The sequence below is a fragment of the uncultured Microbulbifer sp. genome, from assembly GCF_947504145.1.
Lineage (GTDB): Bacteria > Pseudomonadota > Gammaproteobacteria > Pseudomonadales > Cellvibrionaceae > Microbulbifer.
The window spans coordinates 1,439,541-1,491,184 of sequence record NZ_CANNGQ010000001.1 but is presented as its reverse complement, the minus strand read 5'-3'; the positions used below and the strand labels follow the sequence as shown (position 1 = coordinate 1,491,184).

The following is a 51,644-nucleotide window of genomic DNA, read 5'->3' as shown; positions in this document are numbered from 1 at the left end:
GCCGACGCCGACGCCGACGCCGACGCCGACGCCGACGCCGACGCCGACGCCGACGCCGACGCCGACGCCGACGCCGATGCCGATGCCGATGCCGATGCTGATGCCGATGCTGATGCCGATGCTGATGCCGATGCTGATGCCGATGCCGATGCCGATGCCGATGCCGACGCTGATGCCGATGCCGATGCCGATGCTGATGCTGATGCCGACGCCGATGCTGATGCCGATGCTGATGCCGACGCCGACGCCGACGCCGACGCCGACGCTGACGCTGATGCTGATGCCGACGCTGACGCCGACGCCGACGCCGACGCCGACGCTGACGCCGACGCCGACGCTGATGCTGATGCCGACGCCGACGCCGACGCCGACGCTGATGCCGATGCCGATGCCGACGCTGATGCCGATGCCGACGCTGATGCCGATGCCGATGCCGATGCCGATGCCGATGCCGACGCTGATGCCGATGCCGACGCTGATGCCGACGCCGATGCCGATTGCGATGTAAATATCGACATTGACATCGATATTGATTGCGAATGTGACGCGGATGCTGATTCAGACGCGGACGCAGATGCCGACTCGGATGCGGATTACAACTTCAACTATGTGTTTGATCTCCACGGGTATGAAGTGGACATCGATATCGATGTTGATATTGATAAATCCGGAAGTCATAAAGATGGTGACTGCGAGATTGACATTGATATCGACGTAGATATCGATATCGAGTGTGATGCCGACGCGGACTCGGATGCCGACGCAGACGCCGACGCAGACGCCGATGCAGACGCCGATGCCGATGCAGATGCCGATGCAGATGCAGATGCAGATGCAGACGCCGATGCAGACGCCGATGCCGATGCCGATGCCGATGCAGACGCCGATGCCGACGCCGACGCCGACGCCGATGCCGATGCAGACGCCGACGCCGATGCCGATGCCGATGCAGACGCCGACGCCGATGCTGACGCCGATGCAGACGCCGACGCCGACGCCGATGCAGATGCCGATGCCGATGCCGATGCCGATGCCGATGCCGATGCAGACGCCGATGCCGACGCCGACGCTGACGCCGATGCCGACGCCGATGCCGATGCAGATGCAGATGCCGACGCCGATGCCGATGCCGATGCAGACTCTGATTCGGACTCGGACCGTGATCTGGACCACGCCATATCCTATGTGGCCTTCCGGCTGGAAGACGGCAGGGTCGTGAAAGTGGAAAACTTCGAGGGTGAATTTGCCGAGATCAAGGATCCCGCTTATCCCGAGACGCTGTACGACTGCATCGAAGCTGAGTACGGGTCACCAGTGGACACCGATGGTCCGGGAGACCCCTACATCATCAAAGCGAGCAACAGCCACTTCGATCCGGATGGCAATGAAGTGACTACTGCAGGTTGGCCGGTCAATATGTCGGGTAACGTCGGAGGTCCAGGTGTCGAAACGATCGACATTGCGGAACTCTGTGAAGACAGTGAGATGTCGATGGTCGAGTCAAATATGACATCTACCATGGCAGAAGAGCTGGATATCGACAGTGAACTGCACCCCGATGACTCCGTGTTCGAAGCGTATCTTGAGGCTGCAATCGAGCAGGCTGTAAAAGATGCCTTGGAGGAGGTGATCGAGTTGTCGGAGCTCAATGTAGATATCGACATTGATGATGACTGCGGTTGCTCGCACTCACCCCATAGCGGAGACAGTGCACAGCCTCCGACGCTGGAGGATCTGCTCAGCGACTACCTGGAAAGCGACAGCTTGCCCGGGCTGGGAATGAGCGACAATCTTGGGGAAGCTCTGGGTGAGTTCCTCCGTCAGGGTGACAGCGGTCCAGAGGTATTGCCGCCAGATATGGATGACCCGATGCGAGATCTCTGGTCTCAAAACGGAAATCACGATCTGTAGCGCTTTTCACTGAACTTGCCCTGTTTCTTTGGGCGCCACAAGCACCGGGCTAAAAACCCGGTGCTTTTTTATTGGACTAAACTTTGTGCGGCAATAGACATAAATACCCGCAAAGGATCGACTGGATTTGATCCAGATGCGGCGCAAAAAAGTGAATAACAGTGAGCCTGCGATACGAGAACCTCAAGCTAAGGAAGGCTTGGCGTCATAATGCCCGCCTATCCCAATTTTCCTTCCGTTCGATGGCCGTATGCCTGGCAACGGTGTCTGCGTTATCGTCTGCTGATAGTGCCAGTGATATCCAATCGGAAGTCATCAGCCCCAGCCAGTTGCAAAGCGAAGTGTCCGCTAGCCCATTTAATTCCGCACAACCCTTGAATCCCGGTATTTCTGCCAACGGTGCCAGTGTGCAGATTGGTGTGACCGATGCGGTACAGCAAGCGGTAGGGTGGCACCCGGCTGTCGGGCAATCTGTTGGTGAGTTGTATAGCCAGCAGCAAAACATTCGCTCCGCTCGTGCCGGATATTTTCCCCAGGTCAGTCTCGGTGTAGTGGGGGGCTACGACACGGAAGATGATGGCGATGGTGATGGTCATGCGGTGCAGCTGTACGTGTCGCAGGTAATTTACGATTTCGGAAAAATATCCGGAAGCGTGGATGCTGCAACCGCCAGCGCGCGGGCCTCGCAGGCGCGGGTATTGCAGCAGATTGACACAGTGGCACGAGAAACGGCGCAGGCTGCGATCGAAGTGTTGCGCTATCAGGCGCTGGTGGATTCGGCGGACGCACAGGTAGAAGGTGTGTCTGCCATTTCGCGACTGGTTACCATGCGCAATCAGCGGGGCGCTAGTTCTCGGTCTGATGTGCTGCAAGCCCAGGCCCGAATTGAGTCCGCCCGCGCCAATCGACAGCAGACTATGGCGCAGCTGAATCGTTGGCGCAGTGTTTTACAAAACCTGATGGGTGTGGAACAGCAGGTTTTGCTGACCAGTGGTGTACCGCAGTCTGTGATGAATGGCTGCATGGTGGATCCGATGCAGGCCAACACCGCGCCCGCGGTTCTTGTGGCGGAGGCGCAGCGGGCGGAAGCCGTGGCACAACTGAAAGAAGCGCGCGCCCAGTCCTGGCCGACATTATCACTGGATGGCAGTGTCAACAGTTATCTCGACCAGGAATATGTCGATACCAATGCGTTGAACGACCACGAAAGCGCCATCTTCCTAAACCTCTCTATGCCGATTTATCAGGGTGGACGGATATACGCGAACCGTGATGCCGCCAGCTTCGCGATGCGCTCCGCGGAAGCGGCGAAAGACACAGCGCGGCTGGCGGTGGCCCGGGATCTACGTATCGCACAGAGCCAGAGTGTTGGGCTGGAGCGCAGTCTGAATATTCTCGATGCGCGGTTACAGGCAATCGAGGAAACCCGCGACCTGTATCGCAAACAGTACTCTGCTTTGGGTACTCGCACTCTGGTGGAGCTTCTGAATTCGGAAGAAGAGGTACAGCAGGCACGTATCGAAAAAAGTAACACCCAGTACGACCTCTACAGTCTTCAGGTGGATTGCTTGTATACCGTCGGGGAAATCCGCAATGCGTTTGATTTACAAGGCCGTGCGATACAAGGTGTGGAAGTGTTGCCATGATAAATGAGTCACAACATCCGTCACAGGCAGATGGTAATTCACAGGGTTCGGAAACGGATTATGTGCCTTGGGTCAGAGCCATCGTAGCGGTCGCAAAATTCTATCGGCTGGAATTTTCTGAAGAAAACGTACGCATCGCTTCTCACTGGGGAACCAGCGAACCGGTCGAAAACGTAGTGCGCAGTATGGCTCGGCAAGCAGGACTGGTAGCGAAGTTTTGTAAATTTGACGCAAGTATGTTGAGCCCCTGGCGTTTGCCGTTGACAGTTCAACTGCGCGATGGGCAAATTGGTGTTGTTGAAACGTCCAACGGAAAAGGTCTGCTCTCGGTATCATTTAGCGGCGACGGGGGTGTCGCGTCACAAGTTAAAGCCCCTGCACTGATTCAACAGATTGCATCCGTCGTGGTGTTGCGTCCTGCACAGAATGTTGCCGATGCACGGGTTGACGATTACGTCAAACCGCAGCAAAAACATTGGTTCCGGTCCATCATACTGCGGGATCTGAAACCTTATGGGCACGTAATGATTGCCACTACCGTGGCAAACATTCTCGCACTTGCTGGCATCCTGTTTGCAAAACAGGTTTACGATCGGGTGATCCCCGCGGAGTCCACACCGACACTGTATGTACTGTTTAGCGGTGTCATGATTGCGGTACTGTTTGACTTTGTGATGCGCGTAAATCGCGTACGGGTAACGGATTTACTCGGCAAGCGAGCAGATATTCGGGTGTCGGATCTGGTGTACGGTCACGCGGTACGTCTTCGTAATAGCGCGCGACCAAAGTCCACCGGCGCATTTATTTCCCAGATCCGGGAACTGGACCGGGTCAGGGAAATGGTGACCTCGACCACAATCCTCGCGATGGCAGACCTGCCTTTCTTTTTCCTTTTCCTGTCCTTCATGTGGTACATCGCCGGGCCTTTGGCCCTGGTGCCTCTCGGTGCGCTTGCTGCACTGATCATTCCCGGGTTGCTGGCCCAGCGCAAGCTTGCGCGATTGGCTGGCGAATCCATCCGAGAATCCTCCCTGCGCAATGCCATGCTGGTAGAAACAGTGCAGGGGATGGAAGACATCAAAGCATTGCAGGCAGAGCAGCGATTTCAACAGCAGTGGAATCACTATAACGCCGTCACCGCGGAGTCGAATTTGCGGCTGCGGGGGTTGATCGGACGACTGGTGACCTGGACCCACAATGTGCAGTCATCCGTCTTCGCGTTGATTGTTCTGTTCGGGGCGCCCATGGTGATGGCCGGGGATATGACGACGGGTTCACTGGTGGCGGCTTCCATTCTCGGGTCGCGAATGATGGCGCCCATGTCCCAGATTACTCAGGTGTTGAGCCGTTGGCAGCAGGCCAAATACGCTCTTAAAGGTTTGGATCAGATTATGCAACTTCCGGTAGATCACCCGGAGGGCAGCCGCCGGGTGCATCTGTCGTCTATCAGTGGCAACTACCAGCTACGGCAGGCAGAGTTCAAGTACGGCAGTGACGAGGGTGTGCCGGCGTTACAGGTCGAATCACTGCGTATTGAGGCCGGAGAAAAAATTGCCGTGCTTGGCCGCAATGGCGCCGGCAAATCCACCTTGCTACAGGCACTGTCGGGGTTGATGGAGGCAAGCGCTGGTGAAATTACCCTCGACGGGGTAAGCCTCGAACATATCGATCCGGCAGATACCCGCCGGGATATCGGTCTGCTTACTCAGAATTCCAGCCTGTTTCACGGAACCCTGCGGGAAAATGTCACCCTTGGCGCACCCGGTGCCACGGACCGGGAAATTATTGCTGCTCTGGATATGTCCGGTGCTCTGGAGTTTGTGCGCAAGTTGCCCAAAGGTCTGGATCATCTGGTGCTTGAGGGCGGCTTGGGGTTGTCCGGTGGTCAACGGCAATCATTATTGTTGGCGAGGCTGCTTATCCGAAATCCGCAGATCATCTTGCTGGACGAGCCGACCGCTTCCCTGGATGACCTGACTGAAAAACGTTTTATCGCCAAGCTAGAGCGGTGGGTCGCCGGGCGTACCCTGATTATTGCCACCCACCGCAGCAGTACCCTGCAACTGGCAGATCGAATTCTTGTGGTCGAAAACGGCCGCCTGATCCTGGATGAACCCAAGGCTATCGCGTTACAAAAGCTGGCGAAGGTCAGTACCGGCGCGCAAGGCCAGGCAGCACCCAAGCAGCACAGGGCTAGCGAAGATGAGCGGGTAAGCTGATGGATAAACCAAATGAATCATCGGAAAACCTGTTGGCGATTCGCGAATCGGCTATCAGTCGAAAAGAGCAAACCCCGGCGGTAGCCGCCAATGTGGCGATTCTTGAAGCTGACTTCCACAACGCCGGTGCCCACTACAGCGAAGACTCGGATGACACACAGCTGTCAAAGTCTAATCGGGTGATCTGGGTTTTTTTCTTGCTATTGGTGTGTTTTGTTACCTGGTCCTATTTTGCCAGGGTGGATGAGGTGTCCAAGGGCGCTGGCAAAGTAATCCCCACTTCTCGCGCTCAGTTCATCCAGTCTTTGGAGGGCGGGATACTTGCACGGTTGAACGTCGCCGAAGGGGATATTGTCGAGCGCGGTCAGGTACTGGCTCAGCTGGACCCGACCAAAATTCGATCTAATGTGCAGGAGAGTGAGGCGCGCTACCGAGCGGCGCTGGCCAGCGCCGCCCGCCTGACTGCGGAGGTTAACGGGACTGACCTCGATTTCCCGGAAGAACTGAAAAAATTTGACGATCTTGTAGCCAAAGAGCGCAAGCTCTATCAGACACGCCAGAAAGGCCTGGGGGATTCACTCAGTAGTCTGGAAGAGTCGAGAGAATTGGTGCAGCGGGAACTTTCCATTACCCGCTCTCTGGTCAGCTCCGGTGCCGCCAGTAACGTAGAAGTACTGCGTCTTAGCCGCCAGAAATCCGAGCTCGACTTGAAGATCAAAGACGTGCGCTCCGAATACATGGTTCGGGCGCGGGAAGAAATGGCGGCGGTAAACGCGGAAGTCGAAGCGTTGCGGTCAGTCATCGAAGGGCGTGCGGACTCCCTCACCCGGCTTACTCTGAAATCACCCGTACGCGGTATTGTCAAAGATATTGAGGTCACCACCATCGGTGGTGTGCTTCCTCCAAACGGCCGATTGATGGAGATAGTGCCACTGGACGATCGCCTCTTGATTGAAGCAAAAATATCACCGCGTGATATTGCCTTTATCCACCCAGGTCAGGAAGCGAAAGTAAAGATTACTGCGTACGATTATTCGGTGTACGGTGGCCTGGATGGAAAAGTCACAATCATATCACCAGATACGATCCAGGATGAAACCAGGCCCGGTGAGTATTTTTATCACGTTTTGATCCTGACGGATGAAGATGCGCTGATCAATCGCGCCGGGCAGGAATTCCCGATTGTTCCGGGTATGGTTGCTACCGTGGACGTTCGCACTGGATCAAAAACGGTATTTGATTATCTGGTAAAACCTTTCAATCAGGCCGGTGAAGCACTCCGGGAGCGTTGAGCGCGAATAACGGGTATTGGTATGCTCTGGAAATTCATTACACTGCTTCTATTACTACCTTTGACGCTGTTCGCGTCCACTCACCTGTCCGCGCAATCTTCCGGATCAGGAAGCGCGTTGACTCTGGTTGCCGAAATTACTATCGAGAACGGTACGGATCTCCCGATCGAAGGGTATATCCACCGGGTGGCGGTACCTGTTGAGGGGCATATGCAACAGAGTCTTGAACGCATTCGCCATGACCAGGTGACACATTTCGAGAGGAAATCATTTAAGCACGATGCTGGTGATTATGTGGAATTGGCGTGGGATATTCCCGCAAAAAGCAAGTCCACAAAGAAGGTGTATTTCGATGTTAGGGTGAGCAGTTACCGCATTGATCATTCAGATCAGGGTCCGGGGAAACACACAAAGCCACAACCGCCAGAAAAAATCTACCTCCAGCCTGCCAAATATATTGAATCCGATTCGCCTGAGATTGTGCGTTTGGCGCGCCATATCGAACGCAGCTACTCCACCTCGGAATCAAAATTACGAGCAGCGTTTCTGACCCCACAGCAGATGATTCAGTACCGGCGTCAGTCCACCCGGGGTGCACTCTATGCGGTGTCAGCCCGTCAGGGCGATTGCACCGAATATGCGGCGTTGTTTGTGGCTATTGCCAGGGCGATGGGATATCCCGCCCGTATGACGTCAGAGTTTTTGTTTACCGAAAACCGGGAGTTCAGCCAGCCAAACCACCATGCCGCAGAGGTTTACTTGAATGGCCAATGGATCCCAGTGGATGCCAATCTCGCCCTCGACCCCAGTTTTGGATACGGGTTTGGTGTGGGCGAGCGAAGTAAGATCGTCCTGAACCGGAACTCCGTGTGGGTTTGGTCGAACCTTTTTCCTCGGGGCGTGAGTAAACGTTCTGGCGAGGTCGAGGTGGACATGCACTGGCGTATTCTGGATGCGCAGGGAGAAATCTGATGCAGAATTCCACGCCTGATACCACGTTTCAAAGAATCCCTGAAACGACCGGAAATGCAGCGGGCGAAAATAGTCGTATGCAGTTTTTATTGCCGGTCGAACAAATTATTCAACGGTGTGGAGAAAATGATTATTCATCCTCTCCTCTTCTGAACAGCCGAGATGACGTCGGTATTCAATTGTTGTGTAACGCGGCTGCGCTCCATGGTCTGGAAGTTCGTTATCATCGACGGCTGATATTTGAAGTGTCTGATAAACAGCGCCGGGTTGTGTTTCGCCAAAACTCCCCCGCCAATTCTGCGGTATATACCTACTGTGCCCGCCAGAAGCATGTCGCCAAGCGCATGATGGCAGAAAGGGGGGTTCCGGTTCCGTCCGGGCACGTATTTGAAGACTACCAGCGTGCGTTACATTTTTTCAGGCAGGCCGCTGTCGCAGTCACGGTAAAGCCTGCAGATGGCTCGTCGGGGTACGGTGTTTCCAGCGGAATCGACACAGAACAAGATTTTGCGAGTGCCTGGAAATTTGCCCGTGAGGAGAGTAAAAATGTCATCGTAGAGCAGAATATTTTTGGGGAGGACATTCGTGTAATTGTCATCGCAGGTAAAGCGCAGGCGGCATACGTGCGTGTTCCTGCACATGTCGTGGGTGACGGTGAGCTGAGTATTCGGGAGCTGGTGGAGCGAAAAAATGTCATACGGCGGTGTAATCCAAGCTTGAGGTTGGATCCGATAAAGCGATTTGATTTGCTTGAGCGCTCTGGCCTTTCCCTAGACCATGTCCCTGCAAAAGGTGAAAATATACAACTGACCAGCGTGGCGAATGCTTCTGCGGGAGGGGAAACGGTACAGGTTTTTGATGAACTTGGTGCTGAAATACTTGAAATAGCGGAGCGAGCAGCGCTCTGTTTTCCAGGTTTGGTGCAGGTTGGCGTGGATCTTATTTATGTGTCACCTGAACTCTGGAAAGATGGTATGCCCAGAGGTTATGTCATCGAGGTCAATTCCAACCCAGGGATTTGCGATTCGGTATTTCCGAGTTTTGGTCGAAGCATTGATGTCCCCAAAGCACTGATTTCCCATGTCTTTTCCCCGGAGGGTACGGGTTATTCGAGTGTACATTCCGGGGTTTCAGTTTCCCTTGCTGGCCCGTATCGATATCACGAGTTTGAGCGGTTCTTCGGCGAGCGTGAACAGCGCCAGATGATGCTGATCAAGCAGGCGGCATATGGGCTCAATGTTGATGTAGAGCATATTTCCGATAGTGTTTTTCGGCTCACGGGCGCTGGTGAAGAATGTCTCTTCCACAGTGGTATGCCGGAAGGTGTCCGTATGGTCAGCCGAAAGGTTACCCGGAATCGCGAATGGATGGCCGCTATACTGCCTGTCAATTCGTTGTATCCCATTGGGGAGGATCAGCGGCTTAATAGGTTTCGTCTTTTAATTGTCGGTGGGAAACTCACCTCCGCTTTATTGATTCGACCTGTCACACGAGGGCAGGAGACCAAACGAATAGAAGTGGGTGATCTTGTACATCCCAGTGTGATGCCGATTCTGGATCAAACACTTACCGCGATATTCGATCCGCCGGTGGTGGGTATTGATTTATTAGCTGTGGATATCAGCAGTGATCTGAATTATCAGCCATGGAAAGTGAAAGATGCGGTGTGTAACCCCAACCTTTCGTGGCACCACTTCCCGGATCAGGGGATAGGTCGCGATGTTTCTGCTGCGCTTGTGCAGGCTTCACTGCCCGGTATTTCGGGAAATTCTGTGCCGAAAATCTGTGAACGGTTTGTGATTCACGGGGATGTACAAGGCGCAGACTTTCGCGGTTGGATCAAGCTTTCATCGGTGCTGCACGGTGTAAATGGCTGGGTGAGAAACCTCCCGGAAAACGGCGAAGAAGTGGTCGAGGCGGTTTTGGAAGGAACGCCAGTGTCCATTGAAGCGCTTTATGCGTTGTGCTTGCGAGGAGGGGAATCCGCAAAAGTCGAATCGATTGTGCGACAGGAGCAACCCTGTACCGGAAAACTGCAGTTTTCCGTTATTGGGTGATTTGGATTGAATTGTCCATACAGGGAAGGTCAGGTGAAGATATGGATACCATAAAAACCGCATTCAGCACACCCATTCTGGTTCGGGATATGGAAGCGGCCAACGGGGTGAATGATCGTCTGGCGGAGATCATTCTCGATATGGAATCCCGTACCCCAGGGATGAAACGCTCGAATATCGGAAGCTGGGATTCTCAGAAAGATTTTTTTGAATGGCCGCATGAAGAAATTTCTACCCTAAAAAAATGGGTGGTGAAAGGGGTAAAAGAAATTACCCTAAAAGCGACCAAGCAAAAGTATGAGCCGAGAGTGGGCGATATGCTGGCCCATGCCTGGGCGAATGTCTCCCGTGCGGACAGCTATCGAAAAATTCACAACCACGAGTCCTGCACCTGGTCCGGCGTTTACTATGTGAAATCAGACTTGGTGAAAGAAAAGAGTATTAGCAGTGGCAATATCGAGTTTCTTGATCCGCGTATGTTGTGCCTGCAGGCGGAGTTACCCAGCAGCAGTTTTGGTAGCCGCGTACGAGTAGTACCACGCCCTGGCCGCCTGGTGATCTTCCCCCACTGGTTATTGCACTACGTGAATCCGGTGGAGGATGATTCCCTGCGTATCTGCATTGCTTTCAATGTAAAACTGGAAACCCAGACAGTGCGCCGCCGCTCGGGTACCATGCGGCCACTACAGGAAGCCGTCTCTGTACCCGTTGGGGAAGCCAGCCTGTCTTCCTCTTGAATTAGACGCGTACTGATTGTAGTAGCGCCGGGCTCAGGAGAACGGCTTGTCAGGCCGTTTCTCCCCGCGATGCCATGGCGGTTAGCAGTTTCGGCAGGTGACCAAAATCCGAATCCCGCCGTGATCCCTTGATGAGCACCAGATCATTTCCGCGTAACTGCTCCACAAAATAGCGGGCCATCTCCTGTGCCGTGGAAAAATGCGGGCCCAGAAGTTTTTCGGGCAGCGCTTCCCGCAGGTATTGCATTTCGTCACCATGGGTTACCACCCACTCCACACCACTGTCTAATAGTGGCTCGGCGAGGCTGCGATGCAGCGCTGGGGCCTGGTCGCCCAGCTGTACGATCCGCCCCAGTGCGGCTATTTTACGGCCGCCGCTGGCGACTGGTGTCTGGGCGAGTACGGAAAAGGCATTCACCATGGAGCTGACCGTGGCATTCCAACTGTCGTCAATCAATTGGGCGTTGCCATTTGGCAGAGGCAGTGGAACCTGGTTCAGGTGTCCTTCGTCCAGCGAAAAACATTGCAGTGCCTGTATGGCATCGTCGAGGGGGCGGCCTGTCGCATAGACCGCGCACAGTGCGGCAACCGCATTGTGTACCATGCCAAGGCTCGGGACAGGGAGTGAAAACACGCGCGAGATGTTGCCAAATTGCACCGTCACGTGACTACCCCGGCTATCACCATCAATATCCAGTATTCGTACGTCAGCCTGTTCGCTGGTACCAAATACAATCACGCGCTTGGCATGTTTCCTGGCTTTCTCCAGTAGGTAGTCAAAGTGCAGCAGGTGCTCGCCGACAATGGCTACGGCGCGGCCGATGAGCCCGTCAAATATGCGGGACTTCCACAGTGCTGTATCCATGGTGGTCTTTACGCGGCTGGTAGTCTGGGACACGCCGATACTGGTGATGATGGCGATAGTGGGTTGAATGCGCTGGGTAATCGGACCCTGGCGCATCCACAAAGCACTCTGGGCAACTTCGATGACTGCAGCCTGGTGATCACTACTCAGACTGGCCAGCATACTTGGCGCGCCAACGCGGGAGTTATAGTTACCCAGACTGGTAAGGGCTTTCTCCTTGCCGCCGAGCATTGCACCGAGCATTTTCAGCGTGGAGGATTTACCCGCGGTACCGGTGATAGCGATCACCTCTCCGCGATACCGGTGGCGTGCGGCCAGCCCCAGTTCAACAATAGCCTGAATAGGATCCTTTACCTGCAATACGGGTAGGGTTTCCGGTAGTCCCGGCACCGGCCGGGCAACAATCACGCCGCCCAGTAAGCGGCCGGCCGCCTGGGCGATATCTGGTAGTTTGTCGTGCAGGTCCCACTTGGTGTATTTACTCTGGGAGCTGCGTTCATGATATGCACGGTCGCTACTTTTGTGGGCGACAAACATGGCTGGATCCAGTGACTGCGCAATAAAACTCTGCCCGGATACCACACTGCGGACAAACCAGCCGGGAGGCGGTTCCACCAACCATCGTCCGCCGGTAATTTCTGCCAGTTGCCGGGCATCCCAGGTTTGGCCGGGAGTTTCCGCATAGGTGCATGCCGGAAATTCGCTGCGGTATATCGGTGGGTTGCGCCCGTCGATGGTATTTGGGTTTTCCATCAGGCCGGGGATGCGCACCGGAATGATACTGTCGATCACCGGGCGCGGAGGAATCTGTGTTTTCGGGCCGATGAGCCCAATCTCCAGGCGCAGATCCACGTTGCGCAGTTGTTTGCTCTCTGGTGGTCGCAGCCCGTAATAGTCGCGGTAGATAAGGCCAGGCTGCCAGCGGCTGGTGGGCAGCTGCCAATCACAAGGGTCGTGGTCCATAGACTTTCCCCAGTGGGGCATGTCGGTTTCACGGACGGGGACCGCGCGGATATCCAGGCGCAGGTTTTCAGCCGGCGGTTTTGATTCTGAGTCTGTCTCTTCGGCAGCGAGTGTCCAGAAGGTTTCAACAAACAGTAATTGCCGCTGTTCGATTCCATGGGGACTGTAGCGAATGCCGAGTAGCTTTAATGGGCCAAACACGATTGGGGTGATTCGGGCATCTTCCGGTGTTTCGTTTACCGTCCAGTTCGGGTGCAGGGGTCGTTGCAGTTGATCCAGTATCTCTGGTTTCAGGATTGTGCCGGCTGCGGGTGGAAGAGTGCGGTGTTGGCGCTCTGGCGGATGCAGTGGGATGAGGCCGCTACTGTCTTGCAAATGTTGAAGGTCCGTATCCAGTTCGGCGCATAGTCCGGCAAAGCGTCGAGTCGCCTCGTGGGCACTGGTGCCGGTGAGCTGACGGCTGAAGCCGAAGCCGGAACCCACCGGGAAAAAGCGCAGGCTTTCTACGCCACGCTGGCTGAGAGACAGTTGGAATATACCGCTGTCTTTCAGCGTTCGACGCACCGAGTCAAATAGCAGATCTCCAGCATCGTGGATGATCGGGCGTCCCTGATAGATCTCGACACCCTGGAGGACATGGGCACTGGTGCCGAGGATGGCATCCGCACCCGCATCAATAAGACGGTGGCCTACGGCGATTTCTGCCGCGCCCGGTTTCGCTTCCAGGTTCGCGCCCCAGTGCACTGCGACCATTACCAGATGCGCTCGGCGGCGGGCGGCGGCGATGCGGGGTTGCAGTAGCTGGTACCACGCTTCAGGATCCCTTAACGGGAGGTGGGCGCAGCCGGGCTGCCGGGCTCCGGCGGCGAAGCTTTTCTGGGTGGCATCCAGGGAAAAAATGGCCACATTGAGGTCACCCACCGGGCGAATAATCGGTTTGAGTGCCGCATCCAGATTCGCACCGGTTCCAGTATGGCCGATTCCTACACCGTCCAACCAGAATCCCTGTTCCAGCAGTGCCTGATCGCCGTAGTCACCACTATGGTTGTTGGCGGTGGTGACGGCATCGATGCCTGCACTGCATAGCAAATTCAGCATTTCCGGGCGCGCGCGATAGTAGTAGGGGGATCGCTCGCCCTTGTCGACACCTTGCTCGCCGGTGGTGGCGACCACGCATTCCAGGTTGATCAGGCTCAGGTCTGCGTTACTGAGCGCGGGTATTCTTCCCAGTACTTCTCTGTTGCCCAGTTTTTCGCTGCGGTAGTGCTGACGCCGGGACAGATTGACATCGCCCCCCCAGGCGAGGGTTGGTAGGGGGCTGTGCGCAGGTGCTGGAAGTGTTGGCAGCGGTTGCTGGTTGGAGAACTCCCGCGGGCAGCCTCCTTGGAGGAGATATTTTCGAAATGCTACAAAGCCCGACAGGTAGTGCTCCACATCGTCAATGCGCACACGGAAAGCGTGGTGACGGATAAAAAAGCTACCGGTAATTTTACCGGGGTTCTGGAAATACATAGCGTATTCGGGCCAGAAGTAGCCATTTAACAGGTACATGGCCCGGGTATGGAGTGCACGATAGAATTTGTGTAAATCGATTTGCTTGAGTAGGTGAGAAAATTCTTTGTCCTGGCGCAGTCGGGTGACCATACGCTCGGCGGCCATCATCAGTTCCAGCAGAGTGGGGAAGGTGGTGATGCGCTCGATGATGAAATCCAGGTGGCCAACTACATTTTGAATGCCAAACTGGTAATAGCGAGCTTCCGGCCGGTACAGGGTGAGCTCATTGACGCAGTAGCTCAGCCAGTGGTCATTGGCCTGCCAGTGATTATTGGCAAGGAAGTACTCAAACGCCTTCTCGACGATATTCAACCAGCGCTCGTCTTTGGTAAGCCCATACAGGCGCATCAGGCCGAAGGCGGCTTCGCCGTCATAATAGATAATGCGGAATTCTTCTTTCAGGGTGAGGTCCGGATAATTCAGTACATGTACGAACTTTCCGCTCGTTTGGTCCTGCATAAACTGGATGCCCAGGGCCAGTTGCTCGAGTAACGCCGAGTACTTTTTGTGTGTTTCTTCACTGTCGGATAGCTCGATGTATTTCACCAGGGCGAGCAGGCATACCGCATTGCCCCCCAGCTTGATTTCACCGTTGGCCTCCACCAGAAAGGCGGCTTGTTCGCCGCTGGGCAGGCGGGCTTTCTTGATTAGTTTTTCCGTAAGGTGGGTGAGAGCACGCTCGATGGCGCGCCCGGTCTGTGCGTCCCCTGTCACTTCCCAGCCTTCGGTCATGGCGTAGGTGGAGCTGGCGTGGCGCAGTGTGTTGTAGGTGCCAATGGCGCGATCGAAGCAGCAGTGCCAGCCGTACTCAAAGCGGCCGTTTTTCAATACCTGGGAGGCGAGGTAGCGGCTGCTGGTATCGATCAGGTGGTGGCTGGTTGCTTCATCTAGCTCGTCGATTTTGCGCCGCCCGGCGCTGCGACCAGGGCCGTACAGTGATTGCGGTTCCGTTTTGCTGTCGAGAAAAATTCCCTCGGTGTGCAGTCGTGTGACCGGGGTTTCGTCGTCAAAATCGAGCGGTGTTTTTTTGCCAAAGCGGTGATCGGTATAAGCACGGAACTTACTGTGATTGACCGTGACATGGCCGATCTTGTTGCCGCCGTAGAGCATGGCGTTGCCATTCAGCTCCTGCTCCAGAAAGGCCACCTTCCATTCGCTGTCCAGCGCCAGGCCGTAGCGGAAATAGCCCCGCTTGGTATTTTTGAGTTTCTGCTGCAGGGTGCGCCAGTCCATGTGCTCGGCCTCGGTCACCCAGTCGATGCGCAGCCAGCGCCCTTCCATTTTTGCCGAGGTGAGGAGTTTCCGAGCCTGGCCGGCGAGCTTCAACCAGAGTGCATTGAGGTCCTTGCCACGGCCATGGCATACCCGCGCGCGCTGCTTGCCGTCGCTGACGGAAAAAAACAAAGTGTAGGGTTGGGTGTAAAAGGGGCTGAGATTCTGTAGTTCCCGTTCTACCGCCGGGCGTGCGCGCAACAGTAAATTGGAAAAAGTATTTGAGGTGGCCATGACGCTTGGGCTTTCCTGTCTGTCGTTATTGTGACGAGCAGGGACAGCGACGATTTCGGCACATCGATGGCGACTTGTGGCGCCAGGTAGAGTGGATTCTTGCGCATCCCTGGCAGATCAATCCGTATCCCGAAGTATAGTTCTGCGACGGGAATTTGCCGGGATGGAGAGGAATTCGGCGGGAGATTTTCCGGAGCGGGTGCTTGGGAGTTTCTGGGGAGCGAATGGGGAGCTACTGGGGAGCTACTGGGGAGCTACTGGGGAGCTACTGGGAGTTTCGGACGCCCTGATTCAGGCGCCCGAAACTCCAGTTTGGACAGTGATACTGGTATTGAGACTAACGCGCCTCTAGAGCTCCGCCGCCAGGCGAGAGCCCTGATCAATGGCGCGTTTGGCATCCAGCTCGGCCGCCTCAAAGGCGCCGCCAATCAGGTGGCTGGATTGTCCCCGGGCTTGCAGCTGGTCGTGCAGGGCGCGCAGAGGCTCCTGGCCGGCACAGACAATCACGTTGTCTACCTCAAGAACCTTCTGCTCATCCCCAAGGCGAATATGCAGGCCTTGATCGTCGATTTTTTCGTAGGTCACGCCCGCCAGGTTCTGCACCTGACGATGCTTGAGGCTGGTACGGTGAATCCAGCCGGTGGTCTTGCCGAGGCCGGCACCAACTTTGGAGGTTTTGCGCTGCAGCAGGAAGATCTGGCGTGGGCTGGTCACCGGTTGGGCGGGCTTGAGGCCAGCGCGGTGTTCCAGCTGGATATCCACTCCCCATTCGTCGAAGAATTCTTGTTTGTTACTCGCGATCAATTCATTCGCGTGGTCTTCACTGTGGGTCAGGTATTCCGCGACATCGAAACCGATACCGCCGGCGCCGATAATCGCCACGGATTTACCCACCGGTTTTTTCGCTTTCAACACGTCCAGATAGCTGAGGACTTTGGGGTGATCGATGCCATCAATCGGCGGCTTGCGTGGCGCGATGCCGGTGGCAATCAGTACCTCGTCAAAGCCGGCAAGGTTTTCTTCCGTTGCCCGCGTGTTCAGGCGTACCTCGACACCGGTGATTTCCAGTTTGCGTGTGAAGTAACGCAGGGTCTCTTCAAACTCCGCTTTGCCCGGAATCTGCTTGGCGATATTAAACTGGCCGCCCACCTTGCCGTCTGCCTCAAACAGGGTCACCTGATGACCGCGCTCCGCGGCAACGGTCGCTGCAGCCAGCCCCGCAGGGCCGGCGCCAACCACGGCGATTTTTTTGGCAATATCTACCGGCAGGTAATTCAATTCCGTCTCGTGACAGGCACGGGGGTTCACCAGGCAGGAAGTAAGTTTGAGCTCAAAGGTGTGGTCCAGACAGGCCTGATTACAGCCAATGCACGTATTGATCTCATCCGCCCGGTTTTCCGACGCCTTGTTGACGAACTCCGCATCCGCCAGGAACGGCCGCGCCATGGACACCATATCTGCCTTGCCTGCTGCGAGTACGTCCTCGCCTACTTGCGGCATATTGATGCGGTTACTGGTGATCACCGGCACGCTCAGGTGCTGCTTCACTTTTGCGGTAATATCCGCAAAGGCCGCGCGCGGCACACTGGTGGCAATGGTCGGTACTCGCGCCTCGTGCCAGCCGATACCGGTATTGATAATTGAAGCACCGGCCTTTTCAATGGCCTGACCGAGGGCCACCACCTCGTCAAAATCACTGCCACCTTCCACCAGGTCCAGCATCGACAGGCGGTAGATGATAATGAAGTCTTCCCCAACCGCCTCGCGAATGCGCCGTACGATCTCAATGGGTAGACGGGTGCGGTTTTCAAAACTACCGCCCCAGCGGTCGTCGCGGTGGTTGGTGCGGGTAACAATAAACTGATTGATAAAGTACCCCTCGGAACCCATCACCTCCACGCCGTCGTAACCCGCCTCTTTCGACAAGATTGCGCAGCGTACGTAATCGTCGATCTGTTGCTCGACTTCCGCATCGCTCAATGCTTTCGGGGGGAACGGATTGATCGGCGCCTGAATTGCTGACGGCGCCACCAGATTCGGGTTATAGGCATAGCGGCCCGCATGCAGAATCTGCATACAGATCTTGCCGCCTTCCCTGTGCACCGCCTCGGTAATCGTCCGGTGCTCCACCGCCTCGTCCGCCGTGGTCATCTTCGACGACCCCTGAAATACCCCGCCTTCCTCGTTCGGCGCAATACCGCCGGTCACGATCAGGCCAACCCCACCCCGGGCACGCTCCGCGTAAAAGGCCGCAAGACGGTCGAAGCCGCCCGGATGCTCTTCCAGATTGGTGTGCATGGAACCCATTAGTACGCGGTTCTTGAGGGTCGTAAAACCCAGATCCAGAGGGGCGAGGAGGGTGGGGTAGGCGTTTGTCATGGTGGTCATTCTCTTTCTGTCCGACTCTTGTATGCCGACGGGCCTGATAATGTTTGCTCTATTGAGAGGTATATGCAAAAAGTTGCATATCTTGGGCTCAAGGATAGCAACTGCCCAGCAGAGCCGGCAGTGACCATTTCGACCGAAATTTCTGGCTTCCGTGAGAGGAAGGTGGGTGAGAAGGTACTGCTACCTGTTACTGGCGCCGCCATAGTGCCCCTTCGAAACTGGCAGACACGGGTCTATCCAAAAAGCTCGATCACCTGCTCCCGCAACCACCGGTGCGCCGCTTCCTCATCCTGACTGCGGTGCCATAGCAGGTGCCAATCCATCTGAGGGATCTGGAAGGGTAGTTCGAAACGCCTCGCCGGGTACTGCTGGGCCAGACTCACCGGTACCGTCAGCGCCAGGTCGGTTTTCAGCACCACCAGCGGCGCCACGCGGTAATGTTGCACCCGTAACTTGACCTTGCGCCGTCGCCCCAACTTGTTCAACGCAATATCCGCAATCCCCGGCCCACTGCGGCGGCTCGACACATGAATATGCTCCAGTGCCAGGTACTGCTCCAGCGTCAGGCTCGACGCCCCCGCCAGCGGATGATCCGGGCGCACCATGCACTGGTAGCGGTCCGCGACCAACCGCTGCTGATTCAGCTGGGTCGCCGACACCATTGGAATATCCAGCGCAAAATCCAGGCTGTTCGCTGCCAGCTCCTTTACCAACTGCTCCCGGGGCACATAAAACGACTCCACGCTGATCCCCGGTGCCACCTGCTGCAAGTGTTCCAGCAAGCGCGGTAGCACCAGCGTCTCCGCCATATCGTTCATCGACACCCGCAGCGTCCGCTGCGCACTGGCCGGCTCAAATCGATGGTGCTCCGCCACACTGCTGCCCAGCAGCGCCAGCGCCTGCTGTACCTTCGGCATGATGCTCTCGGTCAGCGGGGTAGGGCTCATCCCGTTTGGCGTGCGGATAAATAGCTGATCATCGAGAGCCCGGCGCATCCGTGCCAGCGCGTTGCTCACCGCCGGTTGCGTGATGTGCAAGCGCTCTGCCGCACGGGTCAGGTTGCGCGTATTGTAGATGGCATCCAGCACCGGAAAGAGGTTCATATCGATCTGTTGCAACTGCACGGTCACTGTTCTCCCCTGGTGGGCTCAGATAACAGGCTCCAATCTTCCGGTATCACGCCTGTGAATGGTTGAATATTTACATAATAAACTTTGATGATCCACGCGGAATCGTTAGCTTTATCCCCCGTTAGCCCCGGGGATTGAATAACCCGGGACGTAATTCGAAAGCCGTAAACCATCGTTTACTGTGCCAACCACCGGGAGACAGGCAGTGCCGGAAATCTTTGTTGTGCGCCACGGCCAGGCGTCCTTCGGGAGTGATAATTACGACCAGCTCTCGCAGCTTGGCTGGCAGCAGGCTCGCTGGCTTGGTGAACACTGGGGAGAGGATGGCCAAGTGTTTGACCATATCGTCAGTGGCGATTTGCAGCGCCATCGGGAAACTGCGTTGGGAATTTGCCAGGGGCTCGGGCTGGACAAGCACCGGGTAGAAGAGCTGCCGCATCTGAACGAGTTCGACTTCAAGAAAGTGATGCAGGCCTACGGGGAAAAAGAACCCACGGCCAGGCCTGCATCCGGTGCCGAGCGCGCTGACTATTACCGTTTCCTGAAACTGGCTATGCACGCCTGGTCCAGTGGTGAAATCGAAGGGTCGGAGAGCTGGCAAGAGTTCGAGCGGCGCATTGAAGAGGTGCTTGGCGTATTGGCAGCCGGTGCGAAAGGCGGAAGAACCCTGGTGGTCAGCTCCGGTGGCGCCATCGCCATGATGGTTCGGCAAATTCTGGGAGCACCGTCCCACAGCGTGACCCAGTTGAACATGCAGATTAAAAACACCGCGGTCAGTCAATTTTATGCCGGACGCAGTGGCGTGACCCTGCACAGCTTTAACCATGTACCGCACCTGGATAATCGCGCACGCCGCGAATGCATTACCTACAGCTGATCAGTGAAACCAACAAAGAACAAGAGAAGGCAGCGATGAATTTTGAATACTCCCCAAAAGTGCAGGAACTGCTTACCCGCCTGAAACAGTTTATGGCAGAGGACGTACTGCCTGCCGAGCAAACTTATTACGAACAGCTGGAACAGGACCGCTGGGGCGAGCCGCCGGTCATGGAAGCGCTGAAGCGCAAGGCGAAAGATGCGGGCCTTTGGAATCTGTTTCTACCGGACACTACCTGGGGTGCGGGCCTCACGAATCTCGAGTATGCACCGCTGGCAGAAGAGATGGGGCGTGTGGGTTTTTCCTCCGAGGTATTCAACTGTAGCGCGCCGGACACCGGCAATATGGAAGTACTTACCCGGTACGGTTCTTCCGAGCAAAAAGAACGCTGGTTGAAACCGCTGCTGCAAGGGGAGATCCGCTCCGCGTTTGCGATGACGGAGCCGAAAGTCGCTTCCAGTGATGCCACCAATATCGAAACGGCAATCGTGCGCGATGGCGACGACTATGTCATCAACGGGCACAAATTCTATATCAGCGGCGCCATGAACAAGCGCTGCGAAATTATGATTGTCATGGGCAAGACCGCGCCGGATAGCGAAGACCGCTATCGTCAACAGTCCCAGATCCTTGTTCCCATGAATACCCCGGGAGTGAAAGTAATCCGCCCCATGACCGTATTCGGTTACGACGATGCACCGGAGGGCCATGCGGAAATCATTTTTGATAATGTGCGGGTACCGAAAGAAAACCTGATTCTTGGCGAGGGCCGTGGTTTTGAGATTGCTCAGGGTCGCCTCGGCCCGGGCCGTATCCACCACTGTATGCGTCTCATCGGCCAGGCCCAGCGCGCGCTGGAAATGATGTCGGTACGGGCAGAAAACCGTGTAGTGTTTGGCCGCCCTATGATCAAACAGGGTTCCGTGCGTGAAGACATTGCCAAATCCGCGTGTGAAATCGAACAGGCGCGCCTGTTGACCCTCAAGGCTGCGGACCAGATGGACCGCTACGGTAACAAATCCGCTCGGGACCTGATCGCCATGATCAAAATCGTCGCGCCGCAGATGGCGTGCAAAGTGATCGACAGAGCCATTCAGATTCACGGCGCCGCTGGTCTCAGCGATGACCTCCATCTGGCTCGTGCCTACGGCTACGCGCGTACCATCCGTCTGGCGGATGGCCCGGATCAGGTACATATGATGCAGCTGGGCCGTAATCTGGCGGCGGCCTACGCAGCGATCGCTGAAGGGGAGGATTGAATGTCTGCAGTGAAAAGCCCCTCTGGTGTGGAGCAACTGGATACACAAGCGCTGGCGGCCTATTTGCGCGACAAGGTGCCGGGGTTTGACGGCCCTGTCCGGGCGAGCAAATTTTCTGGTGGCCAGTCAAATCCTACCTTCAAGGTTGAGACTGAAGCGGGCACCTATGTACTGCGCCGGCAGCCTCCGGGAAAACTACTGAAATCTGCTCATGCGGTAGATCGGGAATTCCGCGTTCTGCGCGCTCTGGCCGATAGCGACGTGCCGGTGCCAAGAGTGCTGCACCTGTGTGAAGACCGGAACCTGCTCGGCTCCATGTTTTATGTCATGGAGTATTGCGAGGGGCGCATTTTCTGGGATGCCGCGTTACCAGAGCTGGACAATACTCAGCGCGGTGCGTTTTACGAAGAAATGAACCGGGTACTGGCGGCACTGCACCGTGTGGATGTTGAAGCGGCCGGGCTCGCCGACTATGGCCGCCCAGGCAATTATTTTGAGCGTCAGTTCGGTCGCTGGCAGGGGCAGTACCAGGCATCGGAGCTGCAAAACATTCCCGCTATGGATCAACTGATTCAGTGGCTGGGGGAACACCTTCCGCAAGACGATGGCAGAGTGTCCCTGGTGCACGGGGATTACCGCCTCGACAACATCATGTTCCATCCCACCGAATCCCGCGCTGTTGCCGTGCTGGACTGGGAGCTTTCCACCCTCGGGCACCCGTTTGCCGATCTCGCCTACCAGTGTATGCAGCTGCGTATGCCGGACGACAGTGGCAATATCTCTGGCCTCATGAATAAAGATCGCAAGCAACTGGGTATTCCCTCTGAACAGGAATATGTGGCCCGCTATTGCGAGCGCATGGGGATAGGGCGCATCGATAACTGGGCCTTCTATCTTGCGTTCAGTTTTTTTCGCCTCGCGGCCATTATTCAGGGTGTTGCCAAGCGCGCACACGATGGCAACGCGTCCAGCAAGAACGCGGCAAAACTCGGTGGATTGGTCGAGCCGCTGGCAATGATGGCGTTGGATGTGATCAAAACCGAAAGCTGAGAATTTGCAGTTCATTAAGCTGAAAAGAAGCAAAACAAACAAAAACCGTTGGGAGAATTTCTATGGCGACCAATCTTTTTGACCTGACTGGAAAGATCGCGCTGGTAACCGGCGCTAGCCGCGGCATTGGCGAGGCCATTGCCAAACTACTGGCAGAGCAGGGGGCGCATGTACTCGTCTCCAGCCGCAAGGTGGAAGGCTGTCAGGCAGTGGCCGATGCCATCAATGCAGCCGGCGGCAAGGCCGAGGCGTTGCCTTGTCATATTGGCAATATGGAAGATATCGAACAGGTGTTCAGCCACATCCGAAATCAGTTCGGAAAGTTGGATATCCTGGTGAACAACGCCGCGACCAATCCCTACTTCGGGCACATTCTTGACACGGATCTGGGCGCCTTCGAAAAAACGGTTGCGGTTAATATTCGCGGCTATTTCTTCATGTCAGTAGAAGCGGGAAAACTGATGCGGGAAAACGGTGGTGGTTGCATCGTCAACACCGCGTCTATCAACGCACTGCAGCCCGGCGTGGGGCAGGGCATTTACTCCATCACAAAAGCCGCGGTGGTGAATATGACCAAGGCCTTCGCCAAGGAGTGCGCTCAGTTCAATATCCGCGTGAATGCCCTGCTCCCGGGGCTGACGAAAACCAAATTCGCCGGTGCCCTGTTCAGCCACGAGGAAATCTACAATACCGCGGTCAGCCATATTCCCATGCACCGCCATGCAGAGCCGGAAGAAATGGCGGGTACTGTGTTGTACCTGGTGTCTGATGCCGGCAGCTACACCAATGGCGAATGTGTGGTGGTCGACGGTGGCCTGACTTCTTGTGGGGGCCTGTGATCATGGACCAGTCGCTACGAGATCCAATGCTGGACTTTACCGGCAAGGTTGCCCTCATTACCGGTGCCGCCAGTGGCTTTGGGGCCATGATTGCCGAAGAGTTGGGCCGCCGCGGCGCGCGCCTGGTGTTGGGCGACATCAATGAAGAAGGGCTGAGCCCGGTGGTGGACAAGCTCACCGCCCTCGACGTAGAAGTCCAGGCGGTTGCTTGTGACGTTGCTTCCGAGACCGACTGCGCTGCCATGGTGGCACTGGCGCGGGAGAATTTTGGCGGCCTGGATATCGCCATCAACAACGCCGGTATCGCCCCGCCTCTGCAGTATCTTGAGGAAGTGGATGAAGAGACTTTTGATCTCCAGTACCGGGTTAATGTGAAGGGCGTGTTCTTTGGTATGAAACATCAGCTGAAGGTTATGCGCGCCCAGGGTAGCGGCGTCATCCTGAACGTCAGCTCCATGGCAGGTATCGGCGGTGCTCCCAAGGCTGCGCCGTATTCCAGCGCCAAACACTCGGTTGTCGGCCTCACCCGCACTGCCGCGGTCGAGTACGCCCGCCACAATGTACGCGTCAATGCCATCTGCCCGTTTTACACCCTGACCCCCATGATTACCGATATGCAGACTCCCGATGGTGCCACAGTAGAGCAAGTGCATGCGATTTTCGCTTCCGGCTGCCCGATGAAACGCCTGGGTAAACCGGAAGAGGTGGTCAGTGCCATGTTGATGTTGTGCTCGCCAGCCCTGACCTACGTTACCGGACAGACGCTGGCGGTGGATGGCGGTGTTTCCGCTTACTGAATATCGACCCAATGGTTTATTCGTAATTTCAGCCACCTGATTTTTTCCTTATAGAGAAGGAGCTCCCGTGCCAACCATTATTTCCCCCAAGGATTATGCCCGTGCCATCGGCACAGAGACCCAGGCCACCGACTGGTTTCAGATTGACCAGGATCGTATCAATGCGTTTGCCGATTGCACCCTGGACCATCAGTTTATTCATGTGGATCCGGAAGCCGCAGCAAAGTCGCCATTCGGCAGCACGATTGCCCACGGTTTCCTGTCGCTTTCCATGCTCTCGTATTTTGCCGAGCAGCTGGAAGTGGTGATGGAAGACGTAAAGATGGGCGTGAACTACGGCCTGGATAAAGTTCGCTTCATCAACCCCGTTCGAGTCGATCAACGCGTGCGTGCCCGCGCAACGGTGCTGGATGTTCAGGAGAAAAAGCCGGGACAGTTTCAGCTCAAACTCGAAGTCACAGTAGAGATTGAAGGCCAGGAAAAGCCGGCGCTGATTGCGGAGTGGCTGGTCATGCAGTTTGTTTAATCCTTTTTTAAGACATCAAGAAAATAAGCGTTAGCGGAGAGAATCATGTCTATTTCCTTCGAAGGTAAAGTCGCCATTGTTACCGGTGCCGGCAATGGTCTAGGCCGGTCCCACGCATTGGAGTTGGCCCGTCGTGGTGCCAAAGTGGTGGTCAATGACCTGGGCGGTGCCCGCGATGGCTCGGGCGGTTCCTTGAGCGCTGCAGCGTCGGTGGTTGCGGAGATTGAAGCTGCGGGTGGGGAAGCGATGGCCAATGGCGCCAATGTGACGGATTTTCAGCAGGTTCAGGACATGGTGAAGGCCGCTGCAGCGCGCTGGGGCCGGGTGGATATTTTGGTGAATAACGCCGGTATCCTGCGCGATAAATCCTTCGCCAAGGCGCCCATCGATGATTTCAACCTGGTGGTGAATGTGCACCTGATGGGCAGTGTGAACTGCACCAAAGCGGTATGGGAAATCATGCGTGAGCAGCAATACGGCCGCATCGTAATGACCACTTCTTCCTCTGGCCTGTACGGCAACTTCGGCCAGTCCAACTACGGCGCGGCCAAGACCGGCGTGGTGGGCCTGATGAATACCCTGCACCTTGAGGGTGAGAAATACGGTATTAGGGTGAACTGCCTGTCGCCTACCGCGGCCACCCGTATGACCGAAGACATTATCCCCGACCCGAAAGCCCTGGAACTGTTAACGCCAGAGTCCGTGACCGCGGGCCTAATTGCCCTGGTCGCGGACGACGCCCCCAACCGCTTTATTCTCTGTGCCGGTGCCGGCGCTTACGCCAAGGCGCGGATTCTGGAAACGGAAGGTATCTACTTGCCGCCGGAAGAGCAGACCGCAGAAAACGTGCTCGCCAACCTCGATGCGATTGCCGATGAAAAAGGCCAGCAGGAACTGGTGGGTGGTCTCAACCAGACCGTGAAATTTATTCAGAAGGCGGCCAAGGGTACCGGCGTCAAACTGGGCGGCTGACTCACAAGGAAACAGGAGAAAGCGTTATGAAAGAAGCAGTCATTGTTTCAACCGCACGTACACCCATTGGCAAAGCGTATCGTGGTGCCTTCAATAATCTGGAAGGCCCCAGCCTGGGAGCCCACGCGGTGCGTGCTGCAGTAGAGCGTGCAGGTATCGAACACGCAGAAGTGGACGACTGTGTCTTCGGTGTGGCCCTGCAGCAGGGCACCACCGGCCAAAACGTGGCCCGTCAGGTAGCTTTGTGTGCGGGTTTGCCCACCACCGTTTCGGGTATGACGATTGACCGCCAGTGCTCTTCGGGCCTGATGGCGGTTGCCACCGCCGCCAAACAGATTATGCACGACGGCGCACCGATAACCGTGGCTGGCGGTATGGAGTCCATCTCCCTGGTGCAGAACCAGAATATGAACAACTTCCGCGCGGCGGACCCGGTGCTTCTGGAGAGCCACCCGGCGGTGTATATGCCGATGATCGACACTGCGGAAATCGTGGCCAGGCGCTACGGCATCAGCCGCGAGCTTCAGGATGAGTATGCCCTGCAATCCCAGATGCGCACCGCCGCCGCTCAGAAAGCCGGCCTGTTTACCGATGAAATTGTGCCGGTAACCGCCAACAAAATTGTGGTGAACAAGGAAACCGGTGAGCAGTCGGAAGAAGAAGTGACCCTGTCGCTGGATGAAGGCAATCGTCCGTCCACCAACATCGACAGTCTGCGCAGCCTGAATCCGGTGCGGGAAAACGGCGTGATCACCGCCGGCAATGCTTCCCAGCTTTCCGACGGCGCTGCCGCCATGGTCTTGATGGACAGCAAACTCGCGGAACAGCGTAACCTTAACCCCCTGGGGATTTATCGTGGTATGGCGGTTTCCGGCTGTGAGCCGGACGAAATGGGCATTGGCCCAGTCTTCGCCATTCCAAAATTGTTGCAACGCACCGGGCTGAGTGTGGACGACATCGGCCTGTGGGAGTTGAACGAAGCGTTCGCCGTGCAGGTGCTCTATTGCCGCGACAAGCTGGGTATTGATAACGAAAGGCTCAACGTCAACGGCGGAGCCATCTCCATTGGTCACCCATACGGGATGAGTGGTGCACGCATGGTGGGCCACGCGCTGCTGGAAGGGAAGCGCCGCGGTGTTAAATATGTAGTGGTGACCATGTGTGTTGGTGGTGGCATGGGTGCCGCCGGACTGTTTGAAGTCGTTTAATTGCTATTGCGAAAATGGGGGACTCCAAGATGCGAGCACTGGTATGCGGGGCCTACGGCCCAATCGACAACCTTGAAATCCGTGACTGGACGATGCCTTCCCTGAAGCCCGACGAAGTGCAGCTCGAGGTGCATGCCGGCGGAGTGAATTTTCCGGATGGTCTGATGGTGCAGGGCAAGTACCAGGTGAAGCCGGATCTGCCGTTTGTTGCCGGTGGTGAATGCGCTGGCATCATTCGCAAAGTGGGTGACGCCGTGAAAGGCTTTCAGGTGGGCGATCGGGTGATCGCCATACCCGGAATAGCCGCCTTTGCCGAGTCGGTCAATGTGGATCACAAACTGCTGATGCCTATGCCTGCGGAACTGGATTTCCCTCAGGCGGCCGGTTTCTGTATCACCTATGCCACTTCCTACTACGCGTTCAAACAGCGTGCGCAATTGAAGGAAGGGGAGACGTTGGTAGTGCTCGGTGCTGCCGGCGGTGTGGGCGTCACGGCGATCCAACTGGGTAAACTGATGGGCGCGCGGGTGATTGCCTGCGCATCCACCGATGAGAAGCTCGCTTTCTGCCGGGATCTCGGCGCAGACGAAACCATCAATTACACCACCGAAAACCTGAAGGATCGACTCCGCGAGCTGACTGACGGCAAGGGCGCGGATGTAATTTATGACCCGGTGGGTGGCGATTTCACCGAGCAGGCGTATCGCTCCATCGCCTGGGGAGGCCGTTATCTGGTGATCGGTTTTGCCGCAGGCGCTATTCCCAAACTGCCGCTGAATCTGCCACTACTCAAAGCCGGTGACATACTCGGTATCTATTGGGGGGGCTGGGCCGCGCGCGACCCGAAAGGCAATATGCAAAATTTCAGCGAGCTGCTTGGGTTTGTGCAGGAGGGGCGTCTGCAACCGTTGACCACGGAAGTGTACGGGCTGGAAGATTTCCGGAAGGCATTTACGGCTATTGATGAGCGCAGAGCGCGAGGCAAAGTAGTTTTGACCATGCGCTGATTCCGATCTTCGGTAGACAATAGCCGGTCATAAAAATGGAGAGGTGTGGGTTCACACCTCTCCATTTTTTTGTCCCGTTTGAAATCAGGGAAGAATCCGGCAGTGCTGACGGGCCTTGGCGGCGAGATCGGAAGGCAAGGGTTTGTCCCCACTGGCGCGCTGCTGTTGGCGCCATTGGGCGCAAAGTGACAGGTAGTTGCCGGCGTTCACTTCGGTGCGCAAGTTGTACCACGTATCTGTTTTGGCCTGTTGCTGCTCCATTTTAGCCCGGTAGCGCTCAAGCCCCAGTTCGCGGCTATTGTTCTGAGGGCTGATCTGCCCTGGGGTGGCACCGATATATTGGGCTGGATGCAGCAGAACGATAGCGATCGCAATCGCACTGAACCCCGAGGCGGCTTTGGATAGCAGGCGCCCGGTCGGGCCGTCGAATTTACGCGTCGGTTGGACGGCGCGGGCTTTGGACAGCACTTTTTCATCCAGGGGTGCCGGCGTGTGGAGCTGGCCAGACGCACGGCGATAAGTTGGCTCCCAGCGGTTACTGTTCATGTTTACGCTACCTCAACAGAACGGTTGGCAGTAGCGGAGGTTGCTGCTGCAGGATTCGGGGATTTCTCCCAAGGGAAGATCGGTCTGGCTTTTGAAGGTGCTGGTTGTGCATCGCCAGCTTTTCCGGCTGCTTCTGCCTCTTTGGCCTGCGCCGCGGCCTCGTGAGCCAACGTAGCGGTAGATTTCCAGGGCTTACGCGCGGTGCCGTGGATGGCCTGCTCGATATGTTCTCTGCTCTGTTGCAGAAGGTTTCGGCAAACAGCCAGTGGAATGCGTTCGATATCCGCCGCGGTCGCCAATGAAAGGCCGCACTCGGTAAACAACAGAAAGATATTCCGCTGGCGGAGGGGCAATTGCTGAATGGCTCGCAGTACGGCGGATTTTTCCAGTGCTTTGGCCAGATCAGCATCGTCGCTGCCAGTAATTACTTCGGTAGTATCCACTGTTCTCAGCTGCTTGTTTACCTGAAGGTACAGCCAGTTTTTCAGGCAGTGCTGGTGCAGCTTCGGTGGGGCATCCAGAAACTTGGCCCACAGGGATTCCATCAGGGGGATACAGCGCTGCGGCGTCATCTGTGCGCAGTAGCGAAACAGTTCATCCTTGTAGCGCTGATAAATTTCCTGGAACACCTTGTGGTTACGTGTGTCGTAATACTGGGCTACCAGGTCTTCATCACTGAGACTGCACAACTTGTCCGCAAACATGGGATTTGCCTCCTTGGCGATGTTTCCCAATGTCACTCACCCGGCTGTACATCTCCTGGAACTTACTTTCCATGCCATCAATGGCCTTGTCAGGAGTACTTCGTAAATCGAGTAAATTTTCTGTTAACGTTATTTTGCCCGTTATTGCTATGGGCAAATACCTCACCTTGACTCAGTGTTAACCTTGTTTTTGCTGGGATTCCGGCGTCTTGTCTGCGCCAGTCACTTTTTCTGCGGTCCCTGTCACTATTTTTTCCTGCCGGGTTTCGTCGACTTCAGGAGAGTTACTGCGTTTTCTCCAGGAGGCGAGGAATAACGTGGCCAACCCGAGCAGAATTTCATCCACAAATGGGACTAGATCGGGAATGATCAGGTCGATCAAAAATAGCGCGCAAATCCATTTGAACAGCTGTGGGTGCTTCAGTTTTCGGGCGTAGCCGAGAAACCAGCCGACCAGGGCACTGGGGAGTACACGCTTCATAAAGTGATTAAAACTGCTTTCGAGACCGTGTTGGGAGTATAGCCCGCGGCCGCAAGACCATCGGATGGCGGAAAGGTTCCGGGTGCAAAAACACGCACTGGCTGGCGTGAAATCACTCGGGAATAAAGTGATCGGCGGTAAGGGCAGGCGTTGCAGTAGTCTGAAAAGTGAGCAATTTCAGGTGGTGTGTGGGCGCTGGCCCTGAAACGGCAACGGCAGTTGCTCCGGGCCCAATTCGGCACGTAAATCCCTGAGTTTGACACCCACCCCGAGCAAGCGGATGGGGTCACTGCGCTTATCCCAACACTGTTGTAACAGTTGTTTGAATTCACTGATACGGGCCGCGCGGCTGGCGCGCTCCTGGGTAGACTGGGAAAAGTCCGCGTATTTTACTTTGATAATTGCGGAACTGATCTCATAACGGTCGCCGAGTTTTTCAATACGCTCCTGCAGGCGCCCGTAAAGATGCGTCATCTGTTCCTGCCATTCCGCCAGTGCTTTCAGATCTTCGCTGAAAGTGTGTTCGACACTCACACTTTTGCGCGATCCGTCTCCACTGACCGGCCTGTCATCGACACCCCGGCAAAGGTAATACAGACGATTGCCAAACTTCCCGTACTTCTGCACCAGTTCCACCAGAGTGAAGCGCCGTAGATCACTGCAGTTATGAATGCCTTGGCGATGCATCTTTTCTGCAGTGACCCGGCCGACGCCGTGAATTTTTTTCACGGGTAAGCGCAACACAAAGTCTTCAACTGCGTTGGGATGAATTACCGTGAGACCGTCCGGTTTTTCCCAATCGCTGGCAATTTTGGCGAGAAATTTATTCGGCGCAACACCTGCAGATATGGTTATTCCCAGTGCTTCGTGTACCTGTGCGCGGATCTCGCGTGCGATCAGTGTTGCACTGCCGTTGCAGTGGGCGCTGTTGGTGACATCCAGGTAGGCTTCATCAAGAGATAAGGGTTCTATCAAGTCGGTGAAATTTAGGAATATTTCCCGAATCTGTGCGCTCACTTCCCGATATTTTTTCATGTTGCCCGGCACTACAATCAGGTCAGGACACAGCTTTTTGGCCTGGGAAGTCGGCATGGCCGAGCGCACGCCAAAGCTGCGAGCTTCGTAGTTGCAGGTGGATATCACCCCTCTGCGATCGCTGGCGCCGCCCACAGCGATTGGACGCCCCCGCAGGTTGGGGTCGTCCCGCATTTCTACAGAAGCGTAGAAGCAGTCGCAGTCGGCGTGGATGATCTTTCGCATGCTGGGATTATATCCAGTATTTGATCTTGGGCCACGTGCAAAATCAATGCGCAGTTAACGGTTCCGTTCACTAGTAGAGGTACATCATGAGTCATATACCCCTGGTAGATTCCCATATGGAAGCGCGGGTAGAAGAAGTACTCGATGATATTCGGGACACCTTGGGCGTGGTGCCGGCCATTTTCCGGGCCTATGGCAACAATTCGACGATTTTGGTCGCCCAGTGGGAGCGGTATAAGCACGTCATGTTGACTGGCAGCCTCTCCCCCAAACTGAAAGAGGGGATCGCCCTGATGGTGGCGGCGGATGAACGCAGCGATTACGGAATTGCACTGCACAGCGCAGCGCTGCAGCAACTAGGGGTCGATCCGAATGAGGTTTTGCGTATCCGAACAGACCCGGATCACGCGCACTACGACCCCAAGGATCACGCGTTGCTCGAAGTCGCGAGACATGCCAATAGCAATCCCTTCGATCATTCAGGTCAGGTGACCGATGACGCAAGGGCGACCGGTGCGAGTGATGAGGAAATAATTGAAGCGCTCGCTGCGGCGGGCCTCGCGTCAGAGATTAGCCATACGGCTGCATTTCTCTCACTCCCTTCGGATTGACCGTCGGTGAACGTTGGGCATAAAAAAGCCGTCTTAGCGACGGCTTTTTACAATACTGGTGAGCGGTGATTCTTAACGTTCAAGCAACTCGAGCTTGCCCGTTTTTCCATCCCATTCTTCCGCGTCCGGCAGTGGGTCTTTCTTCTCGGTAATATTCGGCCAGACCTCGGAAAGCTCGGCATTCAGCTCGATATATTCTTGCTGGTCGTCCGGTACCTCGTCTTCAGAGAAGATGGCGTTGGCTGGACACTCGGGCTCGCACAGGGCGCAGTCGATACACTCGTCCGGGTGGATCACCAGAAAGTTGGGGCCTTCATAGAAGCAGTCTACGGGGCACACTTCCACACAGTCGGTGTATTTGCACTTGATGCAGTTTTCCCCAATTACGAATGTCATGCTTGTCCCTCGATAATGCTGATGCGATGCCGCTGCCCGGTTGGCTCCGCGTGCCGGAACCGGGCCTTATTCTTGAAAGCTGCGGATTTTAGCAATAACTGGCGCGAATTGTAGTGGCTTTTGAGTCGAATTGGTTGGGTGCTTATAACAGTTTGCGCAGGGCGTAGAGCTGTTCCAGCGCCTGACGTGGGGTCAGGTCGTCCGGGTCCAGGGTTTCCAGGGCTTCTACTGCCGGGTGCGGAGCGCTGCCGAACAGATCCACCTGGGCGGGGGCGGCGGCTTTGGCTGCCTGGGGTTTGGGTTCCGGCTTAGGCTCTGTTTTGGGCTCGGACACCGCCACGGTCTGCACGCCAGGGCCGGAATCGCGGGTGGTGTTACCCGCTTCCAGCGAGGCCAGCCGGGCTTTGGCTTCTTCCAGTACTTCCTGCGGTATTCCCGCCAGTTTCGCTACCTGCAGGCCGTAGCTCTTGGAGGCCGGGCCTTCCTGAATCCGGTGCAGGAACACAATCGAATCCCCGTGTTCGGTGGCGTTCAGGTGGATATTGGCCGCGTCTGTGCACTGCTGGGGCAGTTCTGTCAGCTCGAAATAGTGGGTGGCGAACAGGGTAAAGGCACGCACCCGGTTGGCCAGAAATTGCGCGCAGGCCCAGGCCAGGGAGAGGCCGTCGTAGGTGCTGGTGCCGCGGCCAATTTCGTCCATCAGGATCAGGCTGTGCTCGCTGGCGTTGCGCAGAATATTTGCGGTCTCGGTCATCTCCACCATAAAGGTGGAGCGGCCGCCGGCCAGGTCGTCGGCGCTACCGATACGGGTAAAGATACGGTCCAGCAGGCCGATGCGTGCGCTGTCTGCCGGTACGAAGCTGCCGCAGTGGGCGAGCAGGGCGATGAGGGCGGTCTGGCGCATATAAGTCGACTTACCACCCATGTTCGGGCCGGTGATCACCAGCATGCGGCGGCTTTCGTGCAGATCGATATCGTTGGCGACAAACGGGTCGTCCAGCACCTGCTCCACAACCGGGTGGCGGCCACCTTCTACGTGAATACCCGCTTGTTCGGTAAGTTCCGGTTGGGTCAGGCGCAGTTGATCGGCGCGCTCGGCCATATTGGCCAGCACATCCAGTTGGGACACCGCGGCGGCGGCGGTCTGCAGTTCGGCGAGGGATTCGTTCAGGGTGGTGATCAGTTCCTCGTACAGGAACTTCTCCCGGGCCAGGGCCCGGCTTTTCGCCGACAGCGCCTTGTCTTCAAATTCTTTCAGTTCCGGGGTGATAAAGCGCTCGGCATTTTTCAGGGTCTGGCGGCGGATATAGTCTGCCGGTGCCTTGTCGCTCTGGCCGCGGCTGATTTCGATAAAGTAGCCGTGTACGCGGTTGTAACCCACTTTGAGGGTGGGGATGCCGGTGCGCTCTTTCTCGCGCACTTCCAGCTGTACTAAATAGTCGCCAGCGTTCTCGCTGATGCCGCGCAGCTCGTCCAGCTCTTCGTCGAAGCCGTCTGCGATTACCCCGCCTTCGCGAATCACCACCGGTGGGTTTTCAACGACCGCGCGCTGGAGCAGTTCCACGGTCTGTGGCCACTCGCCCATCTCGCGGCTGAGGTCCGCCAACAGACTGGCATTGGTCTCGGACAGCTGGCGCTGCAACTCAGGAAACTGAGACAGGGACATACCCAGGCGAGAGAGATCCCGCGGGCGTGCAGAGCGCAGGGCCAGACGGCCCAGAATACGTTCCATATCGCCGATGGGTTTGAGGGCTTCACGCAATGGCTCGAAGCGGTAGTCGCCAATCAATGCGGCGATGGCTTGTTGGCGCTGCTGCAGTATATGCAGGGTGCGCAAGGGATTGTTCAACCAGCGGCGCAGCAGGCGGCTGCCCATGGCGGTTTTACAGGCGTCGAAGACCGACAGAAGGGTATTGTCATCGCCGCCGTTTAGGTTGGTATCGATTTCCAGGTTGCGGCGGCTGGCGGGATCCAGGGCCACGGTGTCTTCGCTGCGCTCGGTGCGCAGGGTGCGGATATGGGGCAGTTCGGTACGCTGGGTATCCCGGGCGTATTGCAGCAGGCAACCTGCTGCGGAGAGGGCAGCGTGCATATGGCTACAGCCAAAGGCTTCCAGATCCATGGTACCGAACTGGCGGTTCAGCACGCGCAGGGCGCTCTCCAGGTCGAACTCCCAGGGCGCGCGGCGGCGCATACCCGGGCGGCGCTCGATTTCTGCCGGCAGGGTGAGGTCTTCGGAGACCAGCAGTTCCGTAGGGCTGTAGCGCTGCACCTGCTCGGTCAAGGCTTCCAGGGTGTCCACTTCCTGTACCGCAAAGTGGCCGGTACCCACGTCCAGCAGGGCCAGGCCGAATTTGTCGCCCACCAGTACCGTCGCCGCCAGCAGGTTGTCCCGGCGCTCGTTCAGCAGCGCCTCATCGGTCACCGTCCCCGGAGTGACAATGCGCACCACCTTGCGCTCCACGGGGCCTTTAGAGGTGGCCGGATCACCGAACTGTTCGGCAATGGCCACAGACACCCCGGCCTTGATCAGGCGTGCCAGATAGCCCTCGGCCGCGTGGTAGGGGATACCCGCCATGGGAATCGGCTGGCCACCGGATTTGCCGCGGGCGGTCAGGGTCACATCCAGCAACTCCGCTGCGCGCTTGGCGTCGTCGTAGAACAACTCGTAGAAGTCGCCCATGCGGTAGAACACCAGCTCCTGCGGGTGCTCCGCTTTAATCCGGAGGTATTGGACCATCATCGGCGTGTGTTCGGGCTTGGTAGCTTTGGCGGCAGCAGTTGCGGGCATGTGGGAGAAATTCTTTTTAAATCAGTGGGTTAGTTTTGCTTTTTAGGTTGGGCCGGTGCGAATGCAGGCGGCGAAGCAAGCCGGCAAGGATACCAAAGCGCCGGGGTTCAGACTATCGGCAAGGTAGGTAGGAGCCGTCGAAAACACTGGTGGTGGGGCACTAAAAAGGCCACCGGCGCGCGTCAGTGGTCTGTGGTTTGGTCGCTGGTGGTTGGCGATTGATTGGCCCGAGTCAGTGGCATAAGTCCGCAGCCCGCGCGGCGCAGTAACGAAAGGTGCCGCATAACGGTACGGCCAGGGTTCTCTTTATCGCTTGATGTTCCTTCCTGTGACTGTTCCGAGCGAAGCCTACTTTCTGAGGGATGACCAAATTCATTGTTAACAATTAACTATTGACATTGGGTGGGCGGACGCACAGGATGACGTGCGTGATCTGTAGTTGGCGGCATATTCATTGTTCGCGGCAATAGATCGCACCGTAAGGTTCAACTCAATAATGAAAAAGTGCTCGATACTCGGTCACCTGGCGGCAGGTGAGAGGTCTGTGCATCGAGCCTACAGATGGAGAGAGAGCATCCATGCCTATCTATAACAAGTGCTTCACCCTGAGCGCCTTGTCTGCTGCTGTGATTAGTGCGGCTTCTGCCGGAGCGCAGGCTCAGGAAGCAGGCGCTAGCGCACTGGAAGAAATCACCGTAACTGGCATCCGTCAGTCCCTTACCAATGCCATGGATATCAAGCGTGATTCCGCGGGCGTGGTGGACGCGATTTCCGCAGAAGACATCGGTAAATTCCCCGACACCAACCTCGCCGAATCTCTGCAGCGGATCACCGGTGTATCCATTGACCGCAGCAACAACGAAGGTAACAAGGTTACTGTGCGCGGTTTTGGCCCCAACTTTAACCTCGTGACTCTGAATGGTCGTCAGATGCCGAATTCTTCGGCACTGCAGTCTGAAGGGATTACCCGCAGCTTCAATTTCGCTGAGATTTCCGCGGAAAGCGTGAGCGGTGTAGAGGTGTACAAGACCGGCAAAGCGGACGTTTATTCCGGTGGTATCGGCTCCACGATCAATATTAAAACTGCACGCCCGTTTGATCACGATGGCTTTGTGGCCAGCGCCAGCGTGAAAGGTGTAATGGACACAAGCGTAGAGAAGGGCGATTCTGTCACTCCAGAATTCGCCAGTATGGTCAGCAGCACTTTCTTTGAAGATAAGCTTGGTGTGCTGCTGTCTGTATCTCACGCGGAGCGGGATAGCCGTAGTGAGTCTGTAGGGACTCAGGCTTGGGTGCCAAATTACGGTACCGCTGATACCTCCGCAATTGACCGAAACAGGAATCCAGAAGGAACCTATTGGGCGCCGTGGACTTTCGACGTAGATGTTTCAGATCACGACCGAGTACGCCAAAATGGCCAGCTGGTGGTTCAGTTCGCGCCCGTTGAAAACGTGACGGCGACTCTGGATTACACCGCTTCCCGCTACGATGAACAAATTTCCATGAATCGTACCAGTGTATGGTTCGACAGTTCGAATGGCGTGACCGATGCCAACGGTACTGTGATCAATCCCAGCGTGCAGAACGATGAGTTAAATTTCTGGGCGTTTGATTACCACTTCGTTACTCATAACGATTCGGTGGGTTTCAATGTTGAGTGGGATGCAACGGAATCTCTAAGCTTTGCGCTGGATGTGCACAATTCCACTTCGCAATCTCAACCTGACGGTACTCCGGCAGAAACCATCGCCAATACCAAAAACCCTGGGAAGTTGGTTGATGTCGAAGCGGATTTCTCCAATGGTAGCGGCCTGCCCGGTATCAGTTTTGACGATTCCGCACTCGCGGGTGGTGCTTTTGCGCCCGGTAATATCGTTTCCGACCTGTTCCAGGAGCGTGGTTATGAGATCGAAAACAACATTCAGCAGTTCCAGCTAAGTGGTGCCTGGGAAAATCTGGATGACGGCGCACTCAAAACGATCAAGTTCGGTATCGCGAGTACCGACTACAAGGTGGATGTCTATGAGAGTCAGTCGTTCGCATTTGTCGATATTGACTTGAGCTCCCTTGGCATCACTTTCGAGGAGTTAGGTGATTTCGGCGATCAGATAGGCAGTAATAGCGGATTGTTCCCATATCTGGGTGATTACGAAGCTTCTGATTTTATCGACGCAGTAAAATCTGCTCCGAACAGCAACTACTACACTGCGACGCCAACCTTTGACAAGGTGAGTGAAGAAACTTTCGCCGCATTTGCAACCGCTGACTTTGAAACAGAATTCAATGGTTTCCCGGTTCGTGTAAATGCTGGCTTGCGTTTTGAGGACACCGATGTATCGGGCACTTCTATTCAGAACGGTATTATAGGCCTGAGCTTCTGGCACGACGAAGAGCTGCGAGAAGTTAATGACGTGGAAGCGTCTGAGGATACGCTGGAAGGGGATTACACCCGCTTCCTGCCGAACCTGGATGCAAGCATCGAATTGACGGAGGAGGTGGTTGCCCGCGCTTCTTACAGTCGTACGCTGAGCCGTGCAGATATCTCCGCGATGTTCCCATCCACTTCTCTGGATGTATCCCGTCCCGGTGGTCCGTTCAACGCATCTCAGGGTAACCCGGGTCTGCTTCCGATCACCTCCGACAACTTCGACCTGTCTGTAGAGTACTACTATGACGAAGGTAGTTACGTATCTGGTGGCTACTTCAAAAAGTACGTAGAGAACTTCATCGGTAGTACAACCGAAGAGCGCATCATTTACGATGTGAACGGTGACCCCATCACTGATCCTAGTGCTAACCCGCGCCCGGGTTGCCCGGACTCCACTGGCGAATCTGAAGCGTGCATGGGTAACGCCAGTGACCCGGTTATTACCTGGGACGTGGCGACACCAGGTAATCAGGCAGCGGCCGAGCTGCAGGGTATTGAGCTTGCCGTCCAGCACATGTTTGGCGATACCGGCTTTGGTGTGATCGCAAATGCGACCATAGTGGAAGGTGATTTCGACTATGACGTATTTAGTGCGGATAACACTGCGCCGCTGAACGGACTGAGTGACTCTGCAAACCTGATCGGTTTCTATGATAAAAATGGTATTCAAGCGCGGATTGCTTACAACCACCGCGATGATTTCCTGTTGGATACCCGTCAGGCGCAGATCGGCGGCCAGCCAGTGTTTACAGAGGCCTATGGCCAGTGGGACCTGAATGCTAGCTACGAAGTGACCGAAGATATTACTGTATTCCTGGAAGGCCTGAACGTGACTGATGAAACCATCCGTCGCCACGGCCGTTTTGCCAACCAGCTGGTTAGCGCCCAACAATACGGTGCTCGTTATAACTTCGGTGTGCGCGCCAAGTTCTAAGTGAAATCTGTATTGTTCGAGTAGTACCAGGGAGGGCTGCCACATTAGTGGCGGCCCTCTTTGCTTTAAAAACATAAAAACGTTAGAGGTCAGATATGTCTGATCCAATTAAATCTGTTGTGATTCTTGGTGGTGGTACCGCAGGTTGGATAACTGCGGGTACGCTCGCCGCACGCTTCAAGAAAGATCAGGCCAGTCCCGTCAGGGTAACCCTGGTGGAGTCCCCGAATGTCCCCACCATCGGCGTGGGCGAAGGGACCTGGCCTACCATGCGTAGCACCCTGAAGAAAATGGGTGTCCGCGAAACCGACTTTATCCGCGAGTGCAATGTCGGCTTCAAACAGGGGGCGAAGTTTGCGCGCTGGACGACCGGTGCGGAAGACGATTTCTATTACCACCCGCTGGTGCTTCCGGAAAACTTCAATCAGTTTAACCTCGCTCCTCAGTGGCTGAGTGGTGACCGCACCCAATCCTTTTCCGATACGGTATGCCCTCAGGAAGCCCTGTGTGAACACAACCGGGCGCCGAAGCAGATCGGCACCCCGGAATTCACCGCGGTGGCCAACTACGCCTACCATCTGGATGCGGGTAAATTCTCCGGGTTTCTGCAAAAACATTGCACCGAGAACCTGGGTGTACGCCACATTCTGGCCGACGTAACTGGTATCTCCGAGTCTGAAAACGGCGATATTGCATCGCTGAAAACCGAAACCGCCGGTGAGATCAGCGGCGATCTGTTTATCGACTGCAGTGGCTTCCGCTCGCGCTTACTGGGTGATCACTACGGGGTGCCGTTCCGCTCCTGCAAAGATGTGCTGTTTATCGACAATGCGCTGGCGGTACAGATTCCTTACGAGCGCGAAGACAGCCCCATCGCCACGCACACTATTTCCACCGCCCAGAGTGCCGGCTGGGTCTGGGATATCGGACTGCAGAATCGCCGCGGGGTAGGGCACGTGTATTCCAGTGCGCACACGGACGAAGCCGGGGCGTATCGCGAGCTCGCGGGCTATCTGAATCTGGCGGAGAGCGAGCTCGACAAGCTTGGCGTGCGCAAGATTCCCATCGTACCCGGGCACCGGGAAAAGTTCTGGCACCGCAACTGTGTCGCCATCGGTCTGTCCGCCGGTTTCCTGGAGCCGCTGGAGGCGTCGGCGTTGGTGCTGGTGGAAATTTCCGCGAACATGATCGCGGAGCAGTTTCCCGCAAGCCGCGCCGCAATGGATATCGTCGCGCGCCGCTTTAATGACACCTTCCTGTACCGTTGGGACCGCATCATTGATTTCTTGAAACTGCACTATGTGCTCACCAAGCGTACCGACAGCCAGTTCTGGCTGGACAACTGCGACCCGGCAACCGTGCCGGAGAGCCTGAAAGAGCTGCTCACCTTGTGGCGCTATCAGCCGCCGTGGCACGATGACTTCGACCGCGCAGTGGAAGTCTTCCCCGCTGCGAGCTATCAGTATGTACTCTACGGTATGGGGTTTGAGACAGAGCCCAGTACATTCGGTCTGTCCGAGCACTATCGAGAGCAGGCACAACAACTGTTACAACAGAAAAACAAGGCCACACAACAGATGATCGCCGGCCTGGACAGACACCGGGATCTGATCAACAAGATTTGCCAGCACGGCCTGCACCGAATTTGAAGGAGAGAAATACCATGAGCGCCCAAGCGAACCCACAAAACAGTAACGTCGTTGCCCTCAACAATGAAAGCCACCGCAATCTCACCGTGGTTACCAAACGCGGTGCCGAATACGGCGAAGCCACCCACCTGGTACCCGTAGTGGCCAATGAACTGCGCAACCTGGTCCTCGAATATCCGGTCTGTATCACCAAAGACCCGAACAACGGGCAGTTTTCACTTTGCGCGCTGCTCGGCTTCGAGCCCGGTGAAAACCTCTACCTGCAGGGTGAGAATTGGGACGCCCAGTACATCCCCATGCATATGCGCCGTCAGCCCTTTATGGTGGGCTATCGCAACCCTCAGGCCGGCCCCGGTGAAGACAAGGGCGCGCTGATCACACTGGATCTCAGCAGTAGTCGTGTGCGGCAAGAGGGGGGGGAAGGTGAGCGTTTGTTTGACGACGAAGGCAACAACACGCAGTTTATGCAACAGGTGAACGACCTGTTGGGACAGTTGATGGCCGGTATGGAATCCACCACTGCCTTCCTCAAAACACTGGCAGACAATGACCTGATTGAGCCTGCCCATATCAACGTACAGTTTGCCAGTGGTGAGCAGAAGCGGTACGAAGGGCTCTACACAGTCAATGAGGAAAAGCTGCAGAAGCTGGATGCCGATAAACTGATGCACATGCATCAGCATGGCTACTTGCATGCGGCGTATTGGCTGGGGGCCTCTATGGGGCAAGTACGTCAATTGATTCAGCGAAAAAATCAGAGATAAGAATCAAATAGCGCGGCCGAGGCCGCGCTATTTGATTGGATCAACTGTGTTTCAGTGACTCTATGGGGTGCAGTTGCGGCCACCCCGCAAACTGCCGGTCACTGTCCGGGTTGGCATCCCAGGGCCAGCATTCCAGCTGGTACTGCCCTTCCTTGTGATCCACCACCGCAATCCCGTATCCCTCACTTTTCAGCGCCCGGTCAGAAACAAACTTGCCCCAGGTGGTGTTGTCATCGCTGAATTCCGCATGGGTAATCTTCGGGTTTGCCGTGGCCAGTACCCGCATATTGTTGCCGAACGGGTCAGTGAAATTGCCGGTATTGGGGTCATCCCCGTATTGGTTTTCCAGCTTGCCAAACCCTTCAAACCAGCGCTGCCAGAAGGCCGCGGAAGCCGGCCCGGAAAAGAATAGCGCTCCTGCGTTCTCGTCTCCCACAGGGAAGGCACCACTGTACTGTCGCGCCACCAGGCCCAGGTGCTGATCACCGGCAAGCACCAACGCCTTCGCATCTTCCAATAATTTCACCGCGCGGCAGCGGCCATCCGGCGGATAGCAATTCGCGTCGTAGTCGACCAGTCCTTTGCCTGCTTCGTTCGTCTGCGGCGAACCCCAGATAGACGCGGTGAGGCAGATTTTTGGCATTCCCGGATCCATACTCGCCCAGTCCCGCAGGAATTGTTCCTGGCGGCTCCCGAGTAAATCGCCTTTTACCGTCAGCCGGTCCGCCTCGTAATCCGGTGCGGATTTAAACTTGCGGTCTTCCACCATCGCAAAGCTGGTGCCGCCGTAGACAAAGTGTGCATAGGTGACGGGGATGCCGTGGCGGATGGGTGTGGGATCGTAGGCGTCGGGTGTGTGACTGCTCTGTACGCGATAGACCATCTTCACCAGATCGATATCGTGCTTGAAGCCACCATCTTCCTCCCGGGGCCCACCGGTGCCATCGCCTTTATTGCCCCACAGGTTGCCCTGCAGCACATCGTGATCATCCACCAGCACGATGGACGGGCGGTTGCGCACGGAGTCGCGGAAGGTCCAGTACCACAGGTACCAGCGGTACAGGGTATCCAGCTTGGCCTGGGGTGTATCGCGGCCATAGCGGGTAGGGTAGGTTTCGTAGTACTGGTCTCCGGCAAATACATACAGGTCCGGTTGGTGCGTATCGCAATGGGAGACCAGGGTGTTGTGCGGGAAGAAAATACTGTCCTCCGTGTAGCGGCCGAGAATGCGCTCCTCCGGAATCAGCTTTTTGTAGTCCGCCTCATCCAGGCTTTTTGCGGTAGGAATAATGCAGGAGTAGAGCGCGATTTTGAGTGAGCGAGATTGGCCCGGGTCTTGGGCAATGGTACCGGAATACAGTGCGGTGCCCTGGTTGGCGAAGCGCACCCGGTACTCGTGATCTTTACCCGCGTCCCACCCGGCAATACGGAAGGCCGCTACATAGCCATCTTCGATCGGGCGCTCGGCACCGGTCTGCCATTGCTTCTGGCCCACCGTGCGGTATTCCAGCACCGCACTGGGCGTGGCCTCGAGGTTGATTGGCATAAACTGGGCGGAAAGTTTCATCACCGCCTGTTCGCCGCTGCAGTTCAGACTGTGCATGCAGCCCATTACCTGGCCGAGTGCACGGTCCGGATGGCGCGCGATCTTGTCGCCACCGGTTTCTATATCGGTAAACCACCAGCGCGCACCGGCGGCATTGGTGGGCGGGGATGAGACCAGCATGATACCGCCGGTCAGTTGTTCCGCCGGCACATCGTTGCGCACCGCAAAACCGAACTCCTCGCCACTGTGTGCATCGCTGGCCACCAGTCGCACATCAAAGCGGCCGTTTTTGACCGGGTCGATATGGCAGTCCAGCAGGATTTCCCGCTGGCCGACTTCAGCGATGCTGACACTGCCTTCCCGCTCCAGCCGGGTAAACGCCATGCTGTGGTCCTGATCGGAAAAGTCGCGGAAGCCGAGGTTGCCGCTCTCATCCAGTACCGCCATAAAGCCGCCGTTGGTACCGCCGGCGCGCTGTGCCAGGGCGGCACCGCGATAGTCCAGGGCACCGGCACCGACGCCCAGCAGAAAACCACAATAGCCTTTTGCTTCTCGCGCAAGCAGGCCGACCCGGGCGCGAATTCGGCCGGGCTGGTGAGTATTGTCCAGCTCGCGGGTCAGGATGGACGCGGTGCGCACTTCAAAGGTTTTGTCTCCCTGCAGGCACTCCAGGCGCCCGTCGCGGCACTGCCAGTCCTGCAAGCGGTTGCCCCAGAGGTGACCGCCGAGCCAGTGTTGCGCGCCTTGTGGCAGGGCGCCCAGGGGCTGGGTTTCTACCAGCTTGGGCCGTGCTGCAGCCATGGCCACGGCAAGGGAAGGGGAGATGGCCGGTGCCAAGGCTGCACCGGAGCCGAGTTTCAGGAAACTTCTTCTTTTCATAGGGGTACTCCACTATCGCGGTATTTATTGTTCTACAGGTTCGAGTTTTATCAACGCTTGCTGGAAAATATCCGGTTGTATCAGGGCACCCTTGTGCTGAATCACCAGGGCTGAGATTTTTGCCGCACGGGCGATGGCCGCTTTTGGGCTCAGCCCCTGGCTGCGGTATGCCAGGTAGGCACCATTAAAGGAGTCTCCTGCAGCCGTGGTATCCACCACACGCTCCACCGGGGTTATCGGCTCCACAAAGTGCTCCCGCGGTCCCCGGTAGCAGACACCGTTGGGGCCGTCCTTGATGACCAGCTCCTCGATATCAAACCTTTCCAGGAAATCGCAGGCATCGGTGAAGTCGTTTACCCCGTACAGTACCTGCAGGTCTTCGATACCGGGGAGGGCAAGGTGGGCGTATTCGAACGCGCGCGCGTATTCAGCGCGGGTCTCTTTGGTCGAACGCCAGAGTTTGGGGCGGTAATTGGGGTCAAACACGATGCGGGTACCAGCGTTGTGCTGAGCTTCCAGAAAGTCCCAGAACGCCGGGCGGGTTTCCGGGTTCAATACCGCAAGGGATATACCGCTAAAGAAGAACATGTCTGGTCGTGGTGCCAGACCACAGGGCTGATACCCGCCATCGCCCACTACCTGTGTCGCCTCCCGAAATAGCGGCATCACCTCGCGCGCCGCAGAATCCGAGCGCCAGTAACTGAAACTGCGCTCCCCGCTCGCGTCGTTGTTCACCATATACAGGCCCAACTGACGGCTGGGGTGACGGAATACCAGGGAGGTATCGACGTCTTCTTGTTCCAGCGCGGTGATCAGCCCGTTGCTGGCGCCGTCGTGGCCAACAGCGGTCATCAGCCGGCTGCGGCTTTTCGAACCAGCCAGTCGCTTGAAGTACACCGCCACGCTGTGCACATCCCCCGCGTAAGACTGCTGGAACAACCCGGGGTCAATCTGGCTGAACTCCACCATGCTTTCCCCGAGAATTACCAGATCTGTCATTGCAGTCACCTTTATCAATTGCCTTCTATACGCCACATGGGACAATTCGTGCCAGTAAATGGAGTAATGGCAGTTTTGTCTAGTTGTGGCTCCGTAGGGCGCTTGCGGGTTGGTTAGTAGTTCTTTACTCCCCGTGAGCGACCTTGTAAATTGTCAACAACGCCCTGTAGGAATCTCAAGAAGGCGTTAAAAAATTATTTAAAAACAATAAGTTATGAGATCGCGACTCGGATTGCCGCGAATGTGCAGCTGTCGCCCCTTTCGGCAGCATTAAACAACGGATTTAAATTGTTAACAATCAACAGTTGACATGGTTTCCGGGGTTGATGGATGATTAAGTCATCGATGGAAGAAACCCGAAAACTCAATAAATGGGTCTTCTTTCGAATCTAGGGGCGGCGCCACTAGCGGTATCCGGTGAATGCCGAATTGATAATAAAAATGCGATCCGATGGAGAGAGTTAGCCATGTCTACGTCCACTGTACGTAATCGCTTCCGTATGTCTGCACTGTCAGTTGCCGTACTGTCCGTTTGTAGCGGCCAGGCATTTGCGCAGGAAGATGAAACTGAAGACCAAAGCCAATACGAGGCGCTTGAAGAAGTTCAGGTGACCGGTATTCGTGCCAGTATCGAAAAGTCCATTGATGACAAACGCTACGGCGGCAACATCAAAGACACCATCAACGCCGAAGACATCGGCAAAACCACCGACCAGAACATCGCCGAAGCCCTGTCACGCGTGACTGGTGTTTCCATGCAGACTTCAGATGGTGAAGGCACTACCATTACAGTACGCGGTGCGAATGCGCAGCAGAACAACATCAGTTTGAATGGCGTTCAGTTGGGGGCGACTGATTTCAGCCAGGCGGTGGATCTGTCCGCATACTCTGCGGATATTCTCTCCAAAATCGAAGTTGTGAAGACGCCAAGTGCGGACCACGATGAGGGTTCCCTGGGTGCAAATATCAATCTGGTTTCTGCCAAACCATTAGAAGTTAGTGAAGGCCTGAATATCAATGCACAAGGTCGCTACAACGATCTCGCGGACGATCAGGGTCACAAAATTTCCCAGACTTACACTGGTAAGTTTTTTGATGACACCCTCGGCGTGCTGGTTACAGCATTTGACGAGGCCGACGGGGGGCGTAAAGACCAATATCGTGCAGAGAGCTTCACTTCTTACACGTCTCGCATTGCCAAAGATCAAAATGGCAATGTCGTAAACGATGTCACGGGCATTGTTCCATCTTTCTCGAACCTGGAGTTGGCTGAAAATCAACGTGATCGCCAGGGTGTGAACGTTGCACTGCAGTGGCAGGCGACAGATACCACAGAGATCAACACAAACCTGAGCTGGAACAAGCAGGATATTGAGGCGACTACCCACAGTATTCGAACGCGTATTGGTGACTTTGCGAACAAGGTTGAAGGTGTCTCTACCCCAGGAATGGGCTTGGATCCTGCCGAATATAGTGATCCACAGGAAAATTGGCACGTTTACGATACCGAGACTCGCACCTTTACCAAAATGCTAAACCGGGCAGCTCTGGGTGATATCTCTCAGTCCGAAAACAAATTTTCGAACGTAAACAAGATTGCCTCTTTTGACATTACTCAGGAAATTGGTGACTCCATCGTGGTTTCAGGTGGTGTCGGCTATTCCAGTGCCGAACAAATCCCTGATCAATCCCTGTATGTAAATTTGCAGAACTACGCAAATATCAACGCATGGGTGCTGCAGCATGCGACTCCAGAGGATCTGGAACCGGTCGGTTTCGACTGTACCTCTGGCGTTTGTGAGTTGATCGGTGGAACCGGCGAGGTGGACCACGGTGAAACTCCGTATCCTGACACCGGCGCTGTTTGGGATAACTATTCGACCACTGGCTTTAACCCTGATGACCTGGGGTCTCAACATCTTTCTTATCTTGCCCGTACTGTTCGCGCAGTCGAAGATACTCAGAAATCCGCCTACATTGATGTAGACTGGGATGTTGACTTCGCTGGTGTTCACCAGCTGGAGTTCGGTGCAAAGTTCTCGAATCGTGAAAAGTTTGTTGATAATCAAACCGGCGCTTTTTTCTCAGTAGGAGAGGGTGTTGTCATTGTGGATCCTGAAACAGGGCAACGCATTGCTACTATCAACGGGCTCCAGGATATTTCCGGTTCTTTAATCCAGTCTGGTGAATTCCCTGCCAATGACTTTATGGAGTCCCTGGGTTTCGGCCGCAACAATATTACCGATGGTTGGACCACAATTTCGGCACAGAAAGCTTTTGAAGTAGCACAGGGAAATCCTGATGCCCACTTTGTTCCGGACGATACTGAAACACGCTTTGCGGAGCTTGATAATCAAGCGTTCTACATTAAAGCAGATTTTTCCTTCCTGGATGAAAAGCTGAGTGGTGATGTTGGTTTGCGTTACGTGCAGACTGATGTATTTGCGAACGGATACTCCGGTGTGAACTTTCAAAGCGACCCGCACAACCTTGGTCGAACCTTTGATCCGATAAAGCTCGCAGAACTCAGAGATTCATCACTCCCGACGTGTGCAGATCCTGTCTGGTATGGTGCCAACTGGGATGAAGAAGTTCGTTGGTCACGTGTCGATGGCCAAGGATATGACACCAAAGGTACTGCGACTAAGGAAGATGATACCCCTTTACCAGACCAGGGGGCTTGTTATGATTCCCGTGCAGAACGTATAGACCCAGTCTCTGGTGAGGCTGCAAGTAACTGGTGGTTATGGCGTCACTCTGATCTCTCCACTGAGCAGTACTACATTTACGGCGAGCGCCGATACGATGAAAATGGGCAGCTGCTCCCGACTGATGATTTGAGTAGACGTGCATTCGCGGTGGATGACGAGCATACCTATGACGTATTGCTCCCCAGTCTGAACCTGAATTACGTCATCAACGACGAAATGGTAGGCCGACTGGCGCTGTCCAAGACTATGTCACGTCCACAGATCGATTCCTTACGTCCCGGCTTCAAGGTTACCGAAAGCGTATGGGGTGGTTTTGATCGACCGGGAAATATTGTAACTCTGACCAACACCAAATTGGATCCGCTGGAATCTAATAACTTGGATCTGTCGTTTGAGTGGTACTTTGCGGAAAATTCGATGTTTGCCACTGGTCTTTTCTATAAAGACATGACGAACTTCGAGGAATCTCAAACCATCGTCACCTATCTCGACGATCTGCGTGACCTCGGCTTGGACGAAAATGGTGAACCCTATGAAGCTGCGAATCTGATCAAGACAGCGGATGATTTGGAAGGCTGTATGCCCCGTCGGATCCTGAATTTCCCTGAGCTTGCGGAAGACTGGGTTTATTCTGATGACTTGAGCCAGCTCTGTGCCCAGTTCCAGACTACACAGATAAAAAATGGTAAAGGTGCGGAAATTCTCGGTGCTGAATTCCAGTACACCCAGACTTACGACATGCTTCCGGGCGTATTTTCCGGTCTCGGTACCATGTTTAACTACACCTATCAGGATAGTGCCTATGATCAGGAAGTTTCCTCGCTGGATCCGAGCGTAACGCTGCCTGAACTGCAGGTTGCCTACACACCTGAGCATAGCTACAACGCTACTGTGTTCTGGGAGCAGAATGGTCATCAGCTTCGCCTGGCTTATCAGGGCACTTCGGATCAGCTGGCGCAGCGTAGCTGGAATAACGGTGCTCTGTGGCAGGAAGGCCGGAATACCCTCGACTTCTCTGCAACATACGCGCTGAGCGATAACTTTGATATCTACTTCCAGGCAACAAACCTGACAGATAGTGAAGTTCGTACTTACTTCACCAGCCGTTTTATGGATCTGGGTGATGTAAATGGTGCTGGCGAATCTGTAGCTTATGACGAGGGGAACCCTCTCGACGGCGACGCTACCACAGCGCGTACCGTTACCGAGTATAAAACCGGTCGCGCGTTCCGCTTGGGCGTTCAAGCGCGCTTCTAAGTCCTCTCTTCAATAGATTGTCATTGCTTGCCGCGTCTGGAAACAGACGCGGCTTTTTTATGTGCGCCAATTATGGGGCGTTATTTCACTGCTGGTACAGTTCCAATGTGCGTGGTGGCAGCCGGATGACTTCGTGTTGAAGGTTCACTATCGGACAGGCGAGCAGACATCGCATGGGATACGGTCGAGGTTGGTAAGGACACAGTGATGGTCAAAGCCCGTTATTTGTACAAAGACTACGGTGTCTTGGTCAACTCAGTCAGAGGTAAAGCTCTGCTAGTCGATATGGAAGGTTATGTGACAGTTTGCGTCCCTAAAACGTCTAATACTGTGTTTAGAAAGCTAGAATCAGGCCCTGCATTCCTGCGCCTTCTCGCCTTGGTATAAACAGTTCGACTGTGCTCATTAATAATCGAACTTTAGGCATGGACCTTTAGGGTAGACTTTTCTTTCGTGCGATCTCCTACGTTTATGCCGAGTATTATTTTGGTGCTGGGGAATCGACAATATCTGGAGCGCTTTCAGGATTTCTTCAATCGCTGTGCACTAAATCATACAGATCATCGTGTCGCTCTTGCGGAGCTCGGGAAACTGGGGAAGAGCGTCAAATAACGCATTGCGAATAGCGCTCAATCAACCTTCGGACAAATCCCTTGACTTGAATACTAAAAAACCCCGCCCTGTAACCAGGGCGGGGTTTTTCGTTTGGGATTATAAGTCAGTAAGTTGACTTAGTTACGCACAGGCGTTGTGCTGTAATCTTTAATCACCAGGTTTGCTACGGTTAGCTGACCATCGTGGCGGAAGTCCACACTGATGGTGTTGTTGGCTTGTAGCAGTTCTGCCGGTACGGGGATCTCCAGAGTGTTGAAGAAGCGTTCGGCGTTGTTGTGCCGGCGGCCACGCCAGTCAACTGGGGTTTCTACCACTCCACCATTTACGGTCAGTGACACAATACCCAGGTTGCTGTCCGGCTTGTCGTCTTCATCCGGGTAGAGCGCTACAGTGAGGCGCAGTTGCGCTTCTGCATAGCCTGCCGGTACGGAGACGTTGTTGATACTCAGAGACTTGGCGCCACCGCTTACCGCGATGCGGTGCGGTACACTGCCGCCGCTTACGCTGTTGCCGAAGTACTTCTTCTCATCCATGGACTGGTTGATGGCAACGTTGTTTGCCAGGGTGTAGCGCAGTACCGCGGTGCCATCGGCTTCAAGGGTGAGCGAGCTCGGTGCTTGCTGCATGTGATGACGGTCGGTAACGGTGTCGTTGCTGCTGTCGTAGCGCATGTTGCGTAATTCAACGTTCTGCAACGCTGCACCACCAAGGCCGGCGACGTTCAGGTCGATGGTCGTGGCGACGGTTTCCAGGTTGTTGATGATCACGAACAGTTCATTGCCATCCACGTAGGACTGCACCTGTACGTCTGCATCGCTGGATACGCTGTCTACACGTGTACCGTCTACATCGGCCCACAGTTCGAAGAACTGGATGTAGTCAGACCAGTGCCAATCGTCGTTGTTCAGCTGAGACTCTTTCATCAGGGCGTAGTGGTAAGGCGCGGTACAGGTACGTACGTCGTCATAACCACAACCGAAGGGCTTGTAACCCCAAAGAGGCTTGGTCGGCGTGAACGGCATGGACTTGATGACGTAATCCGGACGATCCAAGATCTGCATGAACATCGCGTTGAAGGACTTCATTACTTCCGATTCGTAGCGATTGTTGTGCACCAGGTAATCCCAGCCACCCTGTACCGCACCGTACTCGGAGAGCACGATTGGTTTGCGGTTGGCTTCACCGTTTTGATACACGTCGTACCATTCCAGCATGTCCAGCATGGCGGGCAGGTGACCGTTGCGGCGCAGGACAGACATGTTGTCGCTGTCAACGCCCGGCCAGTCGTACACGTGCACGGCGTAGAAGTCCATATTGTGGCCGGCCGCATCCATAAAGCCTTTCCACATTACGTCCCACTGGTACCAGTCTTGGCTGCGGGTGTCATCGACGGTAGTACTCATGGCATCGCGGAAAAAGGCCCGTGCGGCTTCCTGTGTTGCCGGGTCGTCGTCAGTGATCCACTGGTCGTAGTTGTCGTCGCCGAAGCGGGAGATACCATCGCGGCGGTAGAAGTCGTGCTGACCCCAGGTCATGCCGCCAATCATCGGCGCTTCGTTACCGAGTTTGGAGCGGATTTCCTGCGCAACCAGATTGTGGTATTCCCACAGCGCTTCCTGGTTGGTGACCATGAACTTACCGGTTTTCATTTCCATGTCCGGTTCGTTAATCACTTCCCAGTATTTTGGCATGGGGTCGCCCACATTGCCGTTGCTGGAGTTGGCGTAGTAGTGCTTCAGATATTGACCCATCCACGCTGCGGAGGTTTCGATATCCATCGGCTGCCAGCCGTGCCAGGTCTTTCCGTTGTCGTACCAGCTCAGGGTCGGGTAGGTCGGGTGCGGGTTGGTACCGGCAATCAGCTCGGTGCTTTCCGCGCTGAAGCGCTTGTAGAAGGGATTCGCTTCATAGTTTTCACGAAGCTCCTGACCGCGCGTCACCATGTAGTCCATATCCGGCCAGTTGGCTTTGCTTGGATCTTCTTTGGTGTCCTGGAATTTCCAGGTGGCAGTACCGTTGTCGCGACCCAGTGTTACGTCCAGGGTGTTGACCAGGTAGTTGAGCATATCGGAATGACCATTCCAGTCCTGCTCGTAGATGGTGGTGTGCGCAGTGATGTGACGGTTACGACCGAAATCAGAAACACCGTTGACACTGTGTTTGATATTCGCGTTCACCGTTACGGTTGCACTGTGGCTATTGCCCACCTGTGAGGCGGAGCAGCCGGACTCGTTGGCAAATTCACCAGCGGGGGTCGATGGGCAGTTGTCTGCACTGTTGGCGACACCATCACTGTCGCTGTCGGCAAAGCCGGTACAGCCAGACGGGTCGACATTCTGACCGTACGGGGTGTTGGCGCAGTTGTCGGCGCTGTTCAGTACACCGTCAAAGTCGTCATCGTCACCACCGGCACTGGCACAGCCTACGGCGTTTACAAACTCACCCGGTGCAGTTGTGGGGCACTGGTCGAGGTTGTCGGTAATGCCATCAACATCCGTGTCGAGCTGGGAAGGTGCACAGCCTACGCTGTTCGCGGTTTCTGCGGGGTCGGTGCTCGGGCACTGGTCGCTGACATCGGGGATGCCATCGCCGTCACCATCCAGGTTCATATCGGCGTCGCCGACACGTTCAAAAATCGCATAGTCGATATTGAACTGGAAGTCTTCACTGCCGGCACCGTAAATGCGGATGGTGGTGTCACCGGCGAACAGGTTGATTCTGCTGGACGCATTGGCCAGATAGAACGCATCCCAGTCACCCTGGCTTACGACATTGGTGGTGTTTTTAATCACCAGCGCACCTTCGTGATCGGTGGCCATCAGGCCAACCGCGGTACCCGAGGTGTTGCCGGTGCCCACGTAGAACTTCGCCTGATACAGACCGGATTGATCCAGGCTCAGGTTGTATTCCAGGTAGTCGCTACTGTTGAAGTAGTTTACGGCGGTGCCGCCGTTAATGGCGTAGGTACCGATGTCGCCACCCACGGTATGCGCGCTTTCTGCTTGCAGGGTGAAGGTGCCGGAAACCGGGCTACCGTTACCGGGGCTGCTGCCACCGGAGCTTGAGCCACCGGAGCTTGAGGAGGAGCTCGAAGAACTGGAGGAAGAACTTGAGCTGCTGCCGCCAGATGAACTGGAGCTACTAGATGAGCTTGAGGATGAACTCGATGAAGAGGAGCTCGACGAAGAGCTGGAGGAGCTTGATGAGGAGCCGCCGCTGGAGCCGGAATCTCCGCCGCCGCTATAACTCAGTTCGAAGCGATCCAGGTTCCACTGCCAGTCGTTGCTGCCGCCACCGT

The 51,644-nt window shown here is 55.7% G+C and carries 34 protein-coding genes (1 of these 34 only partly in view); 22 read left to right on the top strand and 12 right to left on the bottom strand.

The annotated features are described in order from the left end of the window. From Q1A74_RS06520 to Q1A74_RS06485, 8 genes are all read left to right on the top strand, one after another. On the top strand, positions 1 to 508 hold a 508-nt coding region (locus tag Q1A74_RS06520; protein WP_299593789.1), incomplete at its 5' end, for a hypothetical protein. A 125-nt stretch (positions 509 to 633) separates the two neighbouring features. After that, a complete protein-coding gene (locus tag Q1A74_RS06515) occupies positions 634 to 1,911 on the top strand; it encodes a hypothetical protein (protein ID WP_299593786.1) in 1,278 nt (425 codons plus the stop codon). Between the two features lie 161 nt (positions 1,912 to 2,072). After that, on the top strand, positions 2,073 to 3,557 hold the full coding sequence (locus Q1A74_RS06510) for a TolC family outer membrane protein (protein ID WP_299593783.1): 1,485 nt from the start codon (positions 2,073 to 2,075) through the stop codon (positions 3,555 to 3,557). Continuing rightward, positions 3,554 to 5,776: a type I secretion system permease/ATPase gene (locus Q1A74_RS06505; protein WP_299593780.1), complete on the top strand. Its 2,223-nt coding sequence runs from the start codon at positions 3,554 to 3,556 to the stop codon at positions 5,774 to 5,776. The genes Q1A74_RS06510 and Q1A74_RS06505 overlap by 4 nt, the downstream gene beginning before the upstream one ends. Next, a complete protein-coding gene (locus tag Q1A74_RS06500; RefSeq protein ID WP_299593778.1) occupies positions 5,776 to 7,068 on the top strand; it encodes an HlyD family efflux transporter periplasmic adaptor subunit in 1,293 nt (430 codons plus the stop codon). Before Q1A74_RS06505 ends, Q1A74_RS06500 begins: the two co-directional genes overlap by 1 nt. A 21-nt stretch (positions 7,069 to 7,089) precedes the next feature. Then, positions 7,090 to 8,040, top strand: coding sequence for a transglutaminase family protein (locus tag Q1A74_RS06495; protein WP_299593775.1), 951 nt, complete (start codon positions 7,090 to 7,092; stop codon positions 8,038 to 8,040). Further along, positions 8,040 to 10,097, top strand: a complete 2,058-nt coding sequence (locus Q1A74_RS06490) for an acylphosphatase (RefSeq protein WP_299593772.1) — start codon at positions 8,040 to 8,042, stop codon at positions 10,095 to 10,097. Before Q1A74_RS06495 ends, Q1A74_RS06490 begins: the two co-directional genes overlap by 1 nt. Before the next feature lie 41 nt (positions 10,098 to 10,138). Continuing rightward, positions 10,139 to 10,834, top strand: coding sequence for a TIGR02466 family protein (locus Q1A74_RS06485; protein WP_299593769.1), 696 nt, complete (start codon positions 10,139 to 10,141; stop codon positions 10,832 to 10,834). Positions 10,835 to 10,883: 49 nt separating this feature from the next. Here Q1A74_RS06485 and Q1A74_RS06480 read toward each other — a convergent pair whose 3' ends face one another. The 3 genes from Q1A74_RS06480 to Q1A74_RS06470 form a co-directional block, all read right to left on the bottom strand. Continuing rightward, positions 10,884 to 15,722, bottom strand: a complete 4,839-nt coding sequence (locus Q1A74_RS06480; protein WP_299593766.1) for a CapA family protein — start codon at positions 15,720 to 15,722, stop codon at positions 10,884 to 10,886. A gap of 348 nt (positions 15,723 to 16,070) precedes the next feature. After that, positions 16,071 to 18,101, bottom strand: a complete 2,031-nt coding sequence (locus Q1A74_RS06475) for an NADPH-dependent 2,4-dienoyl-CoA reductase (protein ID WP_299593873.1) — start codon at positions 18,099 to 18,101, stop codon at positions 16,071 to 16,073. A 242-nt stretch (positions 18,102 to 18,343) separates the two neighbouring features. Beyond that, positions 18,344 to 19,240 carry a LysR family transcriptional regulator gene (locus Q1A74_RS06470; protein WP_299593763.1) on the bottom strand — a complete coding sequence of 299 codons (897 nt, stop codon included), beginning with the start codon at positions 19,238 to 19,240 and terminating at the stop codon, positions 18,344 to 18,346. A 205-nt stretch (positions 19,241 to 19,445) separates the two neighbouring features. Here Q1A74_RS06470 and Q1A74_RS06465 point away from each other — a divergent pair, with 205 nt between their 5' ends. From Q1A74_RS06465 to Q1A74_RS06425, 9 genes are all read left to right on the top strand, one after another. Next, entirely contained in the window at positions 19,446 to 20,117 is a 672-nt protein-coding gene (locus Q1A74_RS06465) for a histidine phosphatase family protein (RefSeq protein WP_299593760.1), read from the top strand. A 35-nt stretch (positions 20,118 to 20,152) separates the two neighbouring features. Beyond that, complete coding sequence (locus Q1A74_RS06460; protein WP_299593871.1) at positions 20,153 to 21,376, top strand: acyl-CoA dehydrogenase family protein; 1,224 nt, start codon at positions 20,153 to 20,155, stop codon at positions 21,374 to 21,376. Next, positions 21,377 to 22,426, top strand: a complete 1,050-nt coding sequence (locus Q1A74_RS06455) for a phosphotransferase (RefSeq protein ID WP_299593757.1) — start codon at positions 21,377 to 21,379, stop codon at positions 22,424 to 22,426. It abuts the gene before it with no gap. Positions 22,427 to 22,488: 62 nt separating this feature from the next. Beyond that, positions 22,489 to 23,265 (top strand): SDR family oxidoreductase, encoded by a 777-nt coding sequence (locus tag Q1A74_RS06450; protein WP_299593754.1) that lies wholly within the window; start codon positions 22,489 to 22,491, stop codon positions 23,263 to 23,265. Between the two features lie 2 nt (positions 23,266 to 23,267). Then, a complete protein-coding gene (locus tag Q1A74_RS06445) occupies positions 23,268 to 24,062 on the top strand; it encodes an SDR family NAD(P)-dependent oxidoreductase (protein WP_299593751.1) in 795 nt (264 codons plus the stop codon). Between the two features lie 76 nt (positions 24,063 to 24,138). Further along, on the top strand, positions 24,139 to 24,588 hold the full coding sequence (locus Q1A74_RS06440; protein WP_299593869.1) for a MaoC family dehydratase: 450 nt from the start codon (positions 24,139 to 24,141) through the stop codon (positions 24,586 to 24,588). A 45-nt stretch (positions 24,589 to 24,633) separates the two neighbouring features. Then, positions 24,634 to 25,560, top strand: a complete 927-nt coding sequence (locus Q1A74_RS06435) for an SDR family NAD(P)-dependent oxidoreductase (protein ID WP_299593749.1) — start codon at positions 24,634 to 24,636, stop codon at positions 25,558 to 25,560. A gap of 26 nt (positions 25,561 to 25,586) precedes the next feature. Further along, complete coding sequence (locus Q1A74_RS06430; protein WP_299593746.1) at positions 25,587 to 26,768, top strand: acetyl-CoA C-acyltransferase; 1,182 nt, start codon at positions 25,587 to 25,589, stop codon at positions 26,766 to 26,768. A gap of 29 nt (positions 26,769 to 26,797) precedes the next feature. Beyond that, entirely contained in the window at positions 26,798 to 27,775 is a 978-nt protein-coding gene (locus tag Q1A74_RS06425; RefSeq protein ID WP_299593743.1) for an NADPH:quinone oxidoreductase family protein, read from the top strand. Positions 27,776 to 27,859: 84 nt separating this feature from the next. Here the strand turns inward: Q1A74_RS06425 and Q1A74_RS06420 are convergent, their stop codons facing one another. From Q1A74_RS06420 to dinB, 4 genes are all read right to left on the bottom strand, one after another. After that, positions 27,860 to 28,321 (bottom strand): hypothetical protein, encoded by a 462-nt coding sequence (locus Q1A74_RS06420; protein ID WP_299593740.1) that lies wholly within the window; start codon positions 28,319 to 28,321, stop codon positions 27,860 to 27,862. Positions 28,322 to 28,323: 2 nt separating this feature from the next. Further along, positions 28,324 to 29,025 carry a sigma-70 family RNA polymerase sigma factor gene (locus tag Q1A74_RS06415; RefSeq protein WP_299593737.1) on the bottom strand — a complete coding sequence of 234 codons (702 nt, stop codon included), beginning with the start codon at positions 29,023 to 29,025 and terminating at the stop codon, positions 28,324 to 28,326. A gap of 178 nt (positions 29,026 to 29,203) precedes the next feature. Then, on the bottom strand, positions 29,204 to 29,506 hold the full coding sequence (locus Q1A74_RS06410) for a DUF6116 family protein (RefSeq protein WP_299593734.1): 303 nt from the start codon (positions 29,504 to 29,506) through the stop codon (positions 29,204 to 29,206). A gap of 177 nt (positions 29,507 to 29,683) precedes the next feature. Further along, complete coding sequence (gene dinB, locus Q1A74_RS06405; RefSeq protein WP_299593732.1) at positions 29,684 to 30,766, bottom strand: DNA polymerase IV; 1,083 nt, start codon at positions 30,764 to 30,766, stop codon at positions 29,684 to 29,686. A gap of 86 nt (positions 30,767 to 30,852) precedes the next feature. On the opposite strand from dinB, the gene Q1A74_RS06400 reads away from it, so the two are divergent. After that, positions 30,853 to 31,377 carry a carboxymuconolactone decarboxylase family protein gene (locus Q1A74_RS06400; protein ID WP_299593729.1) on the top strand — a complete coding sequence of 175 codons (525 nt, stop codon included), beginning with the start codon at positions 30,853 to 30,855 and terminating at the stop codon, positions 31,375 to 31,377. Positions 31,378 to 31,449: 72 nt separating this feature from the next. Here the strand turns inward: Q1A74_RS06400 and fdxA are convergent, their stop codons facing one another. Both fdxA and mutS read right to left on the bottom strand, forming a co-directional pair. Next, complete coding sequence (gene fdxA, locus Q1A74_RS06395) at positions 31,450 to 31,773, bottom strand: ferredoxin FdxA (RefSeq protein ID WP_161858105.1); 324 nt, start codon at positions 31,771 to 31,773, stop codon at positions 31,450 to 31,452. A 142-nt stretch (positions 31,774 to 31,915) separates the two neighbouring features. Further along, positions 31,916 to 34,564 carry a DNA mismatch repair protein MutS gene (mutS, locus tag Q1A74_RS06390; protein WP_299593719.1) on the bottom strand — a complete coding sequence of 883 codons (2,649 nt, stop codon included), beginning with the start codon at positions 34,562 to 34,564 and terminating at the stop codon, positions 31,916 to 31,918. Positions 34,565 to 35,142: 578 nt separating this feature from the next. Between mutS and Q1A74_RS06385 the strand changes: the two genes are divergently transcribed. The 3 genes from Q1A74_RS06385 to Q1A74_RS06375 all read left to right on the top strand — a co-directional run bounded on the left by Q1A74_RS06385 (position 35,143) and on the right by Q1A74_RS06375 (position 40,339). Next, positions 35,143 to 37,926 carry a TonB-dependent receptor gene (locus Q1A74_RS06385; protein ID WP_299593716.1) on the top strand — a complete coding sequence of 928 codons (2,784 nt, stop codon included), beginning with the start codon at positions 35,143 to 35,145 and terminating at the stop codon, positions 37,924 to 37,926. A 95-nt stretch (positions 37,927 to 38,021) separates the two neighbouring features. After that, a complete protein-coding gene (locus Q1A74_RS06380) occupies positions 38,022 to 39,575 on the top strand; it encodes a tryptophan halogenase family protein (protein ID WP_299593713.1) in 1,554 nt (517 codons plus the stop codon). A gap of 14 nt (positions 39,576 to 39,589) precedes the next feature. Then, entirely contained in the window at positions 39,590 to 40,339 is a 750-nt protein-coding gene (locus Q1A74_RS06375; protein WP_299593709.1) for a SapC family protein, read from the top strand. 40 nt (positions 40,340 to 40,379) lie between these two features. On the opposite strand, the gene Q1A74_RS06370 is transcribed toward Q1A74_RS06375, so the two are convergent. Both Q1A74_RS06370 and Q1A74_RS06365 read right to left on the bottom strand, forming a co-directional pair. Further along, positions 40,380 to 42,764: an alkaline phosphatase D family protein gene (locus tag Q1A74_RS06370; RefSeq protein ID WP_299593706.1), complete on the bottom strand. Its 2,385-nt coding sequence runs from the start codon at positions 42,762 to 42,764 to the stop codon at positions 40,380 to 40,382. Between the two features lie 24 nt (positions 42,765 to 42,788). Further along, positions 42,789 to 43,763, bottom strand: coding sequence for a sugar kinase (locus Q1A74_RS06365; protein WP_299593703.1), 975 nt, complete (start codon positions 43,761 to 43,763; stop codon positions 42,789 to 42,791). Between the two features lie 467 nt (positions 43,764 to 44,230). On the opposite strand from Q1A74_RS06365, the gene Q1A74_RS06360 reads away from it, so the two are divergent. Continuing rightward, positions 44,231 to 47,731 (top strand): TonB-dependent receptor, encoded by a 3,501-nt coding sequence (locus Q1A74_RS06360; protein ID WP_299593700.1) that lies wholly within the window; start codon positions 44,231 to 44,233, stop codon positions 47,729 to 47,731. 731 nt (positions 47,732 to 48,462) lie between these two features. Here the strand turns inward: Q1A74_RS06360 and Q1A74_RS06355 are convergent. Continuing rightward, positions 48,463 to 51,644: the 3' portion of a carbohydrate-binding protein gene (locus tag Q1A74_RS06355; protein WP_299593697.1), read on the bottom strand. Its footprint extends 916 nt past the window's final position; 3,182 of the gene's 4,098 nt are visible here — the last part of the coding sequence; its start codon lies beyond the right edge, outside the window — the gene reads right to left on this strand; the stop codon is at positions 48,463 to 48,465.

Bases quoted from the DNA above. Each gene is read 5' to 3' on its own strand.
- Q1A74_RS06430 (WP_299593746.1), top strand. From the start codon at position 25,587: ATGAAAGAAGCAGTCATTGTTTCAACCGCACGTACACCCATTGGCAAA.
- Q1A74_RS06420 (WP_299593740.1), bottom strand. From the start codon at position 28,321: ATGAACAGTAACCGCTGGGAGCCAACTTATCGCCGTGCGTCTGGCCAG.
- Q1A74_RS06435 (WP_299593749.1), top strand. From the start codon at position 24,634: ATGTCTATTTCCTTCGAAGGTAAAGTCGCCATTGTTACCGGTGCCGGC.
- Q1A74_RS06360 (WP_299593700.1), top strand. From the start codon at position 44,231: ATGTCTACGTCCACTGTACGTAATCGCTTCCGTATGTCTGCACTGTCA.
- Q1A74_RS06385 (WP_299593716.1), top strand. From the start codon at position 35,143: ATGCCTATCTATAACAAGTGCTTCACCCTGAGCGCCTTGTCTGCTGCT.
- Q1A74_RS06480 (WP_299593766.1), bottom strand. From the start codon at position 15,722: ATGGCCACCTCAAATACTTTTTCCAATTTACTGTTGCGCGCACGCCCG.
- Q1A74_RS06475 (WP_299593873.1), bottom strand. From the start codon at position 18,101: ATGACAAACGCCTACCCCACCCTCCTCGCCCCTCTGGATCTGGGTTTT.
- Q1A74_RS06425 (WP_299593743.1), top strand. From the start codon at position 26,798: ATGCGAGCACTGGTATGCGGGGCCTACGGCCCAATCGACAACCTTGAA.
- Q1A74_RS06445 (WP_299593751.1), top strand. From the start codon at position 23,268: ATGGACCAGTCGCTACGAGATCCAATGCTGGACTTTACCGGCAAGGTT.
- Q1A74_RS06410 (WP_299593734.1), bottom strand. From the start codon at position 29,506: ATGAAGCGTGTACTCCCCAGTGCCCTGGTCGGCTGGTTTCTCGGCTAC.
- Q1A74_RS06485 (WP_299593769.1), top strand. From the start codon at position 10,139: ATGGATACCATAAAAACCGCATTCAGCACACCCATTCTGGTTCGGGAT.
- fdxA (WP_161858105.1), bottom strand. From the start codon at position 31,773: ATGACATTCGTAATTGGGGAAAACTGCATCAAGTGCAAATACACCGAC.
- Q1A74_RS06400 (WP_299593729.1), top strand. From the start codon at position 30,853: ATGAGTCATATACCCCTGGTAGATTCCCATATGGAAGCGCGGGTAGAA.
- Q1A74_RS06450 (WP_299593754.1), top strand. From the start codon at position 22,489: ATGGCGACCAATCTTTTTGACCTGACTGGAAAGATCGCGCTGGTAACC.
- Q1A74_RS06495 (WP_299593775.1), top strand. From the start codon at position 7,090: ATGCTCTGGAAATTCATTACACTGCTTCTATTACTACCTTTGACGCTG.
- Q1A74_RS06415 (WP_299593737.1), bottom strand. From the start codon at position 29,025: ATGTTTGCGGACAAGTTGTGCAGTCTCAGTGATGAAGACCTGGTAGCC.
- Q1A74_RS06460 (WP_299593871.1), top strand. From the start codon at position 20,153: ATGAATTTTGAATACTCCCCAAAAGTGCAGGAACTGCTTACCCGCCTG.
- Q1A74_RS06370 (WP_299593706.1), bottom strand. From the start codon at position 42,764: ATGAAAAGAAGAAGTTTCCTGAAACTCGGCTCCGGTGCAGCCTTGGCA.
- Q1A74_RS06505 (WP_299593780.1), top strand. From the start codon at position 3,554: ATGATAAATGAGTCACAACATCCGTCACAGGCAGATGGTAATTCACAG.
- Q1A74_RS06375 (WP_299593709.1), top strand. From the start codon at position 39,590: ATGAGCGCCCAAGCGAACCCACAAAACAGTAACGTCGTTGCCCTCAAC.
- dinB (WP_299593732.1), bottom strand. From the start codon at position 30,766: ATGCGAAAGATCATCCACGCCGACTGCGACTGCTTCTACGCTTCTGTA.
- Q1A74_RS06455 (WP_299593757.1), top strand. From the start codon at position 21,377: ATGTCTGCAGTGAAAAGCCCCTCTGGTGTGGAGCAACTGGATACACAA.
- Q1A74_RS06490 (WP_299593772.1), top strand. From the start codon at position 8,040: ATGCAGAATTCCACGCCTGATACCACGTTTCAAAGAATCCCTGAAACG.
- Q1A74_RS06380 (WP_299593713.1), top strand. From the start codon at position 38,022: ATGTCTGATCCAATTAAATCTGTTGTGATTCTTGGTGGTGGTACCGCA.
- Q1A74_RS06365 (WP_299593703.1), bottom strand. From the start codon at position 43,763: ATGACAGATCTGGTAATTCTCGGGGAAAGCATGGTGGAGTTCAGCCAG.
- mutS (WP_299593719.1), bottom strand. From the start codon at position 34,564: ATGCCCGCAACTGCTGCCGCCAAAGCTACCAAGCCCGAACACACGCCG.
- Q1A74_RS06500 (WP_299593778.1), top strand. From the start codon at position 5,776: ATGGATAAACCAAATGAATCATCGGAAAACCTGTTGGCGATTCGCGAA.